The organism is Chitinivorax sp. B, from assembly GCF_005503445.1.
In the GTDB taxonomy this organism is placed as follows: Bacteria; Pseudomonadota; Gammaproteobacteria; order Burkholderiales; family SCOH01; genus Chitinivorax.
The window spans coordinates 1-57,671 of record NZ_SCOH01000011.1; the positions used below are offsets into that span (position 1 = coordinate 1).

Here is a 57,671-nt window from a genome sequence, read left to right on the forward strand (position 1 = left end):
TTCTTCACACTCTGCGCGTCCACGATCAAGAACCTGCTGCAGGCGTTGCGCCCCCGTTTCTCGCGGGCCGCGCCAACCTGATTTTTTAAGCGCCTGCTCCAGCAGGCTACCACCCTCACGTGGCTCGCTCCAGATGGTGAAATAGGAATGTACTGTCCGCCATTTTGGAAAAGCATCAGGTAACATCCGCCACTGACAGCCACTTCTGAGCAAATACAGGACCGCGCAAAAGACCTCATACAAATCAATGCGGCGTGGGCTGGTCTTCTTACGGGCACTTTCCAGTAATGGCCGGATCACTTCAAATTGGGCACGACTAATGTCGCTCGGGTAGCTTTTTCTCATCTCCCAAGTGTCTCACATTCAACCAATCACAAAGACTTTGAACAGGCTCTAAGACGCGGCGGACCGTGTCAGGACACGGGCACCGGCAGCAACATCCGTCATTCAAATCATGGTGGGCTGCGCCATGTCCCGACGCTGCCGACAGTACTCAAAGGCGCGGCGGATTTCGGCGCGTAGTTGATCGTCTTCCCATGGCTTGGACAAGAAACGGAAGACCTCGCCACGGTTGATGGCATCTCTCACAGCATGAAAGTCACATTGGGCGGACAGGATCATGCGCACCGTATCCGGGTGGATACGCTTAACCTTGGCCAGCAGGTCGGTACCGGACATGGTCGGCATGCGCTGGTCGGACAACACCACATCCACCTCATGCTCCGCCATGATCAACAAGGCCTCAGCCCCGCTGCTGGCAGTAAAGATCTGGTACCCCTCGTGCCGCAATACCCGTTGTAATGCCTGCAGAATGAACGGCTCATCGTCGACCAGCAGCAGCGCCCGCATCAATTGTGGGTGACGCGTATCCAGCTGTAGCCGCTTGCCGGCTTTCAACATGTCGGTAAAGCCACCTTCGCTGATCGGCTTGGAAAACAGATAGCCCTGCAACATGTCACACCCACAACGACGCAGGTAAGCCAGCTGTGCTGCCTGCTCAATACCTTCCGCTACCACTCGCAGTGACAGGGCATGCGCCAGCGCAATGATGCCTCGCACCATGGTGGCATGGGCCACATTGTCCACAATACTCCGTACGAATCCCTGATCGATCTTCAGCACATCCAGCGGAAACTCGTTCAGATAGGCCAACGATGAATGGCCAGTACCAAAATCATCCAGCGCGATCTGCACGCCCAATTCGTGAATCTTGGCCAACATGGACCGAGTCAGCCCCGGATTTTGCATGGCCATGCTTTCGGTCACTTCCACCTCCAGCCAACTGGCATCAATGCGGGCCGCCTGCATGGCCTGCCCCAACAGACTGGCCAGATGCGGGCTGCGGAACTGGCGCGGCGACAGGTTGACAGCCAGTCTCACCGGACCCAGTTCACTTGCCCGCAGTCGAGCCGCGACCCGACACGCTTCGCCCAGCAACCACTCACCAATTGGTTCGATCAGGCCACTTTCCTCCGCCACGGTAATGAATTCGACCGGCGATACCATGCTGCCATCGGCCCGCTGCCAACGCAACAGAACTTCGGCGCCGCAAATCTCGCCCGTGTGCAGGTCAACCTTCGGCTGAAAGTGCAATAGCAGCTCGTTTCGCTCCAATGCTTGCGATAACCCGGCTTCGATTTGCAGGCGACGTGCTGCTGCATCGCTACGTTCTCCTTTGGCCTGTTCGATCGCATCGCCACCCAATGCCTTGGCAGCGTACATGGCGGCATCGGCCCGCTGCATCAACATTTCAACGGTGCTACCATGATCCGGGAACACGGCCACGCCAATACTGGCTGACAATGGAATACTGCGTGATGGCGGCAACTGGAACGGCGGCACCAATGCTTGGCGAATACGTTCTGCCACGGTACGTGCGGCGGTATCGGATTCGACTTCTGCCAGCACGATGGCGAATTCGTCTCCGCCCAACCGGGCTACCAGATCTTCTTGCCGCAACAACTGCCGCAAACGTTCGGCAACCTGTCGCAGGATATCATCCCCTTTCGGGTGGCCGTAAGCATCGTTGACGTGCTTGAAACGATCCACATCCAGCATCAACAACACGCATTTGTGATGATACCGCTCGGCCGAGGCCATTGCCCAACCCAGGCGCTCCAGCAGCAGCACCCGGTTGGCCAGCCCGGTAACCGCGTCATGGGTCACTTGTCGTAATAGATTAGCCTCACGACTGAGGGACTCGGTCACATCCTCAATCAACGCAACCAGGTGGTCTTGCCCCGACTTGGCCACCAACGGCCAGGTTGTCAACTTGAAACGTCGATGCTGGCCAGCAGGACGATGCCCCGACAATTGCAGGGTCGCTGCGCGCGGCGATTGCAACACCTCGGTCAACAGCTTGGCGGATTCGGCGTCCAGCACGATACCTGGCAATCCACCCTGTGCGACACGCACCAACTCATCGGCCTGTGCACCCAACCGATAACGCCACGCCGGGTTGCAGTAGGTCACCGGATATCCGGCAGTACCAGACCAGATGACGACACCATCGCGGCACCCCCCAAACCAGTAGGGCCAGGCCGATAGGGTTAGCCCTAGGGCATCCACCCGACAGGCAAACCGTGCAGCCTGCAACAGGCCAGCCCGGCGCCCGAACGCTCGTCGGCCACCTTTGACAGGTCGCTTTCCGGCGTGGGGTTTATGGCCTTTTTTCATACACAGTCTCCATATGGGTCAACTGCAGGGCCCCAAAACACGTAACACTTCATCGGCAGTGGTATGCCCCGCAACCACTTTGCGATAGCCGTCCTCCAGTAGTGACCCGGCCTCCAGCGACCGGGCATAGCGAGAAATTTCTGCTGGATTGGCGCCGCCGGCGATCAGATGACGCAAGGTATCGTCCGGCACCAGCACTTCGTATAACCCTACCCGGCCCTGGTAACCAGTTTGATGGCAACGTGTACAACCACCACCCCGGCTGGCTATTTCGGGTGCTTTGGCAAATGCCTGCCCCAGCTTGCGATAAGTGACGGGATCAATCGGCACCCGCTGTGCGCAATAACTGCAAATACGCCTGACCAGCCGCTGAGCAATGATGCCCTCCAGTGCGGTGGCAATCACATGTGCCTTGAGGCCCAGATCCAGCAACCGTGAAATCGTGGCAATTGCCGAATTGGTATGCAGCGTGGAATACACCAGATGCCCGGTCATCGCAGCATGAAATGCCACTTCAGCGGTGTCCAGATCACGAATCTCGCCCAGCATGATCACGTCCGGGTCTTGCCGAAGAATGGCGCGCAGCACCAACGGAAAGGTCAAGCCAATGCGTTCCTTGATCAGCACCTGGCCTGCCATGTCCATGTAGTACTCGACCGGGTCTTCGATCGTGACGTAGTTCTTGGTGGGGGTCGCACTGGTCTGCAGCATGCTGTATAGCGTAGTGGTCTTGCCGGAGCCAGTCGGCCCAGTCGCCAGCACAATGCCCTGTGGTTTTTCAACCAGCAACTTGACCTTGTCCAGATCACTGTCCGATAAACCCAGCTCCTGAATGCCAACCACGGTATTGTTGCGATCCAGGATACGCATCACCACCTTTTCGCCATTGATGGTCGGCAAGGTCGAGATACGCAGATCCACAATGCGATTGGGCGCCTTGACGGTAATACGGCCATCCTGCGGGCGACGACGTTCGCTGATATCCAGTTCGGACATGATTTTCAAGCGCGACACCATGGATTGGTGCAGATTGTGCGGGATGTGGATCTTGTCGATCAGGATGCCATCAATACGGTAACGGACCACGACATTCTTGGTACGTGGATGGATATGAATATCGCTGGCCCCAAGGCGGATCGCCTCCAGCACGATCACATTCACCAACCGAATGGCTGGTGGCTCTTCGGTCGCATGCAACAGGTCTTCAAGCGAGGCAACTTCGTCTTCCTCGATGACGATCTCGATGCCTTCATACAACTCGGCCCCACCGACCAACGTCTGCAAATCCTCAAATGAAACGTCGGCCTCTTCCTGAACATAAGTCGCCACGATCTTCTGGCGAATTTCGCGAATGCCAGCCAGCACCGGCACCACATCCAGCCCTGAGACAAAACGCATATCGTCGATCATGCCCATATCGAGCGGATCAGCCATGGCCAGCAACAGCCGCTTGCCTTCCAGCTTCAACGGCATCACCAATTGCCGCTCGCAAAAGGCACGCGGAATCAGTTCTACCAGTAGTGGATCGATATGCATCTCGGCCAAATCGACCTGCTCGATCAACAGATCTTTACGCAGCACTTCATGAATGGTGGCTTCAGCCACCCACCCTTTCTCCAGCAACAGCTGCATGATGGGTTCGCGTTTGTTGAGCTGCAGCCGGTGTAGTTCCTGAACCTGGCGTTCGCTCAACAGGCCTCGTTTTGCCAGCATGATGGCCAGCTGGCTGCGGTTGCTCACCGTCATTTTGGCCAGCGCGGCGATCTCCTTTTGCTTCTTGGCAATATCCTGCTGCAGCAGCTTGTTGCGTTGAACCAGCTCATACTGTTCCAGGGCCAGTGCTACCGTGATACGTAAGTCATCATCATTCCAAGGCTTGAGAATGAATTTGTAGACTGCCCCTTCTTTGATCGCGGCCAGTACCGCACCGGTATCTGCCTGCCCAGTCAGCATGATGCGGATCATGTCCGGCTGCATGTCTTTGGCACGCTTGAGCAGCTCACCACCCGTCATGCCCGGCATCAGATAGTCACAGATCATCAGTTGATAGGCCTGACCACGCAATTGCTCGATGGCAGCATGGCCGTTGGCTGCGGTATCGATCTGGTAGTTTTCCTGGCGGAACACCCGTTGCAGCGCTCGCAGGACATTTTCCTCGTCATCCACCAACAACAGTCGATAGGCTGCTTTCGCCGGTACCGGGGTATCGACGGTGTCGGTACTGCCAGTGAACAGGGTTCCGTAGCGGCTCATGGCTGACCGATCACCGGGAACAGCAAGGTCACCGTGGTACCCTGTCCCGGCTCGCTGACAATGTCGATCTCACCTTGCTGCGCCTGCATCAGGTCGCGGCATACAGTCAGGCCCAGGCCTTTACCTCTTCCAAAGGCCCAAGCAGTGAAAAATGGCTCGAAAACCCTGGCCAGCACAGCTGGCGGCATGCCGATACCGGTGTCACTGACCTGCACAGCCACCTTGTTGTCGATCACGCTGCAGCAAACCTTGATCTCCCCCCCACTTTCAGTCGCCAGCAACGCGTTATGCAGCACATGGAACAGTATCTGGTTGACCTGCCCGGGCGCCACCAGCACCTGCGGCAACGGGCCAAACTGACAGATGATCGACAATGCCGCCGGATACTGCATGCCCAGCATTTCAATACTGAGCCGGATCGGATCACCCAGCAGCAACGGCATGGCCTCGGTGGAATCGACAGCCGAAAAAGCCTTCAAATCCTGCACGATGCGCGCCACCCGATCCAGCCCGCCGATGCTTTCCTGCACCAGATCCGTGAAATCAGGCAGCATGAAATCCAGATCATACTTGGCCAAGGCTTGATCAAAACTCAGCTTACCTTGGCGCACCTGGGTCAGACACAGCGCAATCTGCTCCAGGTAATTGAGCGCACTGTTCATGTTGCTGCGTATAAAACCGATCGGATTGTTGATCTCATGGGCCACGCCAGCAGCCAGGCCACCGACTGCCGCCAGCTTTTCTGCGGTGAATAGCTCTCGCTGCTGGGCTTCGATCACCTCAACCTGTTGCTTTACCTGTAAATCCAGTGATGTCGCCAGCTCACGATAGCGCGTTTCGGATTGTTGCAGTGCCTGTTGCTGCTCACGCAAGGTTGCGTTGTCGGTGGCCAGGGCTTCCAGATGCACCGAGGCAGCCATGCGATAACGCTGCACGCCACGCATCAGCTGAGTCAGCATGCTGGCAGTCGCAGCCAGCTTGGCCTGATTGGCCTGAGCAGCATGGAGCTGACCGATGGGTTCGAATTCCGGCGCAATAGGTATCGACCGCATCCCGTCCGGTAAGGGCGGGTTGCCCAGCAACAGCTGGCCTGTTTCATCAGTGAGCCAGCACGGGCCATCCAGCAGTGTCGACAACAGGGCAGTCAGCGGACCCGCGGGTAAATCACGCAACAGATCCGCCAGGGTCGGGTCCTGATCGTAGCGGGCAAGTGGTGGGGCCAGGTGCATGATTCAATCCATCAGGAAGGTCACGAACTGCTCGACTGATACGCCAAATTGGGCCTGCAGTGCATGCTGCCCGTCCAATTGGCGGAAAACAGCCGGCATCAACGCCGCCAGAGTTTCTCGTACGCCCTCACCTTGTAAGGCACTGGCCAATGACAACGGCCAAGGTGTAGCCGACCAGCGTGCATGCAGCTCGGCTTCCGGTACAATCTGTGACAGATCACGTTTATTGAACTGCACCACCAATGGCAGTGTTTCTATATCCAGCCCGACTCGCTGCAGGTTATCAGCCAGGTTATCGAACGATTGGGCATTGTTGAGGGTTTGCGATGTTTGCGAATCCGCCACAAATACCACGCCGTCAGCCCGTGACAAGACAGCCTTGCGCGTGCTGTCGTGTGCCACCTGCCCGGGCACGGTATACAACTTGAACTTGATCAGATCCCCTGATGGCGCACGAAATCCCATCGGCAACAGATCAAAAAACAAGGTTCGGTCATGCTGCGTCTCCAGCATCATCATGTCTCCGCGGCTGGGCGGTGCTAACAAGTCATGCAGACGGGTCAAATTGGTGGTCTTACCGCTCAGAGCCGGGCCGTAATACACCAATTTGACCGTCAACTTGCGCGCTGCTTCGTCATATTCAGCCATACGGTTTCCGCTCAAAGAGAAACTACACTGCCAACCAAGCCAAGTTTAGTGCAAAGGCTTGATCTCGATATGCTCCGTGGGTTCAACCTCTTCCAAGTCATCGAATATTACCGAGCCATCCTCACCCCACTTCACTTTGGTGATACCGGGCGATTCCGACTCCAGTCGACGCAACTCGGCCTCCTGTCGCGACAGCTTGCCACGCTCGACACGGATAATGTCGGCCAGCCGCTGGTTTTCCACCAGCAGGTGGCGCATCTGCAGGGCCTGATGCACCGCAGCAGTCAATTCCGCATCTCGCCATGGTTTGCTGATGAAGCGGTAGATACCGGCTTCGTTGATCGCACTCATCAGGGCATCGAAATCCGTATAGCCCGATAGAATCATGCGTACCGCATCAGGCTGAATTTCACGGAATGCCTTGAGGAAGGCCACGCCATCCATCCCCGGCATGCGATAGTCTGAGATCACCAGCTCGAATGCCACTTCACTGGCACGTGCCAACGCTTCGCGCGGTGAAGTGAAGATTTCCACAATCGGCCCGGCATCCGCTTCCCGGGCAGCCAACAGGCGCCGAAGCGCACTCAGGATATTGGGCTCGTCATCTACCAGCAAAATACGATACATACCTACCACCCCGCTTTGTCGATCAGTTGATTCCCATATTCGCCGGGCTCATCCCGGTGGCCGGATACTGCGCAGTATTTCGCTCTTTTCACCCCGCAACACCCTCAGCAACTCCAGGCGTGCGCGCTCTGATGTGATGCCCTGCCCAGCCAGGTATTCGATCAGTTGCTGAAAACGGGCACGCCGCTTGAGGCCAGATTCCGACACATCCCGACGGTCTGTGAAAAAATCCATCAAGGTCGAACCGCAAATGCAGTTTCGGTAAGCCTCAACAATCACCATATCGTCGTCATCCCACGATTGCTTGAGCCCGGTCTGCCCTTCACGAATAGCACGCGTCTCGCGCAGAAAACTCTCCGGTGTCTCGAACACATGTCCACAGTTGGCACACCGCTTGGGAAACGCCGACTCAGCCAGCGCTTTCAGTCCGGCCAAAAAATCATTCACATCCATGATGTCCTCCTCATTCGCGGACCATCATTGACAGGCCATGCTCAACCCGCCGGTTTATGCTGCACGACAATCTGCATCGGCTTGCCTTCGCTCTGCTCAAAATGCTTGATTTGCTCAATGATGCGCGTATCCAGCACATAATCCCGCGCCAGCAGCAGCACCCCGTCACGGGTCACCAGATCACGAGCGAGTATCATGCCCGGCACCAGCGCGGATGAAGTAAGGATGCGCTCATCCCCGCCTTGCTTGTTCTTGAGCTCGGCCAACGCACCTTCCAGCGCATCCACCACCTTCGGGTCATATCGCTTGCCAGCACCTTGTTGAATCATCTTCAGTGATTGATCGGGGGTATACAGATTGGGTTGCAGCGAACCAATCTGCAACCCATCGTATTCATTGGCAACTGCCAGTATGCGCGCGCCAATCGGGATGTCGTTCTCGGCCAATGCATCAGGAAAACCCAGCCCATCGAAACGTTCGTGATGATGTCGGATCAGCTTGCCGACACTGGCCAGTTGCTCCAGTGCCATCAGGGCGGTTTGCCCCTTGGCTGGGTGTTTGATCACCAGATCACGCTCTTCGGCGCTCAACTTGTAAAACGGCTTGCTCAGCAATGCATCCGGCAGGCCAATCTTGCCGATGTCGTGCAGCAGGCCTGCCAGGAATATCTCATGGATATCCTGCTCCGGCCGTTTCATCTGGATCGCGATCTGCCGTGCCAGCTCGGCCACGCGTCGGGAATGCCCCGCCATGTTGCCGCCACGCAGCTCGATCAAGTTGGAGAATACCTTGATGGTGGTGACATAGCTCTTCTTCAGCTTTTCATGCGCCTGATCCAGGAACAACATGGCTTGTTCCAGCTCCTGCGTGCGTTCCTTGACCCGTTCTTCCAATCCGAAGTTGAGCTGTTTCAATTCCTCGTTCTGCCGTTCGGTCACCTCCAGCAACCGAGCCCGTTCGGTTTGTAGCCATTTCACCTCGAGTGCTTGCTTCACCACCATCAGAATCTCATTGTCATCCCAAGGCTTGGCGATATAGCGGTAGATCTGCCCTTTGTTGATGGCATCGATCGTAGAACTGACTTCACTGAAACCAGTGAGCAGGATACGGATTGCATTCGGGCACAATTGTCGGGCTTTTTCCAGAAATTGCGCCCCATTCATTACCGGCATCCGCATATCGGAAATGATCAGATCAACCTCCCCTTCCTCCAATAGCGCAATGCCCTCTGCACCACTCCCCGCAGTCAGAACGTTATAACCATGTGGACGAAACAATCGACGCAGCGAGGCCAGAATGTTCGCCTCATCATCCACCAGCAACAAAGTCGGTGCCCGATTGACCATCTGTGGAGCAACAGGCTCCAGCGTATCGGTATTCACGATTGCAGTTCCTCATCCTTGGCTGTCTGCCTGATCGGCAACCAGATACGAAACGCGGTCCCCACACCAAGCTGGCTGGTCACCTCGATTCTGCCCCCATGCTTTTGCACAATACCGTAGGACAATGACAGGCCCAGGCCCGTCCCGGTCCCGACTGGCTTGGTGGTGAAAAACGGGTCAAAGATACGCTTGAGGTTTTCTTCTGCAATGCCGGCCCCTGTATCAGCAATCTCCACCCAAATCCAATCGTCCTCCTGCTCGGTCCGCAACGTGATGACCCCTTGATCGGCGATGGCATGGCTTGCATTGACCAGCATGTTCAGGAACACCTGATTCAATTGCGATGGCAGACACTCGATCTCGGGAATCGCGTGATAATCCTGCACGATTTCGGCCTTGTACTTGAGCTCATTACGCACAATGTTCAGCGTGCTATCCAGGCAACGCCGCAAGTCGGCATACTGCCATTCATCGTCTGCCCCAGTACGCGAGAAATCTTTCAGATCTGCAACGATCTTTTTGATGCGCCCCAGTCCTTCGGTACATTCGGCAAACAAAGCCCGCACATCATCCCGCAAAAAATCGAGATCGGCCTGACGACGCTGCCCTTCCAATAGCATGCGTCGCTGCGTCGGCAACTCCGGTTCTGCTTCCACATAGGCAGTCAACAGCTTGAAGATTTCATCCAGATACCCGGACAACGCTGACAGGTTGGAATACACATAACCGATCGGGTTGTTGATCTCATGCGCCACCCCGGCCGCCAACTGGCCAATCGAGGCCAGCTTTTCGGATTGCAACAACTGGCTTTGCGCTTCTTCCAGTTGGTGTTTGCTGGCCTCCAGTTCCTGATTGCGTACCAGCAGGTCTTCCGTACGTTCCGCCACACGCAGCTCCAGCGCTTCGTTGGCTTGGCGCAACGCTTGTTCGGCAGCGGCTTGCAAACGGCGTTGTGCACTCTGCCCCATCTCATGCTCGATCACTGCTGCCAGCCGATACAGGTTTTGCTTCAACAGAAAATTGCTGGCACCTGACTTCAGCAGTGCGACGGCCGCTTCCTCTCCGATCGCACCGGTCAACACGATGAAAGGCATATCCGGCCAAGCCTGATGCACCATATCCAGACTTTGCCCGACCGCAAAACCCGGCATACTGTAATCGGATACAACGACATCCCAGCGACGCTCCAACGCCGCCTCAAGCGCATCCGGCCGGCTGACCCAGGCCAAGGAGATCCCGGGATAATGACGTGACAACTCATGCCGGACCAACAGAGCATCGTTCTCATCGTCTTCAATCAATAGCACGCTGATCATACGATCCACCTGCCTTGTCTAACCATCATGGCGGTCGATGAATTCCGCCATATCCAACGTCGCTTCCCGTGGCATTTCCGACCGATGCAACGGTAACCACAAGCGGAAACGGCTTCCCTCACCCACGACACTGTGTACTTCGAATCGACCGCCATGCTTGCTGACAATGCCATAGGCAACCGACAATCCCAGCCCAGATCCTTCGCCGATGGGCCGGGTGGTGAAAAATGGATCGAATATCTTGCTCTGTACCTCGGCACTCATACCGCTGCCGTTATCGGCAACCTCAAGCCAGACTTCATTGGCAGCGGCACCACAGGACAAGGTGATGGTGCCACGTCCGTCTATCGACTGCATGGCATTCACCAGCAGGTTGAGCAGTACCTGATTGATTTGTGAAGGCTGGCATTCCACCAGCGGAATCGGTTGATAGTGCCGCACTACGTCTGCCACCTCACGTAGTTCCGGGCCCAGAACGTTGGCCGTACTGTCCAGACAGTCTGCCAGATTGACCAAGGTCCACTCATCTTCCATCCCCACCCGCGAGAAATCCTTCAGATCTGCCACAATCTGTTTGACCCGCCCCAAGCCGGCACGAGACTGTTCCAGCAGGACGGGTAGATCGTCCTTCACAAAGGCCAGATCCGTCTCATTCTTGTAATTGGTCAGCATGTCACGAATATCCTGCGCCAACGCCTTTTCAGATGCCTCATAAGCCTGAATCATGCGTAATAGGCCCACTACATAGTTCTCCAACGTGCACAGGTTGGAGTGCACATAACCAATTGGATTGTTGATCTCATGCGCCACACCGGCTGCCAGTTGACCGATGGAAGCCATTTTCTCTGCCTGGTAAAGCTGGCTGTGGGCGGCTTCCAGCTTGGCGTTGATTTCCTGCAGTTCGACATTGCGTTGACGCAGATCGGAAGTACGGGTGTGCACCAATTGTTCCAGGCCAGTGCGGTAGGCGGCAAGCTCCAGTTCCTGCGCCTTGCGCAATGAAATATTGATCAAATAGCCCTGCAGCAAACGTCGTCCATCCTGCTGGCGCCGCACGGCATGCAATGCCACCCAGATTTCGGTGTCATCATCACGCAACAATCTGCACTCGTGGTCAAAACGGCCGTCCGTACTTTGTTGGCAGCGCATTTGCAAGGCATCCCAATCGGACTTGACCATACGTTGTTTTAAGAAGTCTGGTTGCAGCCAGTCGTGCAGTGGCACGCCCAGCAAATTGACCGCTTGGGAACCAACGAAACGCAGGTGCCAGCTGTCAGCATCTGCTTCCCATGGCACCACGTTGGTCGACTCCACCAGGCTGCGATAGCGATCTTCGCTTTCAGCCAGATCAGCCCGGGCCTGATCGAGCTTGCGTACATCCCCGGCCAGCGTAGCCAGCATGTGGTTGATCGCGTCCACCAGAATGTCCAGTTCATCTGGCGGCTGATTGCGCCGCTTTTCAGGCAAGGTTACCGAGGTATTCAAGGATTGCAGATCCAGCTTGCTTGCATACTGTGCCAATGCAGTCAGGTGACGACTGACCAGCTGCCGGAAGATCAGCAGGATCAGAATGGCAACACAAAAGGTCTTGAAAACCTGAGTCACGGTGATCACCAGCACCCTCGAGATCACCCGTGAATACACATCTTCCTTGGTCGCCACTATCCGGATCTGGCCAACGTGGATTGTTTGCTGATCAGTCATGAAGCTCACGGGTTCAGTTCTTTCCAGCATGTCTGCCACCACTGGCGTACCGGCTTCAGCCATTTTCCGGCCGATGGTGTCAACGAAGCTGGCATAACGTATGTCGGGGCTTTCCAGAAATCCCTTCAAGACCGACTGCAGCTGACCGCGATCGAAGTTCCATGCAGCTGAGGCCAGTATCTCCCGATTGGCGCGCACCATGTATTCCAGCCGCGTCTCGATCTGCGACATGTCACGCCGGTAGTCGCTCAGCAGTTGAATCGCCGTCGACAGCAAGGCGAATACCGTACTGACCAACAGAATCAGGCATAGCAACCGCCAACCAAGCGGATGCGCCTGTGGGTAAGCAATGGCACGTTTCAGCCATGCCATCAATTGCGTAATCACAGCCCTATCCTTTTTGTCTTCGGCTCGGCAGGCATTGGTCTGCCAACCGTTTGTCAGCGCGCTTCAGCTTGCATTTCCGGCATATCTGCTTCCTGATGGATCGGCAGCCAGATCCGGAATGTAGTCCCTTGGCCTTGCACACTGTTCACGTCAATATGCCCATGGTGCTTTTGCACAATGCTGTACGAGAGTGACAAACCCAGCCCGGTCCCTTTCCCGACCGGCTTGGTGGTAAAAAATGGGTCGAAAATCCGCTTCAGGTTGTCCGGGGCAATGCCACCACCGGTATCCTGAAACTCCACCCAGGCCAATTCACCATCGCATCCACTGCGGATCCAGATGGTGCCGTGTTCCTTGATGGCATGGCTAGCGTTGACCAACATGTTCATGAACACCTGATTCAATTGTGACGGCAGGCACTGTACTTCTGGCAGCTCGCCATACTCCTTGACCACGTTGGCCTTGTATTTGACCTCGTTGTGAACGATGTTCAGGGTGCTGTCCAAACAACGGTGCAGATTGGCAAACTCCCATTCGCTGGAAGAATCTACCCGTGAAAAATCCTTCAGATCCTGCACAATCTTCTTCACCCGGGTGATGCCTTCCTTGGACTCAGCCAGCAAGGCCGTCAAGTCATCTCGTAGGAACTGCAGATCAGCGCGTTGTTTGGCCGGCTGGATCACCGATTGCTGCACCGCCTCCGGCAGGCCTGCTTCAACTTGCTCATAGGTTTCCAACAATGCCAGCAGGTCATTGATGTAGCCTTCCAGACTCCCTAGATTGGAGTTCACGTAGCCAATCGGATTGTTGATCTCATGCGCCACCCCTGCTGCCAATTGGCCAATGGAAGCCATCTTCTCGGATTGCAACAATTGATCCTGCACTTGCTTGAGTTGCGAATTCAGCAACTGCAGTTCGTCGTTGTGCTTACGCAACTCGTTCTGGCTGCGGATGGTTTCGCTGATATCCCGCGCAATGCAGGAAAAATGATCGAACTGACCACTGCCATCGAACTGCGCCAGCAGTACCGCCGACATCGGCACCGGCTCCCCTCCCGGCCGGGTCACTTTCAGCTCGCCCCGCCACATGCCTTGTGACATGGCGGTCGGGATGGCCACCGCCTGCAGTTGCGCGGCAGATTCCGGTGTCAGTAAATCATTGACATGGACATGTGACAGGTCTGCCGTTGCCTGCAAGCCAAACAAGGTACGACCGGCACGATTCAAATAGATCAACAACCCGGCAGAAGCCGCAATCATCACCACATCCGAGGTATTTTCGGCAATCGACACCAGCCGGGTATGAGCTGCCTGCATCTGCTTGAGTTCGGTCAGATCGATGTGCGTGAGAATTGCCCCCCCTTGCACGCCTCCCTGGCCACCGATCCAGGGCGACACCCGCATGATCAGGTTACGTTGCTGGTCGTGATACAGGCAGGAATATTCGATCTCGCTACGTACCTCTCGCCCCGCCAATGCCAGCCTGATTGCCTCGGCCGTTTGCTGGCTGGGGGCGTAGCGGTCAAACAAGGCGCACGCATTCAGGTAATTTTCACCAGGTGCGGGTGCATGCAAGGGGTCCGGTAAATCCTGACCCTCGGTAAACTGGTCCCAGGCCTGGTTGCGAAGGATCACCACCCCTTCACGATCAATCACCGCAATATGTTCACCCAACGAGGCCAGCACACTTTCCAGCAATACTTGCTGGCGACGCAGTTCTGCTTCGGCCTCGCGTCGCTTCTCAATGTCGTTTTCCAGCATGCGTGTGGCAATTTCCAACTCCTGCGTACGTGCCAGCACCGCACTTTCCAATTGCAGGTTGTTCTGCTCCAACGACAAGGCGGCCTGTTTGGTGCGGGTAATGTCAACATCCAACTGAAAAAACTGGTACACCCGATCATGCGCATCCCGCAACGGCACAATGGTACTTTGCAGCCAATAGGCCTGGCCTGCCGCATTGAGACGACATAACTCACCTCGCCAGATCTCGCCGCCATGAATCTCCTGCCATAGCTCACTGCCTTCGCTGAAATACTGTGGATCCTGCAACTGCTGAGTGATCAGACTGCCTCGCAGCACTTCGGGTACTTGCCCTGCCAGATGACTGTAAGAGTCACTGACATAGATCAATCTTCCCTCCAGATCGAACAGACAAACGATACCAGCCTGAAACAGGGCCTGACGCTGCGCTTCGTGCTCCGCAAGAATGGATTCCAGGTTACGGGAGATGATGTCACGTTCGGCAATATCCTCCGCCACCCCCAGAATGGCATCCGACATCATCGGCGTATTGCCCAATGGAATCAGCGTGACCCCAAGCAATGCCTCACTACCATCCGGCAAGGGTCCGCGTCGCTCAAAGTATTGCGACTCCCCAGTCTGATGGGCGTGCAGGGCATGCTGCTGTGCCGCCACCGCCAGATCGCCGGGCAGCACCTTGGTCAACGGGTGATTGAGGATATCGCCTTCGTTTCGTTCCACCAGATGCATGAACGCCTGATCGCACCATGCAACCCGCAACCGGCTATCCCAACACCATGTCCATCTTCGGTTTGCTCTTGCCATGCTTGCCTATCCCGTCCTCAGCGTGGTCACAATACGGCCGCCAAGGCATTGGCCTTGCGCCAAGCCTGTTTCAGCACCCCTCGCAAATCACGTTCGTCACGCAAACCGCAACCGCTCCAAGCAGCCTCTTCACAGGGCGGCACCGCATCCCACTCGGTTCGCCCCACATCCAACGCATGTGCCAGCACATCCGCCAGATGTACTACACAGGCCATTGGCATCGCGGTTGACCCTGGCTGATGATGCAGCCTGATCGGGTCGACAATGTGAGGTGGAAAGTGCCAGGCCTCTGCCAGTGCAGCACCAACATCGGTATGGTCAAAGCCATGGATTTCGTGCTCGACCAGATAGGGAGAACAATCCCGTTCATTGGCAATCCTTGCGACCTGATCGAAGGCCTCCGGTAACAACAGACACAACACCGGCTTGCCGATATCGTGCAGCAATCCAGCAATGAAAGCCTGTTCCGCGGGCAGATCCTGTCGGCTGGCCAATACCTGGGCACAGGCCCCGGCAGCCAGGGTATGGCGCCAAAACTCCGTCATGTTGAGCATGGGCGACGAAGCCGGTGGCACCCGTGACATCACCACCAGCGACGCTACAATGGCCCGGGTATTGCTCAAACCCAGAATATTCATGGCTTGCTGCACGCTATCCACCCGACCGGACATGCCATAAAACGGTGAATTGGCCACTCGCAGCAGCCTTGCCACCAGTGTCTGCTCTCGCGCCAGCCTGGCGGATAATGACGGCAGGTCAACATCATCTTGGCTGACCGCCTTCAACAACTCGGCCATTCCTGCTGGCAAAGTCGGCAACTTGTCCGACCTGGATACCAACTCTCGCATCTGGTCAAAGGTCATGTATCAGCCTCATTCATTAAATCCGATACTCCATGGCGCAAACGCTGCAACCAGATCGAATCGCCAGCGTGGCGAAACAGGTGGTCCAACCGACGAGTCAGCGCCAGCCCGGTTGGCCGCGCTGCCGGCGGCGCCAACACCACATTGGCAATATGTGAACGTTCCAGCACTGTCAGCAGCTCTTCGGTCACCATGTCACCTGCCTGAGCCAGACATTGACCCTCGGCGTCACAGATCGGTTGGATGACCATCATGCCCACACAAGGCGGTCCGACTTCCATGGTGGTAACCGTATCGGCATTCATCTCGTTTGCTCCGGTATCAACAACACGACACAACCACGCCCAAGCGAGCTGCGCCCCAACGGCTTGCATTCGACCCGAAACCATCGATCCCGCCAGATCAAGGTATGGGTCGAGGCCTCATCCAGGGTGATCACCTGACACAGTGAAGGTGGCATGCCTTCTTCCACCAGCATGCCGGTGAGCGGGTTGCCATCCAGTATTGCGACCGCCATCTGATTGGCAGTGGCAATCAGGCCATCCTCACCAATCCCGATCACACCAATCGGCAATTGGTCAAGAATCTCTTGGGCAATCCGCAAGGTATGGACATTGGCCAGCACTTCCCGGGTCTTTTGTTCAACCCGTCGCTCCAGCTCGGCATTGGCATGTGAAAGTTCGTCGGTCAGTCGCTTGTTTTCATTGCCCAACGAGTAATGATGGAAGGCATCACGCACCTGGGTACGCAGCAATTCGTCTTCCCAAGGCTTGGTAAGAAACCGGAACACCGCACCGCGATTGATGGCATCGGTGACGGAATTCAATTCCGTATATCCGGATAATATGATTCTGACGGTATCGGGCTTGACTTGCTTGGCTTGGCTGAGGAACTCGGAGCCCGTCATGCCGGGCATGCGCTGGTCGGAGATGATGACCGACACCGGCTCACGCTGCAGGATATCCAACCCTTCCTGCCCACCATTGGCAGTCAGGATACGATACCCCTCCCGCCGGAACAAACGGGACAGCGCAGCAAGGATGTTCGGTTCGTCGTCGACCAGTAACAGTACCTGCTCCATACCGATCCTTTAGACGGTATTGCCTGGCCATTCGACACCTTGCCCGACCAGACGAACAGCGGTTTACGGTCAAATACGACTTCTATCATTCCTTTTTAGCTTATATTGCCGCGTTATGCAGCCACATCGCCGTATCTACGCGCAATCCATTGTGTGACAGACAATTGAAAACAGGTGACTTCAAGACCCCATTGCGCCATCTGGTGGTGGCTATACTCAAGTCATCAGCATCCATCAGCATGGTGTGAACATGGTTCGAGCCTGGTTATCTGTCTGGCTGTTGCTGATATCGCTACCGGCCATGACGGCAACAATTGATGTAAATTTTCCGGTCAGCCGCGATGGGCGACATGTATTTTTCCAGCAACTGGTCACAGAATCGATGAAGGTGGCTGGTTACACCGTCAACCTTCAGGAAATCGATGTGCCACGCCATCGGCGTTCGTTTCTGGCTCTGGAACAGGGCGAAATCGATCTGATGTATCTGCTACCCAGCCCAGAGCGCGATCAACTTTTCCGACGTATCAACCAACCCCTGACACGTGGACTGATCGGCAACCGTATTCTGCTGGTACCCGCCAGCGCCCTTGGTCGCTATCAGCATATCCATTCATTGAAGGATTTTCGCGACGCCAAACTGGTTGCCGGCTTTGGTGCAGGCTGGGCGGACATCACCATCTGGCGTACCAATCAACTGCCCTTCTACGTACATCAGGGCGACTGGACTGCACTCTATCGGCTGGTCGCCTCACAGCAACGTGGTGTCGACTACTTTCCAAGAGGGGCCAGCGAAATTTTGCTGGAGGCCGCCCAGTATGCTGAGTTGGTGATCGAACCCAATCTGGTGCTGACCTATCCATCCGATTTCTATTTCTATGTCCATCCTGATCGGGCCGATCTGGCAGAAGCGCTGGATATCGCATTACAAAAAGCCATGAAAAATGGCGTGTATGAGCAACTGTACAAACAGCATCTGGCACCGATTGCACAAAAACTGCGGCTCAACGACCGCCGCATCATCCCGCTGGTGCTGCCAGACAGCAACTGATTGGGATAAAACATCATCGTATCGTGCCAACAGACAATGCCAATCCATAACCAAGCAATGGCAACTTACCACACCTTGAAATTACCGCCACGCCACAGGCTACAACCACCTCTAGACATATGTGCCCACGTATCCTAGGAATAAAAAAGCCCCGAACGAAGTTTGAGCTGATTGTGCGGTCACTGGCTTTCTGTTTACCACAAGATCAATCTGTTGCAAGCTGGGGATGCCACCCGGTGTCATCAGATGAACATAGCACCAAGCTTAAAATTTGTTCTGGATTTGTCATGAGCGGCTGAAGCGCAGTGTAAAAACCGTCATGTATGTGGCACATATGACGATTTTGAGCAGCACATCAACCACAATCGCGGCCGCACAATAAGATATTGAACAGGTTCTTACCGGCAGGCAGCTGCCACCCGCCGACTTTCGAGTAAGGCCTAATATGAAATGGCGCCCTCGCTTGCCTGGTTCACTTCGGGCACGTTTGATATTGAGCAGTGTTTTGATCGAAGTTGTACTGCTGGCGGTGCTGATCGTCAATTCGATCCGACTGGTCAATAACGCAGCCCAGGCTGGTGTGGAGGCATCATTGGCACAAGCGGTACCCATGCTGAATGCCGCAGCCATTCCTTATATCCTGCAACAGGATTCCGTTGGCTTGCAGGATTTCCTGAATGTCGCGGTCAGTGAACATCGGCGTGAACTGAGCTATGTGGTGCTCACCAATCTTGATGGTCAACGACTGGCTACAGCGGGCATGCCATTTCATCAGCCTTTGCCGTCACCTACCCGCCATATCGAGCAGGCTATCTCTGAAGGCATCTACCACATATCCCGCCCAGTAGTCCTGGCTGAAAGAACCTTCGGCACCATGCACCTGGGCATCTCCACGCGTATCATCGCCAACACTCGCCGCGATTTATTGCGGCAGGGGCTGATGATTGCCGCCATCGAGGTGTTACTGAGTATTCTTTGTCTGGGCTGGATGGGCATTTGGCTGACTGCGCATTTACGCCAAACCATTGATGCCGGACGTGACATCGCCAACGGCGACTTCAGCCGCCGTATCCCTGAACGCGGTGCCCGTGAAGTGGTGGAGCTGGCACATACCATCAACCAGATGAGTCAGGAGCTGGGGCATCAGATGGCCGCGTTGCGTGCCAGCGAATATGAGTATCGGGTCCAGTTCGAACAATGTGGGGCCGGCCTGGCCCATATTCGCGCCGATGGGAGTTGGTTGCGGTTTAACGAACAATTTGCCGGGCTGCTTGGTTTTCGCAATCATGAAGATGCCCCACCACCGGCAGACTGTTGGCACCCACGGGATCAGCATCAGGTCTTGCTGGCGTTGAATGATCTGTTCGATGGAGCCCATGCGTTCTGGCAAAACGAGTTACGTTGCCTTCAAGCTGATGGCGGTTACCGCTGGGTGCTTTGCAGCCTGTCACTTTACCGGCAGCCTGACCTGAATGCGGGTTATGTCATCATGGCATTGCAGGACATCGCCCGGCAAAAAGCAACCGAGTTCGAGCTGATGCAGTACCAGACCGAACTGGAAAGCAGGGTTGCCGAACGTACCCATGCCTTAGCCGTCGCCAATCAGGAGCTGGAAGCCTTCAGCTATTCGGTATCGCATGATTTACGTGCGCCATTGCGGGCCATTGCCAGTTTCACGCAGCTGTTGATTGAAGATTACAAGGATCAGCTATCCGAAGAGGGCCGGGATCTGTTGGATCGTATTCATCGGGCAGCTTTACGGCAGAACAATCTTATCGATGCCTTGCTGGATTTGTCACACGTCAGCCAAGTACGAATGCGTCAGCAATCACTGGATCTGTCGGCCCTGGCCCGCACCGTGATAGAAGAACTGCAGGCTTCAGATCCCAAACGTCAGGTTTCCATCGATATCGCCCCATCACTCCCCGCCATCGGAGACCCCTCGCTACTACAGATTGCATTGCAGAACCTGCTGGGCAATGCCTGGAAATACACAGCCAAGACGGCCAATCCACACATTACATTCAGTGCACAGCCATCAGAATCGGGAATGGTCTATCAAATCATCGATAATGGGGCTGGATTTGACCCAGCCTTTGCCGACAAACTATTCAAGCCCTTTCAACGCCTGCATGATAAAACGGACTTCGAAGGCACAGGTATTGGCCTCGCCACCGTTACCCGCATTATCCGACGCCATGGGGGACAAGTATGGGCCGAGAGCCGGCCGGGAAAAGGGGCCACGTTCTTTTTCACGCTGACAATCGGGAGCAACTCACCCTGACGTGACATACAGACTTGAACCTATTTTTCCTTTTCCAGTTTATCCAGTAACCGCTTGGCAGTCCGGACATTATCAAAATCGCTGTCCTTGGCGGCGGTAAAACCACGCACAGATGCATTCCGGAACATTTGCTTGGCCTCCGGGCTGGCTGAGATTTTCAGCAATGCCTGGGTAATTCGTTTCACGTCATCATCCGACATGGAAGGGCGCGCCAACCAGACACCGTGAAAGATGGGCTCGGAGCGCCAGATGACACGCAGTTCATCCAGTTTGACTCCATACTTCTCGCCCAGTTGGTTATCCGCGATAGCACCAGCATCCACCTGCCGGGTATAGACAGCCACGGCAGAATTAGGCTGTTTCTTGACGAATTCTGCCTTGCCAAGGTCTTTCAACTCAATCCCGTTACGCTGCATTTCCAGCATCGGTAACAAGAAGCCCGACGTGGAGCGCAAGTCAGTAAAGGCGAAGCGCTTACCGCGCAAATCAGCAACACTGCGGATGGTGGAATCGGTACGGGTAATGATCACGGCACGATAGGATTCTCCATCGTCTTCAACAAAACGTACCAACAACTTGGGCGAGAACTCCGACATGGCGGTCACGTACCCGAAAGCTCCTGTCCCGGCAATGTCGACTGCACCGGTTTTCAGTTGGTTCAGCGTATCGGCATAGTCCTTGCCGGTGACCAGTTCCACTTTGAGTGACAACTCCTTCTCCATTGCGGCTGCCAGCGGTCCAAAATTGGTCAGTAGTTCAATGGATGACAGATTGGGATTGGCAGCAATCCTCAATGCCTTGAGTGGCTCAGCCGCCCAGCTGGTCGATAACATGCAGCAACTCAACATACCGGCCAACAAAAATGTGCTGAACTTCACCGTGCCCTCGCTTCCCTGCAAAGAGGTTGCCCTCTTGTGCATATAGCTCAAGGTGCTTGCAAATGCCAGCAATGGCCACACCACATGCATGAGTGCCGTTGCAGGCATGTTCAGCCTGAAACATGCAGCAGTCGATTGGCAACGTCAATAACTGCGTCCGGTCATTGCCTTGAAGACCAGTCGGGCAAGCTTTCCATAGGGGGGATACAGCATCCATACCGTATTCAGCCGACTTTGACGTAGCACGCCTTTCAATTTGCTGAAGGTATCAAACCCATACTTGCCATGATAATGCCCCATCCCAGACGACCCCACCCCCCCAAACGGCAAGTCGCCCTGACCAACATGGATCACCACATCGTTGATCGACACGCCCCCGGAAATGGTTTCCGTCAGTATCTTGCGGATGCGCGCGTTGTCTTGATCGAAGTAATACAACGCCAACGGACGCGGATGATCGTTGATATAAACGATCGCTTCCTGCATATCCCGATAAGTCATGACCGGAAAAACTGGTCCAAAGATTTCCTGCTGCATCACCAACATGTCCGGGGTCGGGTTCAGCACCAGTGTCGGTGCAATCTTGCCCGTGCCTTCCAGGGATTCATTGGCCGGATTCAATTCGACCAGTGTCGCACCCTTGGCTTTTGCATCTTCCAGATAGGACATCAGCCGTTGATAATGGCGCGAATCGATGATCGCAGTGTAGTCATCATTCTTGGCAAGTGTGGGAAAGAACTTGGCGACAGCCCGCTTGGCCATCTCAACAAATTCCTGCTCCTTGCGTGCGGGAACCATTAGATAGTCCGGTGCAACACATGTTTGTCCGGCATTGACAGCCTTACCCCACATAATTCGCTCAGCCGCGGTTGCAATCGGATAATCCGGGCTGATCAGCGTGGGTGACTTGCCACCCAGTTCCAGTGTTACCGGAGTCAGATTGTCAGCTGCAGCCCGCATCACATGTCGTCCCACATTGGTAGACCCGGTAAACAGCAGATGATCGAAAGACTTGGCTGAAAATGCCTGCGCCACATCGGCCCCCCCATTGATCACGGCCACATGATCTTCATCAAAATGCTGACCAAGGATATTGGCCAATGCTTCGCCAGTATGTGGCGTAGATTCAGACACTTTGATCATCACCCGGTTACCCGCCGCCAGCGCCGCGGCCAGCGGACCGATAGCCAGAAAAATCGGGTAATTCCAAGGCACGATCACGCCAACCACACCAAGCGGCTGCGGCACGACTTGATTGGTTGCCGGCATGAACCATAACGACACCCCCGCCCGCCGTGGCTTCATCCATGAAGCCACGTGTCGACGTGCTTCCTTGACTTCCGACACGCTGGGAAATAGTTCCATGAAACGGGTTTCCACCGATGAGCGGGTACCAAAATCTGCATTCACCGCCGATACTAGCTGTTCCATATTGTCAAGCAGGGCTTTTTCCAGTTTGTACAAGTACGCCCGCCGTGTTGCAGCCTTTGGAAAGCGTTCACGCCTGAACGCCTGTTGCTGCTTGTCAAACAGCGTGTGCAGCCGCTCCAGTTGAACAGCTGAAGCATGTGGGGAGAATAGTGGATCCATGAGTGGAGCTCCTGATTGATTGGGAATGCGTCAATATTACCGGTTTGTCCATCCTCTACCCCAGACTGTCGGACAATCCATCAAAATAATCTCATGATCGGAAAGTAGCACCAACCTTGGCGAAGATCAATGACCGATGGTCATTTGATTCGAAATGCTGATTTCCGACACTTGGCGTCCATGTCAAACCAAAACACAAATACATCCGAATATAGTTGACATGAAAAATGACATAAGGATAATTCATCCGCCAAACCATGTGTGGATCATCGTTCAAGCCATGGTTTAACAAGCATTCTTTCAACCCGATCATTCTCGATACCACACCATGAAACATTCCAACATCAAAATGCTCGCCCCCATCGCCATCTCCGCCCTGCTCGCAGCTTGTGGCGGCGGTGGTGGCGGCGACAGTAGCAATGGCGACACCGCAACCAAGCCTACCCCTCCTCAGGGTTTCCAAGTCACCGCTGACAATCAGGACAATGTCGCCAAGACCGCGCTAAGCACCATCAACAATAGCGTAGCGTCCATCGGCTCACAACTGGTCAGCAGCGACTCCACCGCTGCAACAGTGGATAACCGCCGTTTCGCAGCAGCGGCCAACATGATGCCGGCAGCGGTTTTTCAAAATACCTTTCCATGCCAGGCTGGCGGACAATTCACCACCAAACAGGACGACGCCGATAACTCCTCTACCGTTTCCGTTGGTGACAACCTGGGAATTGCTTACGACAACTGTGACAACAACGGTGTCGTGATTCATGGTGCGATTGATCTATTGGTCAAGAATGTGACAGGCCAGGTTGGCAGCTCAACCTATGCCGTTCAGGCTGCGGTCAATGTACCCGCCCCGGGCCTGACCACCTCCAAGACCATCAATGGCAAGACAGAAACCACATCCGCTGCCGGGCAGTCCGATCTGGTGATTTCACGAACCGCTGCTGGTGTGAAGACCGAACTGACCATTGCCAATCTGCAAGGGAAAAACGGTAACGACATCTGGCGCTATAGCGACATGAAGCTGGTTTCCACCAAAAGCGGCACAACCCGCGTCGCCCAATTGGATGGCATGATCCACCTGACATTGGGTTCCAACACCGGCGATCTGAAACTCAACATGAGCGCACCCAGCACGCCATTCACCTTCTCTAGCGGCCAAGCCTACCCAGACAGTGGCGAAATGCGCGTCACCAGCGGCAATGGCACCCTGACGTTGACAGCACAGCCCAATGGTATTTTGCAGATGAAGCTGGAAACCAATGGCCAAACCAGCAACAAGGTTGCCACTTGGTGCAGCATCATGGGTTGCTGATCAGCCGATCACGAACCATCAAGGGTACCCATGGGTGCCCTTTTTCATACCTACGCCACAGGCATGATCCCACGATGGTTGCACATGCCAGGTATCAATATTGCAGTCCATCGACGAAGTTGAGGCCATTAGGTGCGCGCCGTTATACAATCACAGCAGCCCTACCTCCACGCCTCACATACCATGCTCATCGACTTTTTCTACCAACTTAAAGATGCTCACCTACCAGTCAGCATCAAGGAATTCCTGACATTGCTCGAAGCACTCGACAAGCGTGTCATCAGCGGCAGCCTGGATGATTTCTACTATCTCGCCCGTACTGTGCTGATCAAAGATGAAAAGCACTTTGACAAGTTTGATCAAGTATTCGGCTTGTATTTCAAAGGCATTGAATCCCTGAGTGACACCTTGAGCAGAGAGATTCCGGAGGACTGGCTACGCAAGGAGTTCGAACGCTTCCTATCAGATGAAGACAAGGAAAAAATCAAGGCCATGGGCTGGGACAAGCTCATGGAAACATTCAAGGAACGCCTACAGGAACAAAAGGAACGGCACGCCGGTGGTAACAAATGGATTGGCACCGGTGGAACCAGTCCATTTGGTGCCTATGGTTATAATCCGGAGGGGATTCGCATTGGCCAAACCGAGTCACGCCATCGCCGCGCAGTCAAAGTGTGGGATGAACGCGAATTCAAGAATTTCGATGATTCGGTAGAACTGGGCACCCGCAATATCAAAGTTGCTTTACGACGGCTGCGCCGCTTTGCCCGTGAAGGTGCTGAAGAAATACTGGATTTGCCCGGTACCATTCGCGCAACTGCCAACAATGCAGGTCATCTTGACCTGAAAATGGTGCCGCAGTTGCATAATAAGGTGAAGGTACTACTGTTTCTGGATGTGGGTGGATCAATGGATGACCACATCAAAATCTGTGAAGAGCTGTTCTCGGCCTGCAAGACCGAATTCAAACATCTTGAATATTTTTACTTCCATAATTGTATATATGAATCGGTTTGGCGTGACAACCTCCGTCGCCATGCCGAGCGCATCCCAACTCAGGATGTGCTGAATACCTACGGGCCAGACTACAAACTGATCTTTGTTGGCGATGCCACCATGAGCCCTTACGAAATCCTCTACCCTGGCGGCAGTGTCGAACACAATAATCCGGAAGCTGGCCATGCCTGGGTGCAACGTCTGCTTGATCATTACCAGCACGCCATTTGGCTCAACCCAGTCGATGAACAGTATTGGGACTACACCCAATCGTTGGTCATGCTTCGCCAGCAAATGGGTGGCCGGATGTTCCCGCTGACCATTGAGGGACTCGATCGCGGCATCCGCCGGCTGAACCAAAGTGCCTGATCAGTTACTTCAAATCAGCCAGCTGACGACACTGATCAAGTGCGATGCCCAGCTCATGCAATGGTTATATACTGCCCGTGACTTGAACCTGCCAGACTGGTATCTGGCTGCAGGCTGCATCCGAAACCGTCTTTGGGATCACCTGCATGGTTATGCAGAGCCCAGTGGTGAACAGGACATCGATCTCATCTACTTCGACCCAGACGCTTCCGCAGCACAAGACCATGCGCTCAGCCAGCAGCTATCCAGCCAATTCAAGCAGGTGTGGGAGATTGTCAACCAGGCCCACATCCACCACTGGTATCGCCAAGCCAGCAGCCAACCAATTGAGCCCATGCTCAGCAGCCTGGACGCACTGGGCCGCTGGCCGGAAACCGCCACCTGCATTGGCGTACGCTTAATGCCAGATGATCGACTGCAGTTCGCGATGCCTTGTGGTCTGGATGACCTGTTCAACCTGATCTGGCGCCAAAACCCAGCTTTTTCAGATCGCGACATCTTTCTACAGCGAACAGCGAGCAAACACATCACAACACGCTGGCCACGCGTTTGTCTGGAGCAGAAGGTACCGATCGTTCAATCGATTCAGAAGCATCAAGTGGTGGATACATGTCCGCCAAGGCCAGTGACATAAGCCGTAAGAACCTGTTCACTGTCTTATTGCACGACCACGATCGGGGCCCATGTGCTGTTCAACATCCTCATGTATCACACCTACACGCCGGTTTTTGCGCTGCGCTTCACCCCGCTGGTGGCCGCTCATCACAGACCTTGAACAGGCTCTAAAATGGATAGGCAATAAGCTTCAACACACCTCAGGCTTTTTTGACGAACTCGGATTTCAACTGCATTGCACCAAAGCCTTCAATTTTACAGTCGATATCATGGTCACCTTCGACAAGTCTGATGTTCTTGACCTTGGTACCCACTTTGACCACAGATGACGAACCTTTCACCTTGAGGTCTTTGACCACGACAACGGTATCCCCATCTGCCAACACATTGCCGTTTGCATCACGGACGATTTTGACTTCCAAGGCATTTTCCGTCTCTTTACTTGACTTCCACTCATGAGCACACTCAGGACAGATCAGCATTTCACCATCTTGGTATGTCAATGATGAATCACAGTTGGGACAATTGGGCAAAACACTCACGGAGCAATTCCTTTACTATTTGATTTGAGTTCTGTTCAACGGCCGAAAACCACCAGCTGAACCGGGAACAATTGGGCCGTGCTCTGATCGCCGCGTCCAACTTGAATTGACGAGGGACACGAGAGCATAGCAGCTAGTGTTGTGGCGTATTTTACGCTGATATGCATTGACTGACAGTGGTACAGACTCTCGCCGTACAAATCATGTCAATTGATTATTGCCTCTAACCCCACACAGCCGATCTGGTTACCATCTACCGATGATCCGCTGACGTTGATCACCTTCCGTGAAATGCAAAAGACAGATCAACGGAAGCATTGTCAACCAAGTAATGAGCTTTGTTTCCACCACAACCCATATTCATTGCGGAACCGATTGGACGGCTGGCTGGTGGCTGTGGACCATAGGCCAAACCGTGCGGATTTCGTAATGGTGCAAACAGGCTATCCAATTCCTGTTCCGGCCAAGTGAAGTCTTGGCTTAAATTCATAAAAATCAATATATTAATAATATTACAGGGCAAATAAAATCAGGTCCGATCAATAACACCAGCTTAAATGCAGCTTATATACCATTACGCAAACTTGACCAAAATCAAATCGCTCTAGCGAAAGCTCTGGGATGATGTAATCAGAAGGCAACGCCTTCTGCTTGTGTATCTCCAGTGGTTATTCAGGGTGACGGGTTCGTCACCCTTTTTTTACCGACAAACGGTAATCAATAGAACTCGCCATTTTCCGATCCCCTACTTTCACCATTCAAGATACCGACGCTATCGGCATCGCTTCGGCAGCACCATGATACCGATTTCATCGCTAATACCGCACATCCCGATGTAGATCAAACACATCGTTCAGCATGTATCACACCCCACAATAACGTCACTAACACCTTTATATTCATAAACATAAAACCATAAACATATGGGACCAGCGACCCTTGTTGACACCCATTGAAGCAGGTATGTTCGGATTGAGCTGGCCATGATACTGACATGGAAATCGGTTTAACCCTGATCAAATTGCAGCGTAGTCCAGTCGGTATCTGTTGTCCTTTTTAACTGCAACGCTGTTACTGAAAGCATTCCATCACCATGTCAGACACCATTCAAATTGTGATAGACAACAACCCCAGCGGGCAGATGACCCGTGTTCTCTACAAAGGTATCTTCGAAGCCAATGTGGCACGCACCGGAGATGGCACCGTCGATGTCATCAGCGTTTTTGCCAGGGATGGTGATGACAAGGTAATCGGCGGCATCATTGGCTCCGCTTATTGGGGCTGGATCAACATTACTTCAGTCTGGGTCGACCCGGCACATCGCCGCCAGGGCTTGGCATCACGCATGTTGCGAACCATTGAGGCAGAGGCTGTCGAACGTGGGTACCATCATGCCTATTTGGACACCTTCACGTTTCAAACGCCCGATCTGTATCTACGGGCCGGGTACGAAATCATCGGCACACTGGATCAATTTCCACCAGGATTTGCACGGCATTTCATGCGCAAAACACTGATCCGCTCATAACAGCCTGATGATTCCCACATCAATGCCTTCCATCCGCCTTGATGCACTGTTTAGCGGCAAGGGTTGGCAGGGTCGTGGCATGGCGCTATGCTGAATCAACGATTCCGCCCCGATGAGGAGGCATCGCATGAGACAGTTCATCCGCCATCCAGCCAGCGTCCCAATCGAAATCACCAGTTGCGAATCCAGCCAGTTGGCAACAGGTGAGGCACTCAATATCAGCGTGGGTGGGCTGGCATTCGGCTCAACCAGACGCGCCGAAAAAGGAGAGATGGTGGCTGTACGCATCCCCGGTGTACGGCCCGTGTTCGAATCCAATGCGCAGGTTATTTGGTGTAATGAGCTACCTCCGGGCTATGAATTGGGGGTGGCTTTCCTCGACCCTGAAGATGCGTTTCGCGCTCGCATGGTCGAGCAGGTGTGTCAGATCGAACAATATATGCTGTATGTACGTGAGCACGAACACCGTGAATTGACAGCAGAACAGGCCGCGATAGAGTGGATTGAAAAGTATGCCGCCCACTTCCCAACATCCGACTCCGACACTTGGCATTGAATCCGCCTCGGAATTCAATTTGTTTTTTTCATTGCACCGATCCTGATCGAAACCAAGCTGGATCGACACGTTATGCCATTGCCCGTCGTAGCTCTGACGGGCTCAGGCCATAGCGCTCACGGAAGCGGATGCTAAAACGGGATGCTGACTGATAACCACACTGGGCCGCAATCTCTGCAACGTCGTGTGAGGAGGTTTGCAACAATGCCAGGCCCTGCCCCATCCGCACATTTTCCAGAATATCGCGTACCGAAGCACCGAAATGCGCCAATTTGCGTCGCAAGGTGGCTTCACTACAGTTCATGCGAGCGGCAAGCTCGGCTGTAGTCCAAGGATGAGCAGGCAACAACATCACCCATTGACGCACTCGATCCACCACCCCACCGTTATTCGCCACAAACAAGGCTTGCCCCCCACCTGCCAGTAACAGACTGAGCAAACACTCCTCTGCTCGGTGCTGTATGATCGGCAAGGCGAGTTCGCTGGTCGTTATTGAACTCCATAGCCTCGTCCAGGCCCGTTCGGTAACTGGATCCAACATTTGCCATGGCAGCGATACCCTGTCCAACGACAAGGAGGATGCCACCACCTCAGCGTGGTGGCGCTGCATCCGAGCCAGTAACATCGCATCCAACGACCACATTTCCGCCTCATAACATCCCGTCACATCCGGCACATTGGCCAAATGCACCTCAGCCCCTACTGGCAATACCAACATGGTATCTATGCCGATTTGCCTATCCACCTGCCCCCACCAAACCTGCTTGTTGCCACGCACAACACGAATCAATGTCGGCTGGTTGATCGGCACCCGGCGGATGGCATGCCGATGTGTCGCACGAATCCGGCAAAAAACGCCAACATTTGGTGTGACCTGCACTGGTGATTGGGTTGAGGTGGCATGGATCATGACGATACGGAATCTGCTGGGTGCAGGTTATCGACGATAGTGCGCGGTTATGCTGGCCTTACCCAATACATGCTGATTCAGCATATACCCGACCAGAGCACCCGATACATTGGCGTTCAATGGCAAGGTTTCCACATTTAGCGCCCAAACAGTGAATTGATAACGATGCGACGAGTCGCCAACTGGCGGGCAAGCACCGCCAAACCCCGCACTACCATAATCAGTACGAGTCTGCAGACTGCCTTTGGGTAACAAGCCTTTGATAGTACCAGCCCCTTGCTGCAATGCCATAACCTTGACCGGGATATTTACAACCAGCCAATGCCACCAACCGCTGCCCGTTGGGGCATCCGGATCGAATACTGTGACGGCGAAGCTTTTGGTACCAGTCGGCGCATGCTGCCAGGATAAAGCTGGCGACAAGTTCTCCCCCTGACATCCAAAACCCATGTATTCCTGTTTTCGCGACAGGGGCTGCCCATCAGTAATATCAGTACTGGTCAGCATAAATGACTCGGCACTAACCACGCCTGATAACAAACAGCACCCCAATACTGCAATCCAGTTACGCATGATCTTTCCCTTTCCTGTATGCACCGCCTACCACTGCAGGGGTTCTGGATGGAAAGTGTGCAACATTGGATACAGAACTGTGGTGCCGAACCCGTCATGCAATGTGCGCAAACGATCAATATCCAAACAAGCCGGGATTTAGCGATGCTTTACCTGACAGGCCCAGTCGAAAATGTGGACAACCTAGTCGCACCGTCATCTGGACAGCATTGGTACACCTTACAGACCACAACGGTGAATCAGCGCGCTACCAGCGTCAGCTCAGCGGGTGCTACCAGAATACCTGCCCGCAAACCGACCTTGACGTCAGGATTCGGGAAAATGATATGTTCGCTCTGAGCTGCAACAAGCTGATATTCACCATCCTCTGCCACCACGGTACCTGCCTCCAACGGTGTGAAGTTCAGCACATCAGGGGACAGATTCAAACGAAATGATTCGCTGGTCTTGGTGACATCTCGTGTAGCCTGAAATATGTGATAGTCAGCCGGGTCAAAAGTGGGGCCCACCGGCATCTGGCCACTTACCATGGCCAATAGCACACGTTCAAGTGCAGTTACATCGACCACCCCATTTTGTCCGAACGGCCTCGCCTTGCCCAACTCCAACGTAAATGCCCTGGCGCCGAAATGATGGCTGGTGAAATATGAAAATGTTGGCGACGGTTTGGTATGCAATAACAATGTATACACATCGCACAAGCTCAGCAGAGTAATTGCTGTTTTATCGTGTGGCTCGCCATCAGTGTAGGGATAGATAGCAAACTTTTCATAATACGAACCACGAATCGCCGTATGCAAATCCAAATGCCAGCGTGGTACACCGGCTGTGCTGTTACCAAAGAAATCCGTAACCAATTGCTCCAGCTCTGCCGCACGCGCCACTTCATCACTGATTGCAACTTCTGCATGTTTACCGCAGAACAGCCGATTGATATCTTCGACCAAGTACCGCTTTCCTGCGCGCATCGCTTGCAGGTTACCAATCAGAAACAGTACCCGCGCACCTGCCAACAAACGGCCTTCACGTAGTGCGCCAACGATCTGGTCGACCAGCTCAATAGGCGCTGTTTCATTGCCATGAATACCGCACGAAATCACCAGCTCAAGCGCAGGCTTACTCTCGGGTGTCACCAGCCAGGCGCCAGGCCCCACCATTTTGCCAACGCCTCCAGATGGTAATGGCGCGTCCAAAAACACAGTGTCGGTATCATCAATCAGTGCTTGTAGAAACGGTGTATGCATGGTGAGCTTCGAATTGGGCAGCAGCGACAAGAATGCCACCGCATCAAGTCAGGCAGCAGGGTGAGAGCACCCTACCCATCACATCAGATCAACTGGAACGGGTAGACCGAGCCCAATTGCAAAATCTGGGTCAGTTCATCCAATGCCGTACGACATTCAATCAACAATTGTGGATCACCCAGATCTTCACCCATCAGGCGATCACGATAATGTTTGTCCACCCAGGCATTCAAACTGCCAAACAAGGCATCGGACATCAAAACATCAGGATTGACTGCAGCCAGCTCCGCTGCCGACAGTGCTACGCGCAAGCGCAAGCAAGCCGGGCCGCCTCCATTCTGCATGGACTGTTTGAGGTCGAATACCTTTACTTCATCAATCGGGCCACCACTGTTGACCAAACTTTCCAGATAAGCCCAGACCCGTGGCATACTGCGGCACTCTTCAGGCACCACGATGATCATTTTGCCATTCGGCTTGGACAACAGTTGGCTGTTGAACAGGTAGGACTTCACCGCCTCATCAATCGATACTGCGGCTTCCGGTACCTCGACTGCAACAAACTGGCCACCTACCGCCGCCAACTTGCGATCCAACTCTGCGAGCACTGCAGCCTGATCGAGAAACGAGCGCTGGTGATGGAACAACACATTGCGATTCCCAACTGAAATCACATCATTGTGGAACACGCCTGCGTCAATGGTATTGGGATCCTGCTGTGCATACACCACCTGTTCCAGTGACAAACCATGCAAACGGGCAATGGCTTGGCTGGCTTCCAACGTCTGCCGAGCCGGGAATTTGATCGGCCTGGGATAGCGGGTATCGAACGCAGCTTGACCAAACACGAAAAACTCAATACCGGCTGCATCATATTCAGCGCAAAAACGAGTATGGTTAGCGGCACCTTCATCGCCGAAATGCATTTGAGCAGGCAGAGCCTGGTGATGCGCAAAATGCCGCTCGTCTGCAAACATGGCCTTCAGGATTCGGCCGGTGGTTGGGTGTTCGATCGAACGGTGAAATTTATTGTTGAGATTGGCCGGGGTGAAGTGAACGCGTCTGTCAGCTGTATCACCTGATGGGCTCACCGTCGCAGCATTGGCGGTCCACATGGTCGATGCCGAGCTGCATGCAGCCAGAATTGTTGGGGCCTCCTTGGCTGCCTTACGTACCACCTCCGCATCAGTACCACCAAAACCCAAACCACGTAGATGAGCCACACTGGGGCGCTCATGCGGGGCCAATACGCCTTGCTTGAAGCCCAAGTCATGCAGCGCCTTCATTTTCATCAGGCCCTGCTTGGCTGCTAGTTTGGGGTTGGATGTGGATTTTTCGTTTGATGTCGAAGCAACATTGCCGAAGCTAAGTCCGGCGTAGTTATGGGTGGGGCCGACCAGGCCGTCGAAATTGGCTTCAAATGCGGTCATCTTCAAACCTCGGTTTCAAGCGCAATCGACGGCCAAGCACCGTCACTGCGTAATTTTAAAGGTACGCATCAAAGGGACAGGAGATTTGGGGCCAAACCAGTTTTCAAAAACCTTGGCGGCCTCGCCAGTTTTCTCTGCATCCATCAATGCATCATTGACATGTTGCTGCAAACGCTTTTGCCCTTTACGCATGCCGACTGCGTATACCTCAGCAGCCAACGGCACATCAGGCACTTCAAATTCCGTCTTATTGGACATCTTGCTCAGGTTGCCCAATAGGGTCGGTTCAGGGCCAGAGGCATATTCACATCTACCTTCGCTCAGTGCCTTGAACACTTCCGCATAATCTTCCATCTGCTTGATCTGCACCTTCTGGGACAGATCCTGCAAATACTTGGCATTGGTGGTGCCCTTTGGCACACAGACCGTCATGTTGTCCAATTGCAGCAAGTCCTTGAACTTGCCCTTCCTGGAAGCGATCTTCTGGGTCGATACAAAATAACCCAGGCTGTAGTCGACCTCCTTCTCGCGATCCTTGGTTTTGGCGAAGGTCGCAAATAGCACATCGACACGGCCATCTTTCAAGGCTGGCAATCGATCAGCTGGATCAACGGTCTTGAAGACCGGCGTCAGATTCAGCTTTTTTGCCACCAGCTGCGCAAATTCGATGTCATATCCAGACACGCTGCCTTTGGATTTGTCGAAGAATCCAAACGGTGGTGAGCTGTCACGCACACCAACGATCAATTGCTTCTTTTCCTGGATTTTGTCCCAGTCGTCGGCTGCTACTGCATGACCAACCGATACCAGACAACCCAATACCATCCATCCAAGTGGTTTCATTGTTATGCTCCGCTTTAACAAGCAAGGAACATAAGAATCTCATAATACTCAGATGCCATCAACTTGATAAAAGTAATCCGAAATCTGAAAAAACAGTTGCAACATCTCGCTTCACAACATTACCGAAAACCAAGAAATCAACCACATACAAACTTAATACTGTTACTTCAATCACTTGTCGAATTCACTGCGATGTACGTATCAATCCATCAATCATGCACTGCAACAAATCAAGTCTCATCAATTGATCATCTACCTGGCCGGAATCGTGTTTAAAGCGTCATGCCGGGGCTCAATTGAGCCGGTAAGACAAGCGATGCTGCTTCCAAACCCGCTACCGGATAAGCACAATAGTCCGCAGCATAATAAGCGCTACTACGATGATTGCCACTCTTGCCCACCCCGCCGAATGGTGCTGCACTGCTGGCCCCGGTCAAAGGCTTGTTCCAGTTGACAATACCAGCACGGACTTCACGCCAGAACCGCTCATACAGATCCTTGCTGTCCGACAGCAAACCCGCAGCCAGACCGTAGGCCGTACGATTCGCCAGCACGAGGGCATCGTCAAACTGATCGTAACGTTGTACTTGCAGCATGGGGCCAAAATGCTCTTCGTCCGGCAGATCTGCAATCGCTGTTACATCGATGATGCCAGGGCTCAACAATGCAGTGCCTGCTTCCAGACAACGCATTTCCAATACCACCTTGCCCCCCTTTTCGATCAAAGCCTGCTGCGCTTTCAACAGGTTGTCCGCAGCTGCAAGTGAAATCACCGAACCCATGAATGGTTGCTCGGCATCGTCCCAGCGCCCTACTTTCAACTGTTGGGTGACAGCAACCAAACGTTGCAGGAATGCATCACCCGCAGCACTGTTAGGCAACAGCAAACGCCGGGCACACGTACAACGCTGGCCAGCACTAATGAAGGCAGACTGGATCACGTGGTGAATGGCTGCATCGGTATTGGTCACATCCTGCACGATCAATGGATTGTTGCCACCCATCTCCAACGCCAGAATCTTGTCGGGATGGCCAGCAAAAGACTTATGCAACAGATGGCCGGTATTCGAACTGCCCGTAAAGAACAGCCCGTCGATATCTGAGTGATTAGCCAGCACTACGCCCGTATCCTTCTCCCCTTGTACCAAGCTGATGACTCCAGCGGGGATACCAGCCTGTTGCCATAATTTCAGGGTGATTTCTGCGACTTTCGGTGTCAGCTCCGATGGCTTGAAAATAACGCAGTTGCCAGCAATCAATGCAGGAACGATATGCCCGTTTGGCAAATGCCCAGGGAAATTGTATGGGCCGAACACCGCCACCACGCCATGTGGACGGTGACGCAGAACGGCCATTGCATCACCCATCTCGCTGGATTTTTCGCCGGTGCGTTCCTGATAGGACTTGATCGAGATATCCACCTTGCCGATCATGGTTTGCACTTCAGTCAAGGCTTCCCAGCGCGGTTTACCGGTTTCCAGGCCAATCGCATTCGCCAGTTCAGCCTTATGCTCACCCAACAGCTCGGCAAAACGCTTGATCACCGCAATACGGGCGTCCAGACCTGCATCGCGCCACGCCCTGAATGCCATACGAGCTCCTTTGACAGCAGCATCCACCTGTTCTGCGCTGGCCGCCTGACCGTCAAACACCACCTGTTGGGTAACCGGATTACGGCTTTGAAATGGCGCACCGGCCCCTGATAGCCATTGGCCAGCAATCAATTGGGTCGACATGGTTATTCCTCTCTTGCGGATAAGGGCACGGCACGCACGGTATCGCCCGCGACCAGATTAAGTTTGGACAAGACTTCATTGCTGATTGGCAACCCTTCCGGGATCATCCGACTGTGTACTAGGCAGACGCGGAAATCATGCAGTTTGCGGTTGGATACCAGATAAGCCCGTTCGTTGGCTTGTACCTGATGAGGCAATGCCGTCACCACTTTGGAGTCACGTACTGCACGAATCTGATTCAATGCACACTCCACAGTTGGACCAGCATCAAAAATATCGACATAGCCCTGATAGCTAAACCCCTCTCCCTGTAGCATCGACAACGCCGGGCGGGTCTTCTCATGAACCTGACCAATTACCTCGCGTGCAGCTTCGCTCAGAAAATCCACATACACCGGGTGCTGTGGCATCAATTCCGCGATGAAAGACTTATTACCGATTCCAGACAGATAGTCTGCCTGTGAGAAATCCATCTTGAAAAAATGGCGTCCGAGGCTTTCCCAGAATGGTGAGTGCCCACTCTCATCCGACACGCCACGCATTTCCGCAATCACTTTGCTGGCAAAACGCTCTGGAAAATCTGCAAGAAACAGGAAGCGTGACTTGGACAGCAACGCGCCATTGTTTGAATGCCGGAAATCCGCATGTAGAAACAACGAGCACAGTTCAGCCACGCCAGTCAGGTCGTTGGTCAGGAACAAGGTCTGCAGCCGGCGATACACCCCCAGCTCACGTGAGGCATGTACCGACAAACCAACACGGTAGTTGTACCAGGGCTCATCCAACCCAACTGCAGCAGCAACTGCCGACGTACCCACTACGCATCCCGATGGGTCTTGCAGTACGAACAGGTAATTGGCATCCGACTGGGATGCCGAACCAGCAACCGAACGTTCCGATACATTGATACGCCGTGCCAGACGTTCTTCATTGGCAGGTAGCGTCGTGACGCCTACACCTGTAGAGCGCGCCAGCTCAAGCAGCGAATCAAGATCAGAAGAAGCAATGGAACGAACAAACATCGGCATCTCGTCAAGTCTAATGAAATCGGAAACAGACCATGGCAGCAATCCGCCAGCACATTAGGGCGAAAGCCGCTTACAACGGGCAGATCTGTATTGGGTCGCCTTCAGCTACATTCAATGCGGTCGCCAGCGCCAAGCTCAGCCGCACCTTACCGCTTGGCTCATCCACCAGCACCGCCCCTACCGTGGCCCTATAGTCAGCCAACTTGCGGTTGGCAATCAGGTAAGTCGGGGCATCTTCCGCGACAAGTCCAATTTCCGTCTTGTAGCGACGATGTTCAGCAATGGTCCGTATATTGGCTGTACGAGCCTGCACAACGCAGCCGCCATCAAAAATATCGACGTAGCGTTCAGTTTCAAACCCCTCGTTGATCAATATCTCGAACGGCAACATGGCTGTCGGATGAACCTGTCCGATGGCTTCCTGCGCGGACTCCGGTAGCAAGGGGACATAAATCGGATGTTGTGGCAGCAGCTCGGCAATAAAGGAACGACCCTTGATACCACAATACAATTCCGCCTGGGCATAATCGATATCGAAGAACAAGCGTCCAACCCCATCCCAGAATGGAGAATTGCCATGATCGTCACTCAGGCCCACCATCTCAGACACCACCGCATCACCAAATCGTTGCGGGTGGGCTGCAATCATCAGCAACCGCGCACGCGACAGTAGATCGGACCATTCCGTGTACTGATAAGGTTCATCGATATAAAACGACGTCAACAACGTGTTGCCAGTCAGATCGTGACAAAGCGACAACACATGAATCTTGCTATGCACACCCAGTTCACGCGAGGCATGGATCAGTGTCTCATTGCGATAGTTGTAGAACGGCTCTTGATAACCTGCCGATGCAACAATCCCGGACGTACCCACCAACTCACCAGTGCAGGTGTCTTCCAATACGAAGAAATAGCTCTCTTCACCATTGCCGTTAACTTCCGCCTCCATAGATTTGACCGAGGCTTCAATTTTGGCATACAGGCGTTCACGGTTATCCGGCAACGAAGTCACGCCGACCGGACTTTTGGCGGCGATTTTCTCGATTGCGGGTAGGTCAGCCAGACGACTAGGGCGAAAAACGAGCATGGCTCTCTCAACAGACAGGGCGGGCAGCGCACAGCGCTGCTCAGCCAGACAACAGAAATTTACTTGCCGACGACAGCCGCAACGGCACGTTCGAAACGGTTCAGACCCTCATCGATATCCGCATCCGGAATCACCAGCGATGGCGCAAAACGGATCACGTCGGGACCCGCTTGCAGGATCATGACACCTTCCTTGGCGCTAGCCGTCATGAACTCCTTGGCCTTGCCAGCGAAAGCAGGTACCAACGCAGCACCCACCAACAGGCCCATACCACGGATCTCAGTGAAGCAGCCATATTTCGCATTGATCTCATTCAAACGACTTCTGAAGCGTTCATGCTTGGCTTTCACTGCCGCCAGCGTTTCCGGCTTACTGATGATATCCAGCGCCGCTTCGGCCACAGCGCAACCCAGTGGGTTACCGCCGTAGGTGGAACCATGCGTGCCCACTGCCAAATACTTGGCAATCTCAGCAGTTGTCAGCATTGCACCAATCGGGAAACCGCCGCCCAGACCCTTAGCCGTGGTCAGGATATCCGGTGTGACTCCGAATTCCTCATAAGCATACAACGTGCCGATACGACCATTGCCGCTTTGCACCTCATCAAATACCAACAACGCGTTGTGTTTGTCACACAGAGCACGGGCGCCTTCAATGAAGGCCTTGGTCGCGGGTGTAATACCACCTTCACCTTGCACAGGCTCCATCACAACCGCGCAAGTCTTATCAGAAATGTGTTTGGCCAATGCACCTAGGTCGTTGAATGGCAGATGGACGATGCCACCTGGCTTGGGGCCAAAACCGTCGGAATACTTGGGCTGCCCACCAACAGAGACGGTAAAGAATGTCCGGCCATGGAAAGCATTGTCGAATGCAATGATTTCAACCTTTTCCGGACCGAATTTTTCGATTGCATAACGACGCGCCAGCTTGAATGCCGCTTCATTGGCCTCGCCGCCGGAGTTGCAGAAGAACACCTTGTCGGCGAAGGTTTTTTCGACCAGCTTACTGGCCAGACGCAAAGCCGGCTCGTTGGTCAACGAATTGGATACATGCCACAGTTTGTTGGCTTGCTCGGTCAGCGCGGCCACCAGGGCAGGATGTGCATGACCCAGGCTATTGACGGCGATACCGCCGGCAAAATCGACGTATTCCTTGCCTTCCTGATCCCATACCCGGGAGCCCTGGCCTCGTACCGGCACAAAAGCGGCGGGCGCATAGTTGGGAACCATTACACGATCAAAATCGGCGCGTTGAACCTGCTGAGTCATTTCCTGTTTCCTTATCCAAACGTTACGTTTGATGCTGGTCATTGTAGGCGACGCCTGCCAGGCATCATTTAATGCATGCGACAACTAATTACATCGGGCTGCCGAAAACCGGCTTTCAAGTTTCATCACCAACCGATGTAGACCGTCGCCCGGGCTGATGACGCAGGCGGTCTTCACGTGGTGTGGTACCAAAATGATTGCGATAGCTACTGGAAAAATGCGGCCCGGACGAAAAGCCACACGACAGGCCAATCTGAATGATCGATTTGCTGGTCTGTAACAATAACTGCCGAGCCCGCTGCAGCCGCAAATCCAGATAATACTGCGAAGGTACGCTGTTGAGGTGCTGCTTGAACAGGCGTTCCAGCTGCCGGCGCGAAACACAGACCCGATCGGCAATTTCATCGGTAGTCAATGGTTCCTCCAGATTACTCTCCATCAAGCTGACTGCCTTGACCAACTTTGGTTGCACACCAGAGCCCAATTGATTTTGCAATGGGATACGCTGACGCTCCTCACCGCTGCGCATCCGCTCATTCATCAAGCTTTCCGACACCGCGCCTGCCAGCTCGTTACCCGCCAACCGCGCGATGATGGCTAACGTCAGATCCAATGCAGCCATACCGCCACCGCAACTGAAGCGATTCCGATCCAGTTCGAACAGATTGCTGCTGATAGCGGTTTGTGGGAATTGTTCGAGATAATGTTCAGCCTGCTGCCAGTGCACGCTGACCTTGTAGCCATTCATCAACCCTGCCTGGGCCAGCCAGAATACGCCCCAGCCAATACCCACCAACATGGCGTCACGATTGAGCAGCTCAATTACCCGCCGTGCCGGACGCAATGCCCCTGTCAACACAAAAACCAGATCCGAGGCCAATTGTGGTTGTAATTGTGGCACCGTCAATGACAGACCCGCTTCATCCTTTACCGGCGCAACATCCAACGTGGCAAGCGAAATCTGAAAGATCTCCCTGCCGGCCAATCGATTGGCACCGATCAATGCCGCCCGCACCAAAGCCAGCTCATGCAGTGCATAACCAGACAACAGCAATAGCTGTACACGTCGAACCGGTACCTGATCGCTCAACTCAAACATGAATACATCACTTGAAATCTATGGCACTGTACCAACAGCGCCTGGATTCTCAATCTGGTCATTGGATAGCACACATTGCTGCCGATCCGGCAAAATACTGTGCAAGCATGCTGGAATGCAGACTGGCAAAGGCATGATATGGTTGTAACCTGGATAATTAAAGGCCGGCTATGTGCCGGCCGCCTGAACCTTATTTTAGACTGCCCGACAGAAATTGACGCAGCCGTTCACTCTGCGGTGACACCAACACTTGCTTGGGATCGCCTTGCTCTTCAATTCGACCTTGATGCAGGAAGATGACATGATTGGATACCTCACGGGCAAATGCCATCTCATGCGTAACCACCACCATGGTGCGACCTTCCTGGGCCAATTGTTGCATCACGCGCAATACTTCACCGACCAATTCCGGGTCCAGCGCTGAAGTTGGTTCGTCAAACAACATGACTTCCGGCTCCATCGCCAAGGCACGGGCAATGGCCACACGCTGTTGTTGCCCCCCCGACATGTGTGCAGGGTATTTGTCCTCGACCTGTTTCAGGCCAACCTTGTCCAGATACTTACGGGCTCGACTGATCGCTTCTTCCTTGCTGACACCCAACACGTGGATTGGCGCTTCAATGATGTTTTCCAACACCGTCATATGTGCCCAAAGGTTGAAGTGCTGGAACACCATTGCCAATCGTGACCGGGTACGCTGCAATTGCTTGGCATCCACCGCATTCAGCATGCCATCTTTCGCCTTCGCCAGCTTCAGCTCTTCCCCTGTAACCAGGATACGGCCGCTATGCGGGCGCTCCAACAGGTTGATACAACGCAGAAAGGTACTTTTTCCCGAACCACTCGAGCCAATAATGCTGATCACGTCGCCCGCACGTGCCGCCAGCGATACACCTTTCAGCACTTCATGGCTACCATAGCACTTGTGCAAGTCTTCCACCTGCAACTTGTATACCGCCACATCTGCCGCAACATGGTTTGCATCTGATTTAGCAGGCGAGGTGCCACCGGATTGTGCATCTATCGGCAAGCCCGACTTTTCCGCATTCAAAAACATGGTTGTCTCACTCCAGAAAACTTATGCGCTCAACAGATTACCTGTCTTGAACGGCACACTACCCGCCACTTTGGCCATGCACATGCCGGCCGTCGCGTAGCGGCGGTTCTCGCGGGCGTACAGCACACCCGCTGTATTGCTGGTCACGGTGGCTATGCGATCCAGTAATGGATCGATCACGTCGAACACCGCGTCTCCTTTGGCTACCACATCCCCGACCTGCTTGTGGAATGCCACAGCACCGGCAATCGGCGCAGTCAATGAATCCGACCCCGCCAATGGTGAGGCCGCATGCAACAAGGGCGGCAAGGCCGGCGCAGGTTCATCAACCACTCCGCGATGACACAGAAAGGCATACAAGCTGGCAGCATCTTGCGCTGCCAATTCATGCGTCACATCCTGCTCGCCACGTAGTTCGACCGTGACGGATAAGCACGCCATTTCAATTGGGAAGCGATCCCTGAAATAATCAGCCAATTTCCACCAAGTTTGCGCACAGGCTTCATCAAATGGCTGCCCCCCAGACTCTGTCGCCAGCAACGTGGCATGGGCACCCAAATAGCGTGCCAACGGCTCGCACTGTGCCCATAGTGGTGTGCCGGTATAAAGATGCAGCACCGCTTCCGTATCGCAATGCAAGTCAAGCACCACGTCAGCATCGAAGGCCAAAGACATCAAGGTATGACGCAACGATTCCAGCTCAGTCAACGGTTTGGCTTGCGCCAACACCTCTCGCATTGCCGCACGGATCACACTGGTATTGTGCTTGGCATCCTGCGTGAACGCCTCAGCCAGCTTCGCTTGAATCAGCGGCGCAAAATCGGTGTAGTAGCGGTTGAAATTTTCGCCAGTGGTGAATTCAAAACGCCCCATCTGGTCATGCAACAGGGATTGTGACAAGCCGATCGGATTGGCATAGGGCACCAAGACGATCTCGCCCTTGATTTTACCAGCCGCTTCAGCACGATCGAGCAAAGGCCGTAAATGATGCAATACCAGCATGCCCGGCAATTCATCCGCATGCAGGCTGGCCTGCAGGTAAATCTTCTCACCCATCCCTGATGCACCGTAATGCAGACTACGCAAACTGCGCTGGGTACCAATGCTGGGTGAAATCAGTAAATGATGTTGTATGTTCATATCGAATCCGCCTCCGGTAACTGCCAGCCGGAACAACGCCAATGCGCTGGAGCCCGCCACCCAAGGCGGGCCATGATCCCGGTCAGGCTTTGCGTGGCTGCATATGGGCCAGCCAGCGTCCTTCCGCTTTCTTGAACAACTTCACGATCAGAAAGGTAAAACACAAATAAATCACACCTGCCGCGATGAATGCTTCAAACGGCAGGTAGTACTGCGAATAGATCTTGCGCGCCGCACCAGTGATATCCATCAACGTCACGATGGATGCAAGCGACGTACCATGCAGCATCATGATCACCTCATTGCTGTAGGCCGGCAAGGCACGGCGTAAAGCCGATGGCAACAGAATCCGCCGGAACATCAGTGCGCGACTCATACCCATGGCCTTGGCTGCTTCCACTTCACCATGATGAGTAGCCTTGATAGCACCAACCAGCATCTCGGTGGTATAGGCACTGGTGTTAATGATGAAGGCCAGACAGGCGCAAAAGCTGGCGCTCTGCAAATACTCCCAAGCCCAACTGTCACGCACCAACTCAAATTGTGCCACGCCGTAATAGATCAAATACAACTGGACCAACATCGGTGTACCACGAATCACGTAGGTATATAGCCACACTACCCCACCGGCCCACTTGCTGGCCACACGCAGCACAGCCAGCGGCACTGACAACAACAATCCAAACAACAGCGACAAAACCAACAGCTGCAAGGTCGTTAGAATGCCACTGCCGTAAAGACCAATATTGGCCCAGATCACGTCAAATTGCATCACAACTCCCCGGTCCGCACACCAGCCGAATACCGTTTTTCCACCCAACGCAGGACCAGGATGGAAACCGTGGTAAACAACAGATACATTCCTGCCACAAACAGGAAGAAAGTAAACGGTTGCTGGGTAGCCTTACCAGCAGCATCGGCGCGCTTCATCATATCCTGCAGACCAATGACCGATACCAGTGCCGTAGTCTTCAGTAGAACCAGCCAGTTGTTGGAGAAGCTGGGGATCGCAAAGCGGATCATCTGTGGCACCACGATACGGAAAAACACCCGACTGCGGCTCATACCAAAAGCCACACCGGCTTCCGACTGCCCCTTGGGTACTGCCATGATGGCTCCACGAAAGGTTTCCGACAGATATGCCCCAAAAATGAATCCTATGGTCAACATACCCGCAAGAAATGGATCAACGTCGACAAAATCCAACGCATAGTCCGAGCCCCGCTCAACCATCCAATCATTGAAGTAGGTCACAAGGTCATTGATGATGATCTGTCCGCCAAAGAACAGCAGTAACATCAACACCAGATCAGGTACACCACGAATTAATGTGGAATAGGCCTCGCCCCACCAAGCGATGAAACGATTAGATGCCAGCTTGGCTGCTGCGCCGATCAAACCAAGAATGGTAGCGACGATCAACGAACCGAAAGCAATTTTCAGTGTGACCCACGCACCGTCGAGAATGCTGGGGAGGTATTCGCCAAGCATGTTCTGACGCTCCTGCCAAAAAGACGCACAGGCCCGAACCAACCGGCCCGTGCGACACTCAAGGAGACAAATATCGAAAACAGCAATTCCACACATGGCAATCGCCGTTGACGAGACGATATCCGATCACGGCATCGGGGGGCACATGTCCACCCGTCACCACTGATCAGGCGCTATTTGCCATAAACGTCGAAATCGAAGTACTTGCCTTGAACCTGCTTGTAGACACCATTACTTCGAATGGCCTTGATGGCTGCCGTGAATTGGTCACGCAGATCGGCATCCGCCTTGCGTACGGCAACCGCCGCGCCAAAGCCGATGTATTTCGGATCATCCAGTACCGGTCCGACAAAACCATAATCCTTGCCAGCTGGTGTATCCATGAAATCGACCTTACCTACTACGCTATCCACCAGGGTGGTATCGATGCGGCCCGATTTCAGGTCCAGAAACACCTCGTTCTGCGAGCCGTAGGGAACAACTTGTGCACCTGCACGGCCATAGATATCGGCTGCATATTGCTCTTGAGTGGAGCCACGCAATACGCCGATCTTTTTACCCTTCATGCTTTCCGGTGTACCGGCCAGTTTTTTGTCGTTCTTGGCGATCAAACGGGAGGGGGTGTGATAATACTTCTCGGAGAACTCCACCGCGCGCTTGCGTTCTTCGGTGATCGACATGGAGGAAATGATGGCGTCGAATTTGCGGGCGTTCAACGCAGGGATGATGCCATCCCAGTCTTGCTCGACAAAGGTACACTTGGCCTTCATCTGTGCACACAGGGCATTGGCGATATCAACATCGAAACCGGCCAACTTACCATCGGGGGTCTTGTAGGTGAAGGGCTTGTAAGCCGCTTCCAGACCAATACGGATGGTTTTCCATTCTTTTGCCTGGGCGGTCGCCGCCAAAGCAGACATGAGTAGCGCAGCAATGAGCGCACGTTTCTGCATATTGTACTCCTCGTATCAAACCGGCCAGCATACCACAAGCCGCATCCATCCTTCACCCCACCGCTTTATTGGTTATGGATTACGCGATGAGTCGAAAAGATTGTAACCACCCGACTGATCGACACATTTCTTGAAAGCGACATGTTGTTATATCGCCATATGACCGATTACACAGTATCAACCGAACCACCGAAACATGCGAAAATGATTGGTTCCATGTGCAGGCATCCAAGCGTCGAGCCAATGTACAAAGCTGTCGCATTAGGGAAATCCGCTAGATCAGCGTTTCGTTAGAATGCGCCAGAATAAAAAAAGGCATGACACTTGAGTGATAGTCGTATTTAGCTATGCTGAAATGTTCGCCGGCGCCAGTGGCTGCCCCAAAACCGTTGAATGGCTTGATCACAAGTCAAGTCACTGCAGCGGCTTTGGGACAGCTTCTGAGGAGGAGACCCCCACATGCAAAGCGATATCGTCGCAACCAAGCTACTCGACCAGATTTGTGCTGCCGGTAATGGCAATGCTGCCCCCGGACTGACGAGTTTTCTCGAACAGTACTACCGCCTTGTCGCCACTGAAGACCTGGAAAGCCGTGAAGCGCTTGACTGGTATGGTGCAGCGCTGGCGCATTACCAGTTCGGCGCCAAGCGCCCGGCAGGTGAGCTGAAGCTGCGCGTCTACAACCCCAGCTTCAACGAAGACAATTGGCAGACCTCTCATACCGTCGTCGAAATCATCAATGACGATATGCCATTTCTGGTGGACACCGTCAGTCTGACTTTGCAACGCCTGGGCCTCAACATCCATCTGATCATCCATCCAATTTTTGATGTGAACCGCGATGGTAAAGGTCAGTTGAGCGGTTTCGATGCGGCAGATACGCGTGCCGAATCCTGGATGCATGTCGAGATCGACCGCATCAGCGGGCGTGGTCAGCTGGAAGAGATCCATGCCGCACTGGAAACCGCATTGACCCAGCTGCGTGCCTGCGTTGAAGACTGGCCTACCATGGCAACCAGGTTGGAAGCCGTGGTTGACAGCCTACCCAAAGGCAATAGCGAAGCCGCACAGGCTGCCGATTACCTGACTTGGTTGCGGGACGAACATTTTGTATTCCTGGGCTTCCGTGAATACGAGCTGACCAGTGATGACAAGGGTCCACAACTGAAGATCGTCAACGAATCCGGCCTGGGTATGTTGCGCGAGGCAGGCGAAAAGACCCTCTCGGCCAGCTTCAAGGCATTGCCGCTTGAGCTGCGGGATCCGAAGCACCCGCGTGCCAAGCAGTTGATGGTGCTGACCAAGTCCAACTCCCGTTCTACCGTGCATCGCTCCGGCTATCTGGATGTGATTGCCCTCCGCCGCTTTGACGCTGCCGGCAACGCCGTGGGTGAATACCGATTCCTTGGTCTGTATACGGCTGCTGCATACAATACGCCACCACATCAGATTCCATTGCTGTCCGACAAGATTGACGCCGTGATGAAGATGAGTGGCTTGCTGCCGAACAGCCACAAGGCTAAAGCCCTGCTGAACGTACTGGAAACCTACCCACGCGACGAATTGATCGAAGCCAGCGAGGAAACACTGTTCCAGATCGCACTAGGCGTGGTCAACCTACAGGAACGTTCACGTGTACGCGTGTTCATTCGCGAAGACATTTTCCGTCGTTATGTATCCGCACTGGTTTATCTGCCACGCGATACCTACAACACGGATGTCCGTATCAAGATGCAGCAGATTCTGCTGAATGCCTTTAATGGCGTCAGTGCAGAATTCAACGTCATGCTGTCAGAAGCTGCGCTGGCACGCATTCACTTCATCGTTCGCATTCCGACGGGTGCGCAGCTTAACTACGATGCAGCAGATGTAGAAGCTCAAATTGTTGCCGCTTCCCGCCGCTGGGCTGACGATCTGCGCGACAACCTTTTGCAACACGCAGGTGAAGAGCGTGGCAATGCCCTGCTTCGCCGTTACCAGAACAGTTTCCCGGCCGCTTATCTGGCTGATTTCAATGCCCGCAATGCTGTCGTTGATATCGACCGTATCGAGTCCTGCCTGGCAGGTCATCCGCTGGAGCTGGCCCTGTCAGCACCGAACCCATCCGATACCAGCCTGATCCGACTGAAACTGTATCGCTCTCAACCCATAGAGCTCTCGGATAGTTTGCCACTGCTGGAAAACCTGGGCGTGCGCGTGACCGATGAGCGCCCTTACAAACTGCTGCTGGATGACGGACGCACGGTATCAATCACCGACATCGGTCTGCGCATGCCGCAAACCGGCCTGTTACATGACAGCGATGCGCGCCGCGCGTTCCAACATGCTTTTGCTGCGACCTTCACAGGTTTGGCAGAAAACGACCCGTTCAACCGCCTGGTTCTGCTGGCCGGTTTGCAATGGCGCGAAGTAGTTGTGCTGCGTGCTTACTCCAAGTATTTGCGCCAAATCGGTTTCAATTACACCATCGAAACGCTGGCTGACACGCTAGCACGCCATGCAGATCTGGCGAAGCGTCTGGCCGGCTTGTTCAATGCCATGTTTGAACCAGCACAGACTGGCAAACATGATATCGACACACAGTTTGTCGAGCTGAAGGATGCGCTGCAGAAGGTCGACAGTGTGGATGACGAACGCATCCTGTCTGGCCTGTTCAATGTGATCAAAGCCACCCTACGTACCAATTTCTTCCAGCCTGCTGTCGATGGCCAGCAAAAGCCTTACATTTCATTCAAGCTGTCCCCGCGTGACATCCCGAACATGCCGCAGCCGGTGCCCATGTTTGAAATCTGGGTTTATTCACCACGTGTCGAAGGTGTCCACTTGCGTGGTGGCAAAGTGGCCCGTGGTGGTCTGCGTTGGTCGGATCGCAAGGAAGACTTCCGTACCGAAGTACTGGGCCTGGTGAAAGCGCAGATGGTGAAAAACACCGTCATCGTGCCGGTTGGCTCAAAAGGTGGTTTTGTCTGCAAGCAGATGGTGCCAGGCATGGATCGCGATGCAGTTCAGGTGGAAGGCGTGGAATGCTACAAGACCTTTATCCGTGGCCTGCTGGATGTCACCGACAACCTGAAGGAAGGTAAAGTCGTACCGCCGTTGAACGTGGTGCGCCGCGATCAGGACGACCCCTATCTGGTGGTGGCAGCTGACAAAGGTACCGCCACCTTCTCCGACATTGCCAACAGCGTGTCGCAGGAATATGGCTTCTGGCTGGACGATGCCTTTGCATCCGGTGGCTCCGCAGGATATGACCACAAGAAGATGGGCATTACCGCCCGTGGCGCGTGGGAATCGGTCAAGCGCCAGTTCCGTGAAATGGGCGTGGATACCCAGCAAGAAGTGTTCACTGTAGCCGGTATTGGCGATATGGCAGGTGACGTGTTCGGTAACGGCATGTTGAACAGCCCGTTCATCAAATTGGTGGCAGCCTTCAACCATATGCACATCTTCCTGGATCCAAATCCGGATGTCGCGCTCAGTTTCAAGGAGCGCCAGCGTATGTTCGTGCTGCCCCGTTCCAGCTGGGAAGACTACAACAGGGACGTGATTTCGGAAGGTGGTGGCATCTTCTCCCGTTCCGCCAAGACCATTCCGCTGTCACCACAAGTGAAGGCCATGCTGCAGGTTGAAGTTGACACCATGACGCCGGCCGAACTGATGAATGCCATCCTCAAGGCACCAGTTGACCTGCTGTATAACGGTGGCATCGGTACCTATGTGAAATGCAGTACCCAGACCCATGCAGAAGCCGCCGACCGCGCCAATGATCCGATTCGCGTCAACGGTGGTGAGTTACGCTGCAAGATGGTGGGTGAAGGCGGTAACCTGGGTTGCACACAGCTAGGTCGTGTTGAGTATGCCTTGAATGGCGGTCGTATCTACACCGATGCGATCGACAATTCTGGTGGCGTGGATTGCTCTGATCATGAAGTCAACATCAAGATTCTGCTGACCGGGTTGATGCAAGCGGGCGACATGACCCTGAAACAACGTAATCAGCTGCTGGCAGAAATGACCGATGAAGTTGGGCAACTGGTACTGCGTAACAACTATCTGCAGACTCAGGCGATCAGCCTGGAAGCAGAACAGTCAATGTCGCTGTTGCCCGCCCATATCCGATTGATGCACAACCTGGAAAAGGCTGGTAAGTTATCCCGTCGCCTGGAGTACCTACCGAACGACGATATCCTGGCAGAACGACGCGCCAAGGGTCAGGGCATTACCAAGCCGGAGCTGGCTGTATTACTGGCCTACTCGAAGATCGATCTGTATCAGGACCTGCTGGCCAGCACGTTGCCAGACGCCCAAGGTATGGATCAGTTGCTGTTCGAATACTTCCCGAAAGTATTGGGCGAACGCTTCCCTGATGCAATGAAGAGCCACGCGCTGAAACGCGAAATCATCGCCAACCACGTGATCAACGAAACCGTCAACCGCATGGGTTGTACATTTGTTGTCCGCCTGCGTGAAGAGACTGATGCCAGCAGCGCCGACATCGTTCTGGCTTGGCGTGACGCCTGCCGCCTGCTGAATGCGGAGCGCTTCTGGCAGGATATTGAAGCACTGGATGGCAAGGCCACGGCCAGTGCACAACATGCACTACATCTGGAGCTGCGCAAGCAACTCGAACGTCTGACCCGCTGGGTGTTGCGTGAGCGCATGGGCAATCCGAACCTGAGCAGCACACTGGAAACCATCCGTATCGACTTCCAGGCAGCATTGGCTCAAGCATCGCAATGGCTGGGTTATCGTGACGATCTGAGCAAACTGGTACACGGCTTCGAACAAAACGGTATTCCGTCCGATCTGGCCAAGCGTCTGGGTTACTTGGATGCAGTGGTTGCGTTACTGGATGTTGTACTGCTGGCCAAGCAGGCTGGCAGCAGTGTCGATGAGGTCGCCGTCAGCTACTTCCGTATTGACGAGCTATTATCCCTGACATGGTTGCGAGCCAATATTGACGCCTTGCCGCGTGAATCACGTTGGCAAACCCTAGCCCGTATGTCATTGCGCGATGAACTGTACCGAGAGCAACGAGCCTTGGTCGAGCGCGTGTTGAAGCTGGGCAATGTCGATAACTGGCTGACCGCCAAGCAGGAAGGCATCAATGGTGCCCGTGCCCTGCTCGGTGAGTTGATGAGCGAGAAGCGTACCGACATCACCATGCTGTCAGCAGCATTACGTGAACTACGTATCCGCTTCGCGTAAGCTGGTTTCTCTTCTCCAATCAAAGCGGGCCTTGGCCCGCTTTGTCATTACTGCGATAAATATGGCGCCGCCAAGTGATCAAATGCCAGCTGCTGCTCGGCACTGAGCAACGGCGATACCAGTGACATCGCCTGAAACACACCATTTGCCATCACATCGCTTCCCAAGTCTTGGCGCGGATGCCGGACATACTCAAACGACAACCACTGACTCGCGATCACCATCATATTGACCGCCATGGTCTGGATTTGATGGCGGGTTGCCCTCAATTCTCCTCGCATTGCCAGCGAACTCAGAATACCGGCCACCGACCGGGCCTGTAGGCCGATAACCTGCTTGAAGCGGCTGGCTACGCCAGGATACCGGGACACCACATTTACCGGGTCACGGTACAGAAACCGGAATTTCCAGGCCAATTGAAACAGCAAATGCAGGTATAACCACAGATCTTCCAACGTAGCAGCTCGCCCTTCCTCTAACACCAATTCCTCATGTACTTCATGACGAAACAACTCGAACAAGGCTTCGACAATCGCCTCTTTGTTTTTGAAATGGTAGTAAAGGTTACCCGGGCTGATACTCAATAGTTCACCAATCTCAGTGGCAGTGACATTGGATTCCCCAACTGCATTGAAACGCGACAGACTCAGCTCAAGAATCCGCTCCTTGGTACGACGTTTGGGTTTGGCTTCCATAGTCACCACTCACCATGCGACCGACACGACATCATGTACGCCACATGCCCTTCGCCGCCATACCATTTATAGAGGTTTGCTTCCATGCCGATCCACATACATACTTAAAATCAAGCCATTGCCATAAATCCATGCCGCCATGTCTGACCACCTGCATCCTGCTGGTTTTTGCGCGATCATGCTGATCTTGCTGGCATACCCGGCCCGTGCCGACATATCAATGCAAGATGTCAGAATCTATACAGCCAACGATCCACCTTATGTGGTGGTGGACAAACAAGGTCAGCTGATAGGCGGCACCACCGTTGACAAAATGCTGCAGGTTCTGGAGGAGCTGCAACTATCACCGGACATCATTCAAAGTGTGCCCTGGTCTAGAGCATTAAAGGAGGCACGCAACAATCCAGGCGTCATGATCTTCCCAATGGCCAAAACCGTGGAACGTCTAAAATATTTCGACTTCACTTTCAAAATCATTGATTCCTACGTGTATTTCTACAAACTGAAGCATCGAGAAGATATACAGTTGAATCAATTGGAAGATGCACGCAAGTACTCTATTTGCGTGGTATCCAACGACTACCGTCAAGAATACCTGGAAGCCGAAGGCTTTACCCGCCTTGATTTCGCGACAGACAGTACACTCAATGTCAAAAAGTTCATCCATGGGCGCTGCGATCTGATTATATCGACTGAAATTGGACTAGCATCCAAACTGAAATCGCTGGATCAGGATGGAACGATTGTCAAACGGCTGCTGCTGTTGGATAAGCTGGATAGTGCGCTATACGCCGCCTTCAATAAAACAACACCACCCGAAATCATTGAACTGTTCCGTCGAGCAGCCCGAGAGAAGTAATACTGTCGCAACCTTCCGGCCAAAAAAAGCCCGCCATAGGCGGGCGCGAGGAAGGGGTGTACTGCTTCTTCATCAATCGACAACAGGGTCTAACACCGTACAACTCATCATATTGCTGCAGAGCCCTTCAAGCGACTTACTGCACGGCAACTTCCAGCTCAGTCGCTGTCAACGTCGTGTCCTTGACACTTTCCTTCGACTCAATCGAAGCCTTCTTTACCACACCGGCCGCCTTCTTTTCGGCAGCAATCGCCTTTTCCAGCAATTTGGTCAGCTCTTCCACACGAGCAGTCAGCTCGGCTACTTCCTTACGGCTGGGTACCCCCAAGCGGGAGACCACACCTGCAACGCGATCCTGAAACACCTGCTCCAACTTGTCCCAGGTCTCGGTGGCTTTGGACGTACCTTTAGATACCTGCTTGCCAACCGCCTTCTGAGTCTTGGCTTGCAGGGCTTCGCCCTCCTTCACCAGCTCTTCAAAGACCTTGTTGCCCGTAGATTGTGCCTTGGCAAAAGCACCCAAACCGGCCAACCAGATTTGCTGCGCGGAATCCCGCGTACCTTTCACCAACTCGTTCTCTGTGACGTTGGAAGCAATGGATTTCAATTGTTTAACCACAGCCATGACAGACTCCTCTCTGATCTTCGTTTTCACCTTGACGCCACGTTCGCTGCAACGTCTTCCTGACATCTTGATGACAGTCTAGGGAAAAAAATTAGAGGGGGCACACTAATCACCGCGTCAGAACTTGATCTGAATCAAACAGACTGGCGTGTCTCCACGGCCATCAATATTTACCAAGACCAGGTTTCCCACATCATGGCAACAAAGCCGGCAGGACTATCTGCCCGGCATCCATCTGCTCAAACGGCTTGCCCACCTGATCCAGTAGCAGTTCACGAAATGCTCGCATGGCAGCAGTCATCACAACATCGTTTCGATAGATCAACAACGTGGGGGCGCGAGAAAATGTGGCTGGCAGGTGATGAACACAAATCGAATCGCGTAGTCGATGCTGCTTGACCAGCGATAGGGGCATCATCGAAATGCCCATCCCTGCTGCCACACAGCCCATGATGGCGTCAAACGAACCGAAATCCATGCTACGGCGTGGACTCGCCCCGATGTGATCCAACCACCGTTCTAGATAGCTGCGATACATGCATCCCTGGCGGAAGACCAATACAGCGGTCTCGCTCATTTGTGCACTATTTGGCAACGCACCATAGACTGGGCTGGTGATCAATACCAGCTCCTCGTCAAACACTACCTCTTGAGTCAAATCCGGATGCGACAACGGCGCTGCCACCAAAGCGGCAGGTAACTTCTTCGCCAACACAGCACCCATCAACTCACGCGTGGTGCCTGTCTCCAGGTTCAATTCCACATCAGGAAACCGGGCATGATATTGCGGCAACACTTTAGGCAAGCGCGAGGCAGCTGTCGTCTCCATGGTACCGAGTGTCAGCGAACCTCGTGGCGTACCTGTATCGGTCACTGCCGCACGAGCCTCGTCAGTCATTCGAATGATGCGGTCAGCGTATTGCAGCAAGACTTCTCCAGCTGGCGTAATCTGCATTCTACGGTTACGACGATAGAACAGCGCCACGCCCAATTCATCTTCCAGTTGCTTGATCCGTGCCGTCACATTGGATTGCACATAGTGCAACTTTTCTGCGGCACGGGTGACTCCCCCCTCTTCGGCCACGGTTCGAAAGATTTTCAAACTGACCACGTCCATTATCCATCTCCATTTATGATGATTTTAATCATTATTATTCGTTTTTCATGATAATGAAATCGAGCTATGCTGAATCGACATTCTTTGAATCACAACGACAATGTCTCATTCTCAACCCTCTCTTTCCCGCATCTTGCTTGGTGGCATTGCCGCAGTAATGATCGTCCATGGCATCGGGCGCTTCGCCTATACACCGCTTTTGCCCTTGATGGTAGAAGATGGCCTGAGCTTGCAGCAGGCTGGCTGGATCGCCTCAAGCAATTATGTCGGCTATCTGATCGGCGCATTGTTTACCGTGTTTTATCACGGTCAGCGCGAGCCTTGGCTGCGTGGCGCTCTGCTGGTAAACCTATTGACGACTTTTGCCATGCCACTGACACAACAGTGGGAAAGCTGGGCAATCTTGCGGCTGCTGTCGGGTATTAGCAATGGTCTTGTGTTTGTCTATGCCTCTGCCTTTGTCTTCGGGCATATGGCGAAAGCTGGCCGGGTTGCGCTGAGCGGCTTGCTCTATGCCGGCGTAGGAGCAGGGATTGTGCTATCCGGCCTGGTCATCAGTGTATTGCCACTGTTACAAGGCAATTGGCAACTTGGCTGGTGGCTATCTGGAGTGGCATGCTGCCTGGTACTTTGGCCAGCATGGCAATTGCACGAACCCAATACCCCATCCAGCGCTCACAACCAACCTCACCCGCGTGCCGGCACCAATCTGATCTGGGTTGCGATGGGCTATGGCTGTGCTGGGCTTGGATATATTGTGAGCGCCACATTTTTGCCCGCCATTATCCGTGCCACACCAGGGTTGGAACACGTCGCAGCACTTAGCTGGATCATTGTCGGTATTGCTGCAATTCCCTCCAGCGTTTGCTGGAGTTGGCTGATGCAGCGGATTGGCGAATTGCGTGCCCTGCTTCTGGCCTATGCATTGCAGGCAATAGGCGTCATCGCACCGGTATGGATAGGTGGCTTGGCTGGTGCCCTGCTCAGTGCCATGTTACTAGGTGGTACCTTTCTTGGCATCGTGGTCATGGCTATGGCAATGGCCCGCCGTCACGACCCTCATGGTGGCAGCCGTACGGTTGGGTTGTTAACCTCCATCTACGGTCTCGCCCAAATCATTGGCCCACTGATTACCGCGAGCCTGACCAACCGCCCCGATGGAATGGAGCTGTCACTGATCATCGCCGCACTCAGTCTGGGCGCAGGCGCCTTACTGCTGATCAAAGCCGAATTTAATCAAGCGAAGCAACGCCTGTTTACCCGGCAACTTTCTTGACCTATTTGCCCAATTTTGTGGCAACTGCCAATCAATCACTACAGGAGTCATCCATGCCTTATGTCAATATCAAAATCACCCGTGAAGGCACCACGCCCGAACAGAAGGCAGCACTGATCAAAGGTGTCACCCAACTGCTGGTTGATGTGCTGGACAAGAACCCGAACACCACGGTAGTGGTGATTGACGAAGTGGGCACAGATAATTGGGGAATCGGCGGGGAAAGCGTGACCGTACGGCGCAGAAGCGGGTGCTGATCCGCTGCTGACCGGATAGGCAGATGAATTTCGGGGCCTGCCCGGCCCCCTACTCCATCCATTTAGAATTTGGTTTTCGATATCACTTTCCCACGCCTGAAATTGTTCGAGCAATCGTAGGTAACACTGGTGGCATGCAGGCCTTGCTGATCAACCTGAAGGCGAATCTCGGTTTCCTGCTCCCCACCATGATCCCCACAAGGATATTGCACCAAGGCTACCTGTCCATTGCTTTCGCGCAATTTCTCCCAATCTGAGCGCCGTTCAAACACCAGAGGCTGATCGGGATGTGCCACCGTGCCGAATGCGTGCAATTGATTGCGTTTCGAACTGACACCAACAGCGACTGCCTGGGTATGGCCACAGGGTTCAGCACCAATCTGAAGCACGAACTCGGTTGCCTGACCATTGTGGTCATAGTCTCCCATGTTCATGACACCAACTGGCGGGCGGTTCTTCACCTGTTTCTCGATACGTCCAATATCCTCAACATCACGGTCACCTTTCATCACCGGCCATCTCGGTAACATGGATTCCCCTTCTGTACCGGCACCCTCCGAGAATAGAAAGCCCAGCGGCAGCCGCTCTTCTGCCTGCCCATGACGCAAGCGTACCAAATCAAGCTTGCCGGATTGTCCAAACGCATAGCCATGGCAAGGACACGTCTGCCACGTATCGACACTATCAGTCGAACAATAAGGCTTGGGCGATTGCCGCCACTGCAGTTGCCAGATTTCAGCCCCCCCATCGACCATGACCACGCGTTGTTCACGCAGTACAACCGATGCCCACTTTCCAGACTGCTTTGGCCTGGCATACTTCCCAGCTTCCTCCATGACATACAACTCACCGGTATTACCATCGATACGCCAGTCACCTAGCCATTTATCCATTTCACGACACCCACTTGCCCACAACGCCACGGCATAGCCCATGTTCTTCAACCTCATGTTCCTGATCTGCAGGCAATTAGGCTGCACGGGGTAATAGCGTTGTGTGACAACCCATTGCTTGAGTAAGAGTTGCGCTTCATTTTGATCAATGCGCACATCCTCAGCTTTAACGATCGAAGAGACAAACAAGCTGCCAATGAACAAACCAACACGGAAAAGACATATGGACATGGGAAATAATCAAAAAAGTTAAAAAGCCCAAACAGAATAGGCAGTCACATCTAACAAGCCGACCGAAGTCAACCCACAACAGACTTTTCTCAAGCTGACGGTGTTACAGCCCGGTAAGCATGAAAAAACCGCCAGCGAGATATCACTGGCGGTTTTCGACACATCATTACCCGATGAAAAAAGGCGCCGGGACTAACCCAGCCACTTACGGGCATTCCGGAACATGCGCATCCAGCCGGAATCCTCCCGCCACTCACTCGGGTACCAAGAACATTGCACCGCGCGATGCGCACGCTCAGGGTGTGGCATCATGATGGTGAAGCGGCCATCAGGCGTCGTGACCCCCGTAATACCTTTCGGAGAGCCGTTCGGATTAAGTGGATACACCTCGGTCGGCTTGCCTTTGTGGTCAATGAAGCGCAAAGCAACATTCACCTGTTTTTGCGCACTGGCGCTGGCAAACTCAGCCAAACCTTCACCATGTGAGACCACGATCGGCATTTTGCTACCCGCCATGCCCTGCAAGAACAGCGACGGACTTTCCTGCACTTCCACCATGACAAAGCGAGCTTCAAACTGCTCTGACAGATTGCGACCAAAGTGCGGCCAATACTCAGCACCAGGAATGATTTCCTTGAGGTTGCTCATCATCTGGCAACCATTGCACACGCCCAACGCAAAGGTATCACCACGCTGGAAGAAGGCTTCGAACTGTTCGCGGGCACGACCATTGAACAGGATGGATTTGGCCCAGCCTTCGCCCGCCCCCAATACATCACCGTAAGAGAAACCACCACACGCCGCAAAGCCAGCAAATTCGCTCAATGCAACGCGGCCAGTGATGATGTCACTCATGTGCACATCAAACGCATCGAAACCAGCCTTGGTAAAAGCGGCGGCCATTTCAGCCTGACTGTTGACACCTTGCTCACGCAAAACAGCAATACGCGGCTTGGCACCGGTTGCGATGAATGGCGCGGCAATATTTTCGCTTGGATCATATGTCAGCTCGGCAAACAGGCCGCGGTCGTGCTTATCCTGAATCCGGTCATATTCGCTTTCAGCGCAGGCCGGGTTGTCACGCAGCATCTGCATCTGGTAACTGGTTTCCGACCAGGCACGCTGCAGACTGGTACGTGTTTCATGGAATACGGTCTTGTTGTTGCGCTTGATTTTCAGCTTGTCATCCGACGACAGCGAACCGATCACATACAGCTCACTGCGGATACCAGCACTGAAGAACGCAGCCATGACAGCGGACGTATCGCTGCGGCGACATTGAATGACCGCGCCCAACTCTTCGTTGAACAACACACCCATGATGCGACCATTTTCAGCACGCAGCACGTCTTCCGGGGTCATTTCACCGTATTCGCGCTCACTGCGACGACGTTCGAAACACAATTCATCGATTTCAATGTTCAAGCCGACATGGCTGGCGAACATCATTTCACACAATGTCACGAACAGGCCGCCATCGCCACGGTCATGGTAAGCCAGCAGTTTGTCTTCGCGATTCAACTTCTGGATCACATTGAAGAATGCCATCAGTCGTTGCGAACTGACCACGTCAGGGTTGAAGTTACCGATCTGCTTGTAAACCTGTGCTAGCGCGGAACCACCCAAACGGCACTTGCCTGCACCCAGATCGATCAGAATCAGATCAGTATCGCCTGCATCGGTACGCAGCACAGGGGTCAAGGTCCGACGGACATCTTGTACTGGTGCGAATGCAGACACC

General features: G+C 53.8%; 47 protein-coding genes and 1 pseudogene (1 of these 48 running past the window's edge). 11 read left to right on the forward strand and 37 right to left on the reverse strand.

What is annotated here, in order from left to right:
- From FFS57_RS08670 to FFS57_RS08735, 14 genes and pseudogenes are all read right to left on the reverse strand, one after another.
- Positions 1-345, reverse strand: a pseudogene (locus FFS57_RS08670) (transposase); the annotation flags it as partial.
- Between the two features lie 102 nt (positions 346-447).
- Positions 448-2,676, reverse strand: coding sequence for an EAL domain-containing protein (locus FFS57_RS08675; RefSeq protein WP_137937391.1), 2,229 nt, complete (start codon positions 2,674-2,676; stop codon positions 448-450).
- Between the two features lie 18 nt (positions 2,677-2,694).
- Complete coding sequence (locus FFS57_RS08680) at positions 2,695-4,929, reverse strand: ATPase, T2SS/T4P/T4SS family (RefSeq protein WP_137937392.1); 2,235 nt, start codon at positions 4,927-4,929, stop codon at positions 2,695-2,697.
- On the reverse strand, positions 4,926-6,158 hold the full coding sequence (locus tag FFS57_RS08685) for a sensor histidine kinase (RefSeq protein WP_137937393.1): 1,233 nt from the start codon (positions 6,156-6,158) through the stop codon (positions 4,926-4,928). The genes FFS57_RS08680 and FFS57_RS08685 overlap by 4 nt, the downstream gene beginning before the upstream one ends.
- Positions 6,159-6,161: 3 nt before the next feature.
- Complete coding sequence (locus FFS57_RS08690) at positions 6,162-6,806, reverse strand: GTP-binding protein (protein WP_137937394.1); 645 nt, start codon at positions 6,804-6,806, stop codon at positions 6,162-6,164.
- 45 nt (positions 6,807-6,851) lie between these two features.
- Positions 6,852-7,433, reverse strand: coding sequence for a response regulator (locus FFS57_RS08695; RefSeq protein ID WP_137937395.1), 582 nt, complete (start codon positions 7,431-7,433; stop codon positions 6,852-6,854).
- Positions 7,434-7,481: 48 nt separating this feature from the next.
- A complete protein-coding gene (locus tag FFS57_RS08700) occupies positions 7,482-7,886 on the reverse strand; it encodes an oxidoreductase (RefSeq protein WP_137937396.1) in 405 nt (134 codons plus the stop codon).
- A 41-nt stretch (positions 7,887-7,927) separates the two neighbouring features.
- Positions 7,928-9,268, reverse strand: a complete 1,341-nt coding sequence (gene nosR / locus FFS57_RS08705) for a response regulator c-di-GMP phosphodiesterase, NosR family (RefSeq protein WP_349306725.1) — start codon at positions 9,266-9,268, stop codon at positions 7,928-7,930.
- On the reverse strand, positions 9,265-10,584 hold the full coding sequence (locus FFS57_RS26090) for an ATP-binding protein (RefSeq protein WP_283204905.1): 1,320 nt from the start codon (positions 10,582-10,584) through the stop codon (positions 9,265-9,267). The genes nosR and FFS57_RS26090 overlap by 4 nt, the downstream gene beginning before the upstream one ends.
- 18 nt (positions 10,585-10,602) lie before the next feature.
- Positions 10,603-12,675 carry an ATP-binding protein gene (locus FFS57_RS08715; protein ID WP_137937397.1) on the reverse strand — a complete coding sequence of 691 codons (2,073 nt, stop codon included), beginning with the start codon at positions 12,673-12,675 and terminating at the stop codon, positions 10,603-10,605.
- A 53-nt stretch (positions 12,676-12,728) separates the two neighbouring features.
- On the reverse strand, positions 12,729-15,239 hold the full coding sequence (locus tag FFS57_RS08720; RefSeq protein WP_137937398.1) for a PAS domain-containing protein: 2,511 nt from the start codon (positions 15,237-15,239) through the stop codon (positions 12,729-12,731).
- Between the two features lie 26 nt (positions 15,240-15,265).
- Entirely contained in the window at positions 15,266-16,102 is an 837-nt protein-coding gene (locus tag FFS57_RS08725) for an HDOD domain-containing protein (protein ID WP_137937399.1), read from the reverse strand.
- On the reverse strand, positions 16,099-16,407 hold the full coding sequence (locus FFS57_RS08730) for a hypothetical protein (protein WP_137937400.1): 309 nt from the start codon (positions 16,405-16,407) through the stop codon (positions 16,099-16,101). Before FFS57_RS08730 ends, FFS57_RS08725 begins: the two co-directional genes overlap by 4 nt.
- Positions 16,404-17,183, reverse strand: a complete 780-nt coding sequence (locus FFS57_RS08735; protein WP_137937401.1) for a response regulator — start codon at positions 17,181-17,183, stop codon at positions 16,404-16,406. The genes FFS57_RS08730 and FFS57_RS08735 overlap by 4 nt, the downstream gene beginning before the upstream one ends.
- A gap of 250 nt (positions 17,184-17,433) precedes the next feature.
- On the opposite strand from FFS57_RS08735, the gene FFS57_RS08740 reads away from it, so the two are divergent.
- Together FFS57_RS08740 and FFS57_RS08745 are read left to right on the forward strand one after the other, a co-directional pair.
- On the forward strand, positions 17,434-18,231 hold the full coding sequence (locus FFS57_RS08740; RefSeq protein ID WP_137937402.1) for a transporter substrate-binding domain-containing protein: 798 nt from the start codon (positions 17,434-17,436) through the stop codon (positions 18,229-18,231).
- Between the two features lie 445 nt (positions 18,232-18,676).
- Complete coding sequence (locus FFS57_RS08745) at positions 18,677-20,515, forward strand: sensor histidine kinase (RefSeq protein WP_137937403.1); 1,839 nt, start codon at positions 18,677-18,679, stop codon at positions 20,513-20,515.
- A 20-nt stretch (positions 20,516-20,535) separates the two neighbouring features.
- Here FFS57_RS08745 and FFS57_RS08750 read toward each other — a convergent pair whose 3' ends face one another.
- Both FFS57_RS08750 and FFS57_RS08755 read right to left on the reverse strand, forming a co-directional pair.
- Positions 20,536-21,501 (reverse strand): phosphate/phosphite/phosphonate ABC transporter substrate-binding protein, encoded by a 966-nt coding sequence (locus tag FFS57_RS08750; RefSeq protein ID WP_137937404.1) that lies wholly within the window; start codon positions 21,499-21,501, stop codon positions 20,536-20,538.
- A gap of 36 nt (positions 21,502-21,537) precedes the next feature.
- Entirely contained in the window at positions 21,538-22,983 is a 1,446-nt protein-coding gene (locus FFS57_RS08755) for a coniferyl aldehyde dehydrogenase (protein WP_137937405.1), read from the reverse strand.
- Positions 22,984-23,311: 328 nt separating this feature from the next.
- Between FFS57_RS08755 and FFS57_RS08760 the strand changes: the two genes are divergently transcribed.
- The 3 genes from FFS57_RS08760 (at position 23,312) to FFS57_RS08770 (ending at position 26,297) form a co-directional block, all read left to right on the forward strand.
- Positions 23,312-24,298 carry a hypothetical protein gene (locus tag FFS57_RS08760; protein WP_137937406.1) on the forward strand — a complete coding sequence of 329 codons (987 nt, stop codon included), beginning with the start codon at positions 23,312-23,314 and terminating at the stop codon, positions 24,296-24,298.
- Positions 24,299-24,481: 183 nt separating this feature from the next.
- On the forward strand, positions 24,482-25,663 hold the full coding sequence (locus FFS57_RS08765; RefSeq protein ID WP_137937407.1) for a vWA domain-containing protein: 1,182 nt from the start codon (positions 24,482-24,484) through the stop codon (positions 25,661-25,663).
- A 55-nt stretch (positions 25,664-25,718) separates the two neighbouring features.
- Positions 25,719-26,297, forward strand: a complete 579-nt coding sequence (locus FFS57_RS08770) for a nucleotidyltransferase family protein (RefSeq protein WP_137937408.1) — start codon at positions 25,719-25,721, stop codon at positions 26,295-26,297.
- A 181-nt stretch (positions 26,298-26,478) separates the two neighbouring features.
- Here the strand turns inward: FFS57_RS08770 and FFS57_RS08775 are convergent, their stop codons facing one another.
- Positions 26,479-26,820: a zinc ribbon domain-containing protein YjdM gene (locus FFS57_RS08775; protein ID WP_137937409.1), complete on the reverse strand. Its 342-nt coding sequence runs from the start codon at positions 26,818-26,820 to the stop codon at positions 26,479-26,481.
- Positions 26,821-27,913: 1,093 nt separating this feature from the next.
- On the opposite strand from FFS57_RS08775, the gene FFS57_RS08780 reads away from it, so the two are divergent.
- Both FFS57_RS08780 and FFS57_RS08785 read left to right on the forward strand, forming a co-directional pair.
- Positions 27,914-28,348 carry a GNAT family N-acetyltransferase gene (locus FFS57_RS08780; RefSeq protein WP_137937410.1) on the forward strand — a complete coding sequence of 145 codons (435 nt, stop codon included), beginning with the start codon at positions 27,914-27,916 and terminating at the stop codon, positions 28,346-28,348.
- A 127-nt stretch (positions 28,349-28,475) separates the two neighbouring features.
- The gene (locus tag FFS57_RS08785) at positions 28,476-28,904 is read left to right on the forward strand and encodes a PilZ domain-containing protein (RefSeq protein WP_137937411.1); all 429 of its coding nucleotides are present in this window, start codon (positions 28,476-28,478) and stop codon (positions 28,902-28,904) included.
- 70 nt (positions 28,905-28,974) lie between these two features.
- Here FFS57_RS08785 and FFS57_RS08790 read toward each other — a convergent pair whose 3' ends face one another.
- The 15 genes from FFS57_RS08790 to aotJ form a co-directional block, all read right to left on the reverse strand.
- Positions 28,975-29,814, reverse strand: coding sequence for a helix-turn-helix transcriptional regulator (locus FFS57_RS08790; RefSeq protein ID WP_137937412.1), 840 nt, complete (start codon positions 29,812-29,814; stop codon positions 28,975-28,977).
- Positions 29,815-29,841: 27 nt separating this feature from the next.
- Positions 29,842-30,387, reverse strand: coding sequence for a YbhB/YbcL family Raf kinase inhibitor-like protein (locus FFS57_RS08795; protein ID WP_137937413.1), 546 nt, complete (start codon positions 30,385-30,387; stop codon positions 29,842-29,844).
- A gap of 239 nt (positions 30,388-30,626) precedes the next feature.
- Positions 30,627-31,631, reverse strand: a complete 1,005-nt coding sequence (gene astE / locus FFS57_RS08800; protein ID WP_137937414.1) for a succinylglutamate desuccinylase — start codon at positions 31,629-31,631, stop codon at positions 30,627-30,629.
- A gap of 83 nt (positions 31,632-31,714) precedes the next feature.
- Complete coding sequence (astB, locus tag FFS57_RS08805; protein WP_137937415.1) at positions 31,715-33,061, reverse strand: N-succinylarginine dihydrolase; 1,347 nt, start codon at positions 33,059-33,061, stop codon at positions 31,715-31,717.
- 42 nt (positions 33,062-33,103) lie between these two features.
- Positions 33,104-33,904: a transporter substrate-binding domain-containing protein gene (locus FFS57_RS08810; protein ID WP_137937416.1), complete on the reverse strand. Its 801-nt coding sequence runs from the start codon at positions 33,902-33,904 to the stop codon at positions 33,104-33,106.
- A 272-nt stretch (positions 33,905-34,176) separates the two neighbouring features.
- Positions 34,177-35,640 (reverse strand): succinylglutamate-semialdehyde dehydrogenase, encoded by a 1,464-nt coding sequence (gene astD / locus FFS57_RS08815; RefSeq protein ID WP_137937417.1) that lies wholly within the window; start codon positions 35,638-35,640, stop codon positions 34,177-34,179.
- A gap of 2 nt (positions 35,641-35,642) precedes the next feature.
- Positions 35,643-36,662, reverse strand: coding sequence for an arginine N-succinyltransferase (astA, locus tag FFS57_RS08820; protein WP_137937418.1), 1,020 nt, complete (start codon positions 36,660-36,662; stop codon positions 35,643-35,645).
- A gap of 76 nt (positions 36,663-36,738) precedes the next feature.
- Entirely contained in the window at positions 36,739-37,758 is a 1,020-nt protein-coding gene (gene aruF / locus FFS57_RS08825; protein WP_137937419.1) for an arginine/ornithine succinyltransferase subunit alpha, read from the reverse strand.
- Positions 37,759-37,817: 59 nt separating this feature from the next.
- A complete protein-coding gene (locus tag FFS57_RS08830) occupies positions 37,818-39,029 on the reverse strand; it encodes an aspartate aminotransferase family protein (protein ID WP_137937420.1) in 1,212 nt (403 codons plus the stop codon).
- A 115-nt stretch (positions 39,030-39,144) separates the two neighbouring features.
- Positions 39,145-40,128 carry a GlxA family transcriptional regulator gene (locus FFS57_RS08835; protein ID WP_137937421.1) on the reverse strand — a complete coding sequence of 328 codons (984 nt, stop codon included), beginning with the start codon at positions 40,126-40,128 and terminating at the stop codon, positions 39,145-39,147.
- A 190-nt stretch (positions 40,129-40,318) separates the two neighbouring features.
- Positions 40,319-41,185, reverse strand: a complete 867-nt coding sequence (locus FFS57_RS08840) for an ABC transporter ATP-binding protein (RefSeq protein WP_137937422.1) — start codon at positions 41,183-41,185, stop codon at positions 40,319-40,321.
- A gap of 21 nt (positions 41,186-41,206) precedes the next feature.
- A complete protein-coding gene (locus FFS57_RS08845) occupies positions 41,207-42,325 on the reverse strand; it encodes a succinylglutamate desuccinylase/aspartoacylase family protein (protein ID WP_137937423.1) in 1,119 nt (372 codons plus the stop codon).
- Positions 42,326-42,407: 82 nt separating this feature from the next.
- On the reverse strand, positions 42,408-43,097 hold the full coding sequence (locus FFS57_RS08850) for an ABC transporter permease (protein ID WP_137937424.1): 690 nt from the start codon (positions 43,095-43,097) through the stop codon (positions 42,408-42,410).
- Positions 43,097-43,816: an ABC transporter permease gene (locus FFS57_RS08855; protein WP_137937425.1), complete on the reverse strand. Its 720-nt coding sequence runs from the start codon at positions 43,814-43,816 to the stop codon at positions 43,097-43,099. The genes FFS57_RS08850 and FFS57_RS08855 overlap by 1 nt, the downstream gene beginning before the upstream one ends.
- A gap of 173 nt (positions 43,817-43,989) precedes the next feature.
- Positions 43,990-44,769: an L-arginine-binding protein AotJ gene (gene aotJ, locus FFS57_RS08860; RefSeq protein WP_137937426.1), complete on the reverse strand. Its 780-nt coding sequence runs from the start codon at positions 44,767-44,769 to the stop codon at positions 43,990-43,992.
- A gap of 459 nt (positions 44,770-45,228) precedes the next feature.
- Between aotJ and FFS57_RS08865 the strand changes: the two genes are divergently transcribed.
- The gene (locus tag FFS57_RS08865) at positions 45,229-49,977 is read left to right on the forward strand and encodes an NAD-glutamate dehydrogenase (protein WP_137937427.1); all 4,749 of its coding nucleotides are present in this window, start codon (positions 45,229-45,231) and stop codon (positions 49,975-49,977) included.
- Positions 49,978-50,024: 47 nt separating this feature from the next.
- Here FFS57_RS08865 and FFS57_RS08870 read toward each other — a convergent pair whose 3' ends face one another.
- Positions 50,025-50,672, reverse strand: a complete 648-nt coding sequence (locus tag FFS57_RS08870) for a TetR/AcrR family transcriptional regulator (protein WP_137937428.1) — start codon at positions 50,670-50,672, stop codon at positions 50,025-50,027.
- Positions 50,673-50,811: 139 nt separating this feature from the next.
- Between FFS57_RS08870 and FFS57_RS08875 the strand changes: the two genes are divergently transcribed.
- Positions 50,812-51,531 (forward strand): substrate-binding periplasmic protein, encoded by a 720-nt coding sequence (locus FFS57_RS08875; RefSeq protein WP_137937429.1) that lies wholly within the window; start codon positions 50,812-50,814, stop codon positions 51,529-51,531.
- A 136-nt stretch (positions 51,532-51,667) separates the two neighbouring features.
- Here the strand turns inward: FFS57_RS08875 and FFS57_RS08880 are convergent, their stop codons facing one another.
- Positions 51,668-52,156 carry a phasin family protein gene (locus FFS57_RS08880; RefSeq protein WP_171013775.1) on the reverse strand — a complete coding sequence of 163 codons (489 nt, stop codon included), beginning with the start codon at positions 52,154-52,156 and terminating at the stop codon, positions 51,668-51,670.
- Positions 52,157-52,349: 193 nt separating this feature from the next.
- Positions 52,350-53,273: a LysR family transcriptional regulator gene (locus FFS57_RS08885; RefSeq protein ID WP_137937431.1), complete on the reverse strand. Its 924-nt coding sequence runs from the start codon at positions 53,271-53,273 to the stop codon at positions 52,350-52,352.
- A gap of 100 nt (positions 53,274-53,373) precedes the next feature.
- Here FFS57_RS08885 and FFS57_RS08890 point away from each other — a divergent pair, with 100 nt between their 5' ends.
- Positions 53,374-54,549, forward strand: coding sequence for a YbfB/YjiJ family MFS transporter (locus FFS57_RS08890; RefSeq protein WP_137937432.1), 1,176 nt, complete (start codon positions 53,374-53,376; stop codon positions 54,547-54,549).
- Between the two features lie 53 nt (positions 54,550-54,602).
- Positions 54,603-54,806, forward strand: a complete 204-nt coding sequence (locus FFS57_RS08895) for a 2-hydroxymuconate tautomerase family protein (protein ID WP_137937433.1) — start codon at positions 54,603-54,605, stop codon at positions 54,804-54,806.
- 62 nt (positions 54,807-54,868) lie between these two features.
- Here the strand turns inward: FFS57_RS08895 and FFS57_RS08900 are convergent, their stop codons facing one another.
- Together FFS57_RS08900 and purL are read right to left on the reverse strand one after the other, a co-directional pair.
- Complete coding sequence (locus tag FFS57_RS08900; RefSeq protein ID WP_137937434.1) at positions 54,869-55,930, reverse strand: hypothetical protein; 1,062 nt, start codon at positions 55,928-55,930, stop codon at positions 54,869-54,871.
- 192 nt (positions 55,931-56,122) lie between these two features.
- Positions 56,123-57,671, reverse strand: partial view of a phosphoribosylformylglycinamidine synthase gene (purL, locus tag FFS57_RS08905; RefSeq protein WP_137937435.1) — the 3' end only. Its footprint extends 2,426 nt past the window's final position; only the last 1,549 of its 3,975 coding nucleotides appear in the window; its start codon lies beyond the right edge, outside the window; it ends in the stop codon at positions 56,123-56,125.

Excerpts from the sequence above, each read along its gene's own strand:
- FFS57_RS08770 (WP_137937408.1), top strand. The coding sequence starts at position 25,719 with ATGCAATGGTTATATACTGCCCGTGACTTGAACCTGCCAGACTGGTAT.
- FFS57_RS08850 (WP_137937424.1), bottom strand. The coding sequence starts at position 43,097 with ATGCAATTTGACGTGATCTGGGCCAATATTGGTCTTTACGGCAGTGGC.
- FFS57_RS08845 (WP_137937423.1), bottom strand. The coding sequence starts at position 42,325 with ATGAACATACAACATCATTTACTGATTTCACCCAGCATTGGTACCCAG.
- FFS57_RS08830 (WP_137937420.1), bottom strand. The coding sequence starts at position 39,029 with ATGACTCAGCAGGTTCAACGCGCCGATTTTGATCGTGTAATGGTTCCC.
- FFS57_RS08870 (WP_137937428.1), bottom strand. The coding sequence starts at position 50,672 with ATGGAAGCCAAACCCAAACGTCGTACCAAGGAGCGGATTCTTGAGCTG.
- FFS57_RS08695 (WP_137937395.1), bottom strand. The coding sequence starts at position 7,433 with ATGTATCGTATTTTGCTGGTAGATGACGAGCCCAATATCCTGAGTGCG.
- FFS57_RS08785 (WP_137937411.1), top strand. The coding sequence starts at position 28,476 with ATGAGACAGTTCATCCGCCATCCAGCCAGCGTCCCAATCGAAATCACC.
- aruF (WP_137937419.1), bottom strand. The coding sequence starts at position 37,758 with ATGCTCGTTTTTCGCCCTAGTCGTCTGGCTGACCTACCCGCAATCGAG.
- astD (WP_137937417.1), bottom strand. The coding sequence starts at position 35,640 with ATGTCGACCCAATTGATTGCTGGCCAATGGCTATCAGGGGCCGGTGCG.
- astB (WP_137937415.1), bottom strand. The coding sequence starts at position 33,061 with ATGACCGCATTTGAAGCCAATTTCGACGGCCTGGTCGGCCCCACCCAT.
- FFS57_RS08685 (WP_137937393.1), bottom strand. The coding sequence starts at position 6,158 with ATGCACCTGGCCCCACCACTTGCCCGCTACGATCAGGACCCGACCCTG.
- FFS57_RS08755 (WP_137937405.1), bottom strand. The coding sequence starts at position 22,983 with ATGGATCCACTATTCTCCCCACATGCTTCAGCTGTTCAACTGGAGCGG.
- FFS57_RS08890 (WP_137937432.1), top strand. The coding sequence starts at position 53,374 with ATGTCTCATTCTCAACCCTCTCTTTCCCGCATCTTGCTTGGTGGCATT.
- FFS57_RS08680 (WP_137937392.1), bottom strand. The coding sequence starts at position 4,929 with ATGAGCCGCTACGGAACCCTGTTCACTGGCAGTACCGACACCGTCGAT.
- FFS57_RS08725 (WP_137937399.1), bottom strand. The coding sequence starts at position 16,102 with ATGACCTTTGACCAGATGCGAGAGTTGGTATCCAGGTCGGACAAGTTG.
- FFS57_RS08750 (WP_137937404.1), bottom strand. The coding sequence starts at position 21,501 with ATGCCTGCAACGGCACTCATGCATGTGGTGTGGCCATTGCTGGCATTT.
- FFS57_RS08795 (WP_137937413.1), bottom strand. The coding sequence starts at position 30,387 with ATGCGTAACTGGATTGCAGTATTGGGGTGCTGTTTGTTATCAGGCGTG.
- FFS57_RS08740 (WP_137937402.1), top strand. The coding sequence starts at position 17,434 with ATGGTTCGAGCCTGGTTATCTGTCTGGCTGTTGCTGATATCGCTACCG.
- FFS57_RS08745 (WP_137937403.1), top strand. The coding sequence starts at position 18,677 with ATGAAATGGCGCCCTCGCTTGCCTGGTTCACTTCGGGCACGTTTGATA.
- FFS57_RS08895 (WP_137937433.1), top strand. The coding sequence starts at position 54,603 with ATGCCTTATGTCAATATCAAAATCACCCGTGAAGGCACCACGCCCGAA.
- FFS57_RS26090 (WP_283204905.1), bottom strand. The coding sequence starts at position 10,584 with ATGATCAGCGTGCTATTGATTGAAGACGATGAGAACGATGCTCTGTTG.
- FFS57_RS08760 (WP_137937406.1), top strand. The coding sequence starts at position 23,312 with ATGAAACATTCCAACATCAAAATGCTCGCCCCCATCGCCATCTCCGCC.
- FFS57_RS08790 (WP_137937412.1), bottom strand. The coding sequence starts at position 29,814 with ATGATCCATGCCACCTCAACCCAATCACCAGTGCAGGTCACACCAAAT.
- FFS57_RS08840 (WP_137937422.1), bottom strand. The coding sequence starts at position 41,185 with ATGTTTTTGAATGCGGAAAAGTCGGGCTTGCCGATAGATGCACAATCC.
- FFS57_RS08900 (WP_137937434.1), bottom strand. The coding sequence starts at position 55,930 with ATGTCCATATGTCTTTTCCGTGTTGGTTTGTTCATTGGCAGCTTGTTT.
- FFS57_RS08765 (WP_137937407.1), top strand. The coding sequence starts at position 24,482 with ATGCTCATCGACTTTTTCTACCAACTTAAAGATGCTCACCTACCAGTC.
- FFS57_RS08835 (WP_137937421.1), bottom strand. The coding sequence starts at position 40,128 with ATGTTTGAGTTGAGCGATCAGGTACCGGTTCGACGTGTACAGCTATTG.
- FFS57_RS08730 (WP_137937400.1), bottom strand. The coding sequence starts at position 16,407 with ATGAATGCCGATACGGTTACCACCATGGAAGTCGGACCGCCTTGTGTG.
- FFS57_RS08690 (WP_137937394.1), bottom strand. The coding sequence starts at position 6,806 with ATGGCTGAATATGACGAAGCAGCGCGCAAGTTGACGGTCAAATTGGTG.
- astA (WP_137937418.1), bottom strand. The coding sequence starts at position 36,662 with ATGTTTGTTCGTTCCATTGCTTCTTCTGATCTTGATTCGCTGCTTGAG.
- FFS57_RS08875 (WP_137937429.1), top strand. The coding sequence starts at position 50,812 with ATGTCTGACCACCTGCATCCTGCTGGTTTTTGCGCGATCATGCTGATC.
- FFS57_RS08700 (WP_137937396.1), bottom strand. The coding sequence starts at position 7,886 with ATGGATGTGAATGATTTTTTGGCCGGACTGAAAGCGCTGGCTGAGTCG.
- FFS57_RS08880 (WP_171013775.1), bottom strand. The coding sequence starts at position 52,156 with ATGGCTGTGGTTAAACAATTGAAATCCATTGCTTCCAACGTCACAGAG.
- astE (WP_137937414.1), bottom strand. The coding sequence starts at position 31,631 with ATGCATACACCGTTTCTACAAGCACTGATTGATGATACCGACACTGTG.
- FFS57_RS08855 (WP_137937425.1), bottom strand. The coding sequence starts at position 43,816 with ATGCTTGGCGAATACCTCCCCAGCATTCTCGACGGTGCGTGGGTCACA.
- FFS57_RS08735 (WP_137937401.1), bottom strand. The coding sequence starts at position 17,183 with ATGGAGCAGGTACTGTTACTGGTCGACGACGAACCGAACATCCTTGCT.
- FFS57_RS08865 (WP_137937427.1), top strand. The coding sequence starts at position 45,229 with ATGCAAAGCGATATCGTCGCAACCAAGCTACTCGACCAGATTTGTGCT.
- FFS57_RS08720 (WP_137937398.1), bottom strand. The coding sequence starts at position 15,239 with ATGGCAAGAGCAAACCGAAGATGGACATGGTGTTGGGATAGCCGGTTG.
- FFS57_RS08810 (WP_137937416.1), bottom strand. The coding sequence starts at position 33,904 with ATGAAACCACTTGGATGGATGGTATTGGGTTGTCTGGTATCGGTTGGT.
- aotJ (WP_137937426.1), bottom strand. The coding sequence starts at position 44,769 with ATGCAGAAACGTGCGCTCATTGCTGCGCTACTCATGTCTGCTTTGGCG.
- FFS57_RS08885 (WP_137937431.1), bottom strand. The coding sequence starts at position 53,273 with ATGGACGTGGTCAGTTTGAAAATCTTTCGAACCGTGGCCGAAGAGGGG.
- FFS57_RS08780 (WP_137937410.1), top strand. The coding sequence starts at position 27,914 with ATGTCAGACACCATTCAAATTGTGATAGACAACAACCCCAGCGGGCAG.
- FFS57_RS08675 (WP_137937391.1), bottom strand. The coding sequence starts at position 2,676 with ATGAAAAAAGGCCATAAACCCCACGCCGGAAAGCGACCTGTCAAAGGT.